Source organism: Roseomonas sp. GC11 (assembly GCF_024437745.1).
Lineage (GTDB): Bacteria > Pseudomonadota > Alphaproteobacteria > Acetobacterales > Acetobacteraceae > Pseudoroseomonas.
Map to the genome: position 1 here is coordinate 1 of NZ_JANFNY010000032.1, position 57,458 is coordinate 57,458.

Sequence of the window (57,458 nt, forward strand, 5' to 3'; positions counted from 1 at the left end):
CCGCCGCCCGGCTGGAGCAGGCCGGCGCCGCGCGCGTCTTCCGCATCCCCCCCGCCATGCTGCGCGAGGATGACGCGGAATGCCGCGCGCGCGTGACGCGGGAGATCACCCTCTCGCTGCGCGCCGGCACGGACACGCTGGTGATGATCGCCGACGAGGCGGCGCCCAACCTGCGCCAGGGCGCGGCGCTGGCCCAGGGGCTGGCCGCGCTGCTGGCCCCCGCCGCCGGCGCCGCGGCCGGGCTTTTCGCCACCGGCGGCGAGACGGCGCGCGCCCTGCTCGCGCGCCTCGGCATCCCCGGCATCGCCATGCGCTGCGAGATCGAGCCGGGCGTGCCGCTCGGCATCACGCGCGGCCCCCTGGCCATCCCGATCGTGACCAAGGCCGGCGCCTTTGGCCATGACGGAACCATCGAGAATGCGAGGCTGCGCCTGCGCGGCCTGTTGAACGGGAAGGACTGACGATGACGGCTCACGAGACGCGCCCGATCATTGCCATCACCATGGGCGACGCCTCCGGCATCGGCCCCGAGATCATCCTGAAGGCGCTGGCGCGGCCGGATGTCTATGCGCTCTGCCGCCCGCTGGTGGTGGGCGATGCCGCGCGGCTGCGCGAGGTCGGCCGGCGCATCGGCAACCCGCTGGCGGTCCAGGCGGTGCAGGACCCGGCCGGGGCCGGCTTCACCTGCGGCACCGCCGATGTGGTCGATCTCGGCCTGATCCCGGAGGGGCACCCCTTCGGCAAGGTGCTGCCGCTCTCGGGCGAGGCCGCCTATCGCTACATCGAGCGCGCCACGCGCCTCGTCGAGGCCGGGCAGGCGGATGCCATCTGCACCGCGCCGCTGTCGAAGGAGGCGCTGCACGCCGCCGGCCACAAATATCCCGGCCATACCGAACTGCTGGCGCACCTGACCGGCACGCCCGAGGTGTCGATGATGCTGGTGGCGCCGAAGCTGCGCGTCATCCACGTCACCACCCATATCGGCCTGATGGACGCGGTGCGGAAGATCGAGCCGGGCCTCGTCTACCGCGTCATCGAGCGCGGCCGCGCCACGCTGGTCAAGGCCGGCATCGCGGAGCCGCGCATCGGCGTCTGCGGCATCAACCCGCATGCGGGCGAGAACGGCCTCTTCGGCCAGGGCGAGGAGGAGGAGAAGATCATCCCCGCCGTGCAGAAATGCCAGGCGCTGGGCTGGAAGGTGGATGGCCCGCTGCCGGCGGACACGCTGTTCTTCCGCGCCGCGCGCGGTGATTTCGACTTGGTGGTGGCCATGTATCACGACCAGGGCCATGGCCCGGTGAAGGTGCTGGGGCTGGAAGCGGGGGTGAACATCACCATCGGCCTGCCCGTCGTGCGCACCTCGGTGGATCACGGCACCGCCTTCGACATCGCCGGCCAGGGTATCGCCGATGAGGGCAGCCTGATCGAGGCGCTGAAGCAGGCGGCCGACCTCGCGCCGCGCCGCGCCGCGTAAAGGCCGGCTCCCGCCCCACCTCCCCCGCCCCACCCCCGCTTGGGTCCGCGCCGCCCGTCAGGCTAGAACCGCGCCATGCGAATCCGACGTTCCCGGCGAGACGAGATCCTCCAGGCCATCGCCGCGGGGGAGGTGGATGTGGGCGGGCTGGCGGCGCGCTTCGGTGTCTCCGCCTCCACCATCCGGCGCGACCTGCGCGACCTGTCGCAGCAGCAGCCCATCGCCCGCACCTATGGCGGGGCGGTGCTGCTGGGCGGCGGGGCGGAGCAGAGCCTGCGCGTGCGCGCCGGCCAGAACCGCGCCGCCAAGGAAGCCATCGCCCAGGCCGCCCTCGGCCTGATCCGGGAGGGTGAGACGCTGATCCTCGATGGCGGCTCGACGGTCGAGGCGCTGGGGCGGCGGCTGGCGGGGCGGCGGCTGCGCGTCATCACCAACAACCTGCCGCTGCTGCCGGTGCTGGCGAATATGCCGGGGATCGAGCTGATCGCCCTCGGCGGCACGGTGCGGCCGATCAGCATGGGCACCACCGGCCCGCTGGCCGAGGCCATGCTGCGCCACCTGACGGCGGACCGGCTGTTCACCAGCGCCGACGGCCTCGCCCCGGATCGCGGGCTCTGCGAGGCGACGCTGGAACAGATCTCGCTCAAGGCGCTGATGATGCGGCAGGCGCGCGAGGTCTTCGTGCTGGCCGATGCCTCGAAGCTGGACCGGGCGGAACAACCCTTCTGGGCACCGCTGCCGCCGGGCGCCACGCTGGTGACGGACGCGCCCGCCGCCGCCTGCGCGGCTTATGCGCGCGGCGGCCTCGGCCTGCGCATCGCGCCGCCCCTGCCCGCAGAATCCTGAACGGTGGGCTTGAGGGGGCTTTGCCCCCTCAAACTCCCCCAGCAGGGGACGGGGTCCCCTGCACCCACCATCAGAAAGGGTTTCCAAAGGCCTCAGGCCTTTGGTGGGGAGAGTTTGAGAGGGGCGAAGCCCCTCTCAAGAACAGGCGCCGCCTTTTCAGCACACGGCCCCTGAAGCCCCCTGGACACTCCGCCACACAGAGCAGTATGAAGTTTTTACCTATTCTTCATACATCGCGCGTGAGGCCGGCCGATGCTGCGTCGCTCCCTGCTGCGGGGTCTTCCCGGCCTTGGCGCCCTCCCCGGACTGCGGGCGGGGCGCGCCGCCGCCGCGCCTGCCCCTGCCATGGGGCCGCTGCGCTTCTCCTGGCCGACCAATGCCGGGCCGCTGCATCCGCATCTCTACGCGCCCAACCAGATGTATGCCCAGGCCATGCTCTACGAGCCGCTGGTCCGCTACGTGGAAGGCGGCGGCGTGGCCCCGGCCCTGGCCACCGCCTGGCGGGCAGAGGAAGGCGGGCGGGCCTATGTCTTCTCCCTCCGCCCCGGCGTGCGCTTCAGCGATGGCACGCCCTTCGACGCCGCGGCGGTGGTCGCCAATCTCCGCGCCCTGCTGGAGAACCGCGCCCGCCACGCCTGGCTGGAACTGGTCGCGCAGATCGCCGGGGTGGAGGCGCTGGATGCCGGCACGGTGCGCCTCGCCCTGCATGGGCCCTACTACCCCACCCTGATGGAACTGGCGCTGATCCGCCCGCTGCGCTTCGCCTCCCCCGCCGCGCTGCGGCCGGATGGCACGCTGGCCGCCCCCATCGGCACCGGCCCCTGGGCACTGGCGGAAACCCGGCCCGGCCAGCACGACCTGTTCCGGCGGCGGGAGGATTACTGGGGCCCGCGCCCGGCGCTGCAAGCCGTCCAGGTCAAGGTGCTGGCCGATGCCAATACCCGCGCCCTGGCCCTGGAATCCGGCGAGATCGACCTCGCCTATGGCACCGACCAGCTCGATGCCGACAGCTTCCGCCGCTTCGCCGGCGACCGGCGCTTCACCACCGCCATCTCCCCGCCCCTGGCGACGCGGCTGATGGCCATGAACTCCGCCCGCTTCCCCACCGACGACCTCGCCGTGCGGCAGGCCATCGCCCAGGGCATCGACCGCGCCGCCCTGGTCCGCCATGTGCTGCTCGACACCGAGCCGGCGGCGGAAACCCTCTTCGCCGAGAACTTTCCCTATACCCGCCTCGGCCTGCGCGCCCCGGCGCATGACCGCGCGGCGGCGGCGGCGCGGCTGGAACAGGCCGGCTGGCACCTGCCTCCCGGCGGGCGGGTGCGGCAGAAGGAGGGGCGGGAACTGGCCCTCGATCTCTGCTTCGTCGGCAGCGACGCGCTGCAGAAATCCCTGGCCGAGGCGGTGCAGGGCGACCTCGCCCGCCTCGGCATCGCCGCCCGGCTGCGCGGGGAGGACAGCGCCAGCTATCTCGGACGCCAGAAATCCGGCGAATTCGGCCTGATCTTCACCGATAGCTGGGGCGCGCCCTATGACCCGCATGCCTTCCTCGGCTCCATGCGCCAGCCCGCCCATGCCGACTACCAGGCCCAGCGCGGCCTGCCGATGAAGGCGGAGATCGACCGCCGCATCGGCGCCGTGCTGGTCAGCACGGAGGAGGCGGCGCGAGCGGAGGAATATCGCTGGCTGCTCACCACCCTGCATGAACAGGCGGTGTATTTCCCCATCTCCTTCCTCACCAACAAGCTGGTCTACCGGGCGGGGCTCGGCACCGTGCCCTTTGGCGGCACGCGCTACGAAATTCCCTTCGACCAGATCCTGCCGCGCGGCTGAGGGGGCGATGACCGGGTTCGCGCTGCGCCGCCTGCTCTCCCTGCCGCCGCTGCTGCTGGCCGTCTCCTTCGGCTTCTTCGCCATGCTGCGCCTCGGCCGCGGCGATCCGGCGCTGGACTATCTGCGCCTCGCCCAGATCCCGCCCACCGATGCCGCCCTGGCCCTGGCGCGGCTGGAACTCGGGCTGGACCGGCCGCTGCTCGCGCAATACGGCGCCTGGCTGGCCGGGCTGGCGCGGGGCGATCTCGGCACCTCCTGGTTCACCCGCCGCCCGGTGCTGGAGGAGATCGCCGAATTCCTCCCCGCCACGCTGCAACTGGCCGGCACGGCGATGCTGGTGACGCTGCTGCTCGGCCTGCCGCTCGGCTTCTGGGCGGCGCTGCGGCGCGACCGCTGGCCGGACCACGCGACGCGGCTGATCGCCTTCCTCGGCGTCTCCCTGCCGAATTTCTGGCTGGCCTTCCTGCTGGTGCTGCTCTTCGCCGTCACCCTGGGCTGGCTGCCGGCCATGGGGCGGGAGGGCCCGGCCAGCCTCATCCTCCCCGCCCTGGCCACCGCCACCATGTCCGCCTGCGTCATGCTGCGGCTGGTGCGCGCCTCGGTGCTGGGCGCGCTGGGGGAGCCGCATCTGCGCTTCGCCGCCGCGCGCGGCCTGCCGCGCCGGGTGCTGCTCGCCCGCCATGTCGGGCTGAACGCGCTGCTGCCGCCGCTCACCGCCATGGGGCTGCACCTGGGCGAGCTGATCGGCGGCGCCATGGTGGTGGAAACCGTCTTCGGCTGGCCCGGCCTCGGGCGCTGGGCGCTGCTCGCCATCGGCAACCGCGACTATCCGGTGCTGCAGGGCTTCGTGCTGGTGCTGACGCTGGTCTTCGTGCTGGGCAATCTGCTGGTCGATCTCGCCTATGCCTGGCTCGACCCGCGCCTGCGGCTGGAGCACGCGGCATGAGGCGCCCGCGCCTTCCCGCCCTGCTGATACGGGCGCCCAAGATGGGGGCGCTGCTGCTGGTCGGCCTGCTGCTGGGGGCGGCGCTGCTCGCCCCCTGGATCGCCCCGCACGACCCGGCGGCCACCGACCTCGCCCGCCGCCTGCTGCCGCCCTCGGCGGAGCACTGGCTGGGCACCGACCATCTGGGGCGGGACCTGCTCTCGCGCCTGCTCTGGGGGGCGCGCGCCTCCTTCGGCGCGGTGGCCGCCATCCTGGCCCTGGTGCTGGCGCTGGGCTGCGGCCTCGGCATGCTGGCCGGCATGGCCGGCGGCTGGGTGGATGCGCTGCTGATGCGCCTCTGCGATGCCTTCATGACCGTGCCCACCCTGGTGCTGGCGCTGTTCATGATCGGCGCCCTCGGCACGGGGCTGCCCAATGTGGTGGTGGCCATCGCCCTCTCGCACTGGGCCTGGTATGCGCGGCTGGTGCGCGGCCTCACCCTCTCCCTGCGCCAGCGCGAGCATGTGCTGGCGGCGCGGCTCGCGGGGCTGTCGCGCCTGGCCATCCTGCGGCGGCATGTGGCGCCGGTGCTGGCCGGGCAGCTCGCCGTGCTGGCCAGCCTCGACCTCGGCCACTGGATGCTGCATGTGGCGGGGCTGTCCTTCCTCGGCCTGGGGCTGGCGCCGCCGGCGGCGGAATGGGGCATCATGATCAACGATGCCCGCCCCTTCTTCCGCGTGGCGCCGCTGCTGGTGGTGCTGCCCGGCGCGGCCATCCTGCTCACCGTCCTGGCCTTCAACCTGCTGGGCGACGCGCTGCGCGACCGGCTGGACCCCGCCCTGCGGGAGCACACCCATTGAACGCCGCCTTGAAGGCCGGCCCCGGAACGACAACCGGAACCCTGGCGCTGGAAGGGCTGTGCCTCCAGGCGGGGGAGAAGCGGCTGGTGGAGGATGTCTCCCTCACCCTGCGGCGGGGGGAGGTGCTGGCCCTGGTCGGCACCAGCGGCGGCGGCAAGAGCCTGACCACCCTGGCCCTGCTGGGCCTGCTGCCACCCGGGGTGCGGCAGGTGGCGGGGCTGCTGCGGCAGGATGGCGTGGCGCTGGACGCAGCGGGGCAGGCCGCGCTGCGCGGGCGGCGCATCGGCTTCGTGCAGCAGGCGCCGCGCGGCGGCTTCAACCCGCTGGTGACCATCGGCCGCCATTTCAGCGAGACCCTGGCCTGTGACGGGCTGCGCGGCCCCGCCGCCCGCGCCCGCGCCGCCGCCCTGCTGCAGGAGGCCGGCTTCCCCGAGCCCGCCCGCCTGCTGCCCCTCTACCCCTCGCAGCTCAGCGGCGGCATGCTGCAACGGGCGATGATCGCGCTGGCCCTGGCCCGCCAGCCCGATTTCCTGCTGGCCGACGAGCCGACCACCGATCTCGACCTCGTCGTGCAGGCGCAGATCCTCGACCTGCTGGACGGGCTGGTGGCGCGGCGCGGCATCGGCCTGCTGCTGGTGACGCATGACCTCTCCGTGGTGGCGCGGCTGGCGCGGCGGGTGGCGGTGATGCAGGCGGGGCGCATCGTCGAGGAACAGCCGGTGGACGCCTTCTTCGCAGCACCCCGCCACCCGCACAGCCGCGCCCTGCTGGCCGCCCATTTCGCCCTCTATGGCGAAGCGCTGCCGGCATGACCCCGCTGCTCGAACTGCGCGGCGTGCATCATGGCTACCGCCAGGGCGGGCTGTTCTCCCGCCGCCGGCAACCGGTGCTGGAGGAGGCCGGCCTCACCATCGGCCCCGGCGAATGCGTGGCGCTGCTCGGCCCCACCGGCTCCGGCAAGAGCACGCTGGGCCGGCTGATGCTGGGCCTGGAAGCGCCGGAGGCCGGAAGAATCCTGTTCGAGGGCCAGCCGCTGCGCGATGCGCGCGGGCGGGTGGCGCCCGCCACGCGCCGCGCCATCCAGGCCGTTTTCCAGGACCCTTTCGGCGCCACCAGCCCGCGCCTCTCCGCCTTCGCCGTGGTGGCGGAGCCGCTGCTGGCCGAGCGTCTGCCCGCCGCCGAACTGCGCGCCCGCGTCGCCGGGCTGATGCTGCGCGTCGGGCTGGAGCCGGGGCTGATGGACCGCCTCGCCCACCGGCTGAGCGGCGGGCAGTTGCAGCGCCTCTGCATCGCCCGCGCCCTCGCCCCCGGCCCGCGCCTCGTGCTGCTGGACGAGGCGGTGAACAGCCTGGACCTGGAAACCCAGGGCCGCATCCTCGCCCTGCTGGCCGATCTGCGGCGGCAGGCGGGGGTGGCCTATCTCTTCATCACCCACGACCTGCGGCTGGTGCGCGGCTTCGCCGACCGCTGCTACGTCATGCAGGAGCGGCGCCCGGTGGAGGTGGCGGACCCCTTTGGCCCCGGGCCGCAGCCCCCCGCTTTGGCGGCGCTGCGGGCGGCCATCCTGCCCGCCCGCCCGCGCAGCCGGGGGCCCCTGGCGCACGAAACCCTGACCACGGGCGCCGCCCCCCGCCAGCCGATCCAGCAGTTTTGACCACGAAAAGGCGCTTTTCCAGCCGCTTCGCCAGGGCTGCTGTTGCGCCATCTCAGGCAAGCTGGCACCTCTCTCCCATGCTTCACCGTCGCCTCCTCCTCCTCAGCGGCGCGGGCGCGCTGCTCACCGGCTGCGCCGGCTCCGACAGCGGCAGCCCCAGCCTGGGCAGCCCTAGCCTGGGCAGCCAGGCCCTCGCCGCCCCCGCCGCGCCGGCCCCCGCGCCCCCCCCGGGCGCCGCGCCGGTGGTGATCGATCAGGCGCAGTTCGATGCCTTCCTGGCCGGCTTCCGCGCCGATGCCGCCCGCGCCGGCATCTCCCAGGCCATGCTGCAACGCGCGCTCGGCCGCATCCGCCCCCTGCCCCGCGTGCTGGAACTCGACCGCAAGCAGCCCGAGGGCGTGCTGAGCTGGGAGCAGTACCGCGACCGCATCGTCTCCCCCACCCGCATCCAGGCCGGGCGCCGCGCCTATGCCGCCAGCCGCCCCCTGTTGCAGGAGATCGAGGCGCGCTACCGCGTCTCCGCCCGCGTGGTGGTGGCCATCTGGGGCATGGAAACCAATTTCGGCGCCAATACCGGCGGCTTCAACGTCGTCGAGGCCCTGGCCACCCTGGCCTGGGAAGGCCGCCGCGCCAGCTTCTTCCGCGGCGAGCTGATGGCGGCGCTGCGCATCCTCGATGCCGGCCATGTGGCGCCGGAGCACATGCAGGGCTCCTGGGCCGGCGCCATGGGCCAGCCGCAATTCATGCCGAGCAGCTTCGAGCGCTTCGCCGTGGATTTCGACGGCGACGGCCACCGCGACATCTGGGACAGCCGCGCCGACGCCCTCGCCTCCATCGCCAACTACCTGGCCCGCAACGGCTGGCAGGCGGGCCAGGGCTGGAGCCTGGAAGCCCGCCCCCCCGCCGGCTTCGACATCGCGCGCGCCGATACGGAAACCCGCCGCCCCCTCGCGGACTGGAGCCGCCTGGGCTGGCGCCGCGCCGATGGCGCGCCCCTGCCCGCCACGGCGCAGGAAGCCAGCCTGGCCGTGCCGGCGCGCAGCGGCGGGCAGGTCTTCCTCGGCCTGCCCAACCTGCGGGTGATCCGGCGCTACAATTCGCCGATCAACTACGCGCTCGCCATCGGGCTGCTGGCGGACGGGCTGGCCTGAACAGCCTCTTGAGAGGGGCTTCGCCCCTCTCAAACGCGCCCCACCAAAGGCCTGAGGCCTTTGGAAACCCTTTCTGAAGGTGGGTGCAGGGGGCCCTGCCCCCTGCCCAAGGGAAAGAAAGGGGGTCGAGGGGGCAAAGCCCCCCCAACGCGCCAGCAGCGGCTCCACCGCCTCACCGGGCACCGGGCGGCCGAACAGCCAGCCCTGCCCCTCATGGCAGCCAATGGCCCGCGCCATTTCCGCCTGCTCCTCCGTCTCCACCCCCTCGGCCAGCACCCGCATCCCCAGCTCGCGGCCCAGCGTGGCGACGGCGCGGAGGATCGGCGCCCCCTCGGCATCGGCCAGGAAGGCGCGGTCCAGCTTCAGGCAATGGGTGCGGAAGCGGCGCAGCGAGGCCAGCGAGGAATAGCCGGTCCCGAAATCATCGATGGCCAGCGAGCAGCCCAGCGCCTGCAGGGCCTGCACCACGCGGCTGGCGGCCTCCATATCCTCGGCCAGCAGGCTCTCGGTCAGCTCCAGTTCCAGCAGACCGGGCGGCAGGGCATGGTGGCGCAGCAGCGCGGCCACCCCCTCCACGAAGCCCGGCGCGGCGAACTGCGCCACGGAGACATTCACCGCCACCCGCACCGGCCGCCCCGCCCGCCGCCAGGACGCCGCCTGCGCCACCGCCGTCTCCAGCACCGCGCCGCCCAGCGGGATGATCAGCCCCGTCGCCTCCGCCACGGGGATGAACACCCCCGGCGGCACCATCCCGCGCTCCGGATGCTGCCAGCGCGCCAGCGCCTCCAGCCCGACAATGCGCCCATCCTCCAGCGAAACCTGCGGCTGGTAATGCAGCACGATCTCACCGCGGGCGACCGCCCGGCGCAGCCCCGCCTCGATCTCCGCCCGCTCCCGCGCCTGCCGGTCCAGCCCGGCCGAGAAGAACCGCACCGGGCTGCCGCCCTTGCGCGCCTCGCGCATCGCCAGCGTCGCGGCATGCAGCAGGGTGGCGGCGTCCCGCCCATCCTCCGGCGCCAGGGCGAGGCCGATACAGGCCTCCAGCGGCACGGAAAGCCCATCCACCCGCAGCGGCGCGCGCAGCGCCGCGCCCAGCCGCCGCGCCAGCGCCGCGAGGTCGCCCCGCCCCTGCACCACGGCGAATTCATCACCGCCGATGCGCGCCAGCTGCTCCCCCGCCTCCAGCGCCTCCGACAGCCGCGCCGCGGCGGCCTGCAGCAGCCGGTCCCCCACCGGGTGGCCCAGCGCGTCATTGATCGTGCCAAAGCGCGTGAGGTCGAGCACGGCCACCGCCGCCGCCCCCTCCCGCGCCAGCGCCGCCTCCAGCCACTCCGCGCAGCGCACCCGGTTGGGCAGGCCGGTCAGCGGGTCGTGCCGTGTCAGGTGCAGCAGGCGCTGCTCCGCCTCGTGCTGCGCCGTCACATCCTCCTGCACGGCGATGTAATGGGTGGGGCGGCTGCCCTCCCCCATCACCGGCGCGATGGTCTGCCGCGCGTGATACAGGCCGCTATCCTTGCGCCGGTTGACGAACAGCGCCGAGAAGACGTGCCCCTGGCTGAGCGTGCCCCACATCTCGCGGTAGAAGCCGCGATCCTGCACGCCGGATTTCAGCATGGCCGGGGTGCGGCCCACCACCTCCGCGCTGCTATAGCCGGTGAGGCGGGTGAAGGCCTGGTTCACCCACTCGATCCGCCCGCGCTCATCGGTGATGGTCACGGCATTGGCCGCATGGTCCAGCGCCGTCTCGCAGAGCACCAGGTGGCGCTCCCGCTCCAGCTCGGCGGTGATGTCGCGCAGCTGGAGCAGCAGAAGCGGCCCGCCCGCCGCCTCAGGCAGCAGGGAGGCGGTGATCTCCGCCCAGAGCGGCCGGCCATCGCGGTGCCGGAAGGCGCGGCGCGCCCGCCCGCCCCCGCCGGCCTGCAGGTCGCGCAGCCATGGCTCGGTGCCGGGCTGGGCGGCGAGCGCATGGAGGCTGGCGTGGAGAGTGTCCGGCACCGCATCGCCCGGCCCATGGCCGAGCCACTGGCGGAAGGCCCTGTTCGCCCAGCGCAGCGCACCGGCCGGGCTGGCCAGCAGCGTCGGCACGGGGGACTGGCGGAACGCCTGCGAGAGGCAATGCCAGGAAGGAGACTCGCCTTCAGCCGGCCCGGTCATGGCAACGGGCCTTGCAGGAAGGCGACGCCGCCTGACACCCCGTCAGGCGGTATCAGAATAAACATAAGCGTCTCATGACATAGCCGGGCGCCAGGAGCCAGGGGAAAGCAGGCAGCCCGAAAACCCGGCCCGTCATGCCCGGTATGAACCGGGGGAACAAGAAGGTTCTTTTTTGGAAAAAAGAACCAAAAAACTTTTTCCGTCCAGCGTCCCGCCGTGACAGGAGACGGCGGCAGCCTGACAAAAAAATCAGGCGGTGGCCAGGGCGGCGCGGCGGCGGCCAAGCTGCTGGTCCGCCAGGACACCCATCAGGATCACGCTCCCCATCACCGCGAAGTTCAGGGAGGAGGGGATACCCAGGATGTTCACGAGGTTCTGCAGGATCTGCAGCAGCACCGTGCCCAGCACGATGCCCAGCACGCTCCCCTCGCCCCCGCGCAGCGAACAGCCGCCCAGCACGGCGGCGGCGATGGCATAAAGCTCGTAGAAATTGCCGAAGGAGGAGGGGGAGACGGAACTGGTGTAGAAGACCAGCAGCACCGTCGAGAGACCGGCCAGCAGGCCGCCCAGCAGATAGGCGCCCACCACCACCGCGCGGGTGTCGATGCCGGAATGGCGCGCGGCTTCCTCGTTGCGGCCCACGGCGTAGAGGTAGCGGCCGAAGACGGAGCGGTGCAGCAGCACCCCCACCACCAGCGCCACCACCACCAGCGCCAGGAAGGGATGCGGAATGCCAAAGCTGCGGCCGGAGGCCAGCCAGGTCAGCGTATCCAGGTCCCCGGCATAGCCGAAGCCCATCGTGCCATCCTGCGTGTAGTAGCGCGCCGCGCCGCGATAGATCAGCAGCCCGCACAGCGTCACCACGAAAGGCTGCATGCCGAGCCGCGTCACCAGCACCCCGTGCAGCGCGCCGAGCAGCAGCCCCGCCACCAGCACGATCAGCACGGCATAGGGCCAGAACACCTCGTAATTCACCAGCAGGTCGACAAAGACCACGCCGAGCAGCGCGAACATCGCGCCCACGGACAGATCGATGCCGCCGGTGATGATGATCAGCCCCTGGCCGATGCTGAAAATGCCGAAGAGGCCGATCAGGTTGGCCATGTTCAGCAGGTTCACGGTGGAGAGGAAAAGCGGGTTGAGCAGCGCCGTGATGGCGCCGATCACCACCAGCAGCAGGCCGAGGCCGAGATCCTTGCGCGTCATGCCCCCGCCTCCTCCGTCTGGCCGATGGCCAGCCGCAGCACCGCCTGCTCGCTGAACAGGTCGCGGTTCAGGATGCCGCTGATGCGGCCCTCATGCATCACGGCGATCCGGTCGGAGACGCCGATCACCTCTTCCATGTCGCTGGAGATCATCAGGATGGCCACCCCCTCATCGGCCAGCGCGCGCATCAGCGCGTAGATCTCGCCCTTGGCGCCGGCATCGATGCCGCGCGTGGGCTCGTCGAACAGGATCACCCGCGGCGCCATGCTCAGCCACTTGGCCAGCACGACCTTCTGCTGGTTGCCGCCCGAGAGCGTGCCGGCGGCAACCCCCACATGCGGCGCCTTCAGCCGCAGCGCCCGCGCCTGACGCTCCGCCACCTCCCGCTCCGCCTGGCGGTCGAGCAGGAAGAAACGCGCGAAGCGCCGCAGCGAGGCGAGGCTGACATTCTCGGCGATCGGCAGCGACAGGATCAGCCCCGCCGCCTTGCGGTCCTCCGGTGCCAGATAGATGCCGGCGGCCACCGCATCGCGCGGCGAGGCGAGGCGCAGCGGCCGGCCATCCAGCATCACCCGCCCGGCGCGCGCCGGGTCCAGCCCGAACAGCGTGCGCGCGAGCGAGGTGCGCCCCGCCCCCACCAGCCCGGCCAGCCCCAGGATCTCCCCGGCGCGGATGTCGAGATCGGCGGTGGCCCGGGGGAAGGCGGTGGTGACCAGCCCCTCCGCCCGCAGCCCGCCCGGCCCGGGCGGGCGCGCGGGCGGGGTATAGAGCGCGCGCAGCTCGCGCCCGATCATCAGCCGGATCATCGTGGCATGGCCGATCTCGTGCCGCGCCAGCGTGCCGGCCATCCTGCCATCGCGCAGGCAGACGACGCGGTCGGCGCAGTCGACGATCTCGGCCAGCCGGTGGGTGATGTAGATGATGGCGGTGCCCGCCGCGCGCAGCTCCTGCACCACCGAGAGCAGCCGCGCCGTCTCGGCCAGCGTCAGCGACGAGGTCGGCTCGTCGAAGATGATGATGCGCGCCTCGGCGGCCAGCGCCTTGGCGATCTCGACGAGCTGGCGCTGCGCGATGGACAGCGCGGCCACCGGCGTGTCCGGCGTGAAATCGGCGCCGAGCCGCGCCAGCAGCGGCGCCACCCGCGCCCGCGCCGCCGCCCGGTCCACCAGCCGCAGCGGCCCGCCGCGCAGCGGCTCGCGGCCGAACAGCACATTGGCCGCGACGTCGAGATTGTCGAACAGGTTCAGTTCCTGGTGCACGAAGGCGATGCCGGCGCCCTGCGCATCCGCGACGGTGAGGCGGGACCATTCCCGCCCCCCCACCCGGATGCGCCCGGCGCTGGGGGCGACGACGCCACCCAGCACCTTCATCAGCGTGGACTTGCCGGCGCCGTTCTCGCCGATCAGTCCGAGCACTTCCCCCGGCATGAGGTGCAGGCTGACATCATTCAGCGCCCGCACGCCGGGGTAGCTCTTGCTGATGCCCTCGAGCGACAGGATGGGTGCCGCCCCGGTCATGGCGCTTACCGCGTCCGCAGCAGTTCGCGCATCTGCGCCTGGAATTCCTGCACGTTCGAGCGGTCGATGATCTTGGTGGGCACGATGATCTGCTTGCCCGGCGGGATGAAGGAGCGGTCGCCCTCCAGATACTTCACCATGCCGACCATGCTCTGGTAGCCGAACTCATAGGGCTGCTGCACCACGGTGGAGTGGATCACCCCCTCGGCGATGCCGCGCAGCGTCAGGCCATCCTCGTCGAAGCCGACGATCTTCACCTTGCCCTCACGCCCCGCGCCCTTCACCGCCTGGTAGATCTGCGGCGTGTTGTAGGCCCAGAGCCCGGCCATCAGGTCGATATCGCTGCGGCGGGCCAGCGTGTCCTCGACATTGCGCTTGGCGCGCGCCATGTCGCTTTCATCCGTGCGGACATCGACGATCTCGATATTGCCGCCGGCCAGTGCCTCGCGGATGCCCTGCACGCGCTCGCGCGCATTGTCCGCATCCATGGTGCCGACGAAGAGCATGGCCTTGCCGCCCTGCGGCAGCGCGGCCTTCATCTGCTTGCCCGCCTCGCGCCCCGCCGCCACATTGTCGGTGCCGATATAGACGACGCGGTTGCTGTTCGGCGCGTCGCTGTCGGTGGTGAACAGCACCGACTGCGCGGCGGCGCGGTTCAGCATCTCCGTGCTGTTGCCGGGGTTGATGGCGGAGATGGCGATGCCGGCGACGCGGCGCGCCAGCAGCTCGTCCACGATGCGGCGCTGCTCGGCCGCGCTCGCCTGCGCGGGGACGATCATCTCCATCGTGTATTGCGGATATTCGCGGTTCGCCTTCTCGATGCCGCGGCGGGCGATCGTCCAGAAATCGGCCGAGACATTGACGACGAAGGCCAGGGCCTTCTTCTCCTGCGCCCGCGCCGCGAGGGGCAGGGCGCCGGAAAGCGCGAGGGCGGCCGGAGCGGCCAGCAGGCTACGACGTTTCATCTTGTTTCTCCCTGAACTGCCTTTGGCCCGGCCCTGTTCTCGCGGGGGCCTGGACCGGTCACACCGGCGGGAGGATTTGGCCCCGCCGGACTGCCGCGCCGCCAGAGCCTCTGTGCGGCAACGCTATCACCTTGGCGTGATCAGCTCAGGTCCAGCCGCCATCAACGACGAATTCCTGCGCCGAGCACATGGCCGAGGCCGCGGAAGCCAGGAACAGCGCCATGTCCGCGATATGCGCGGGCATCACGCGGCCAGCCAGCACCTGCCCCGCCTCGATCTCCTTTTCCGATTCCGGCGTGACCCAGAGCGAAAGCTGCCGCTCCGTCATCACCCAGCCGGGCACCAGCGTGTTCACGCGGATCTTCTGCTTACCGTAGTCGCGCGCGAGGCCGCGCGTCAGCCCATGCACCGAGGCCTTGGCCATGGTGTAGGCCGGCATCCCGCCCTGGCGCAGCTTCCAGCTCACCGAGCCGAAATTGACGATGGAGCCCCCCCCCGCCCGCTGCATCTGCGGGAGGATGGCCTGCGCGGCGAAGAAGAGCGGGCGCTGGTTGATGGCCATGCGCTCGTCCCAGTATTCGGGGGTGACCTCTTCCGGCCTGTGGCGCTGGTCATTGGCGGCGTTGTTGAGCAGCACGGTGATGTCGCCATGCGCCGCCGCCGCCGTGGCGATGGCGGCGCGCAGCGCGGCGATGTCGCGGATGTCGCAGGGCAGGAAGAGCGGCGCCACCGCGCCCTCCAGCCCGGCCACGCGCGCCACCAGCGCGCGGCTCTCCGCCTCCGCGATATCGACGAAGGCAACATGGCTGCCCTGCAGGGCGAAGGCCTCGGTCAGCGCGGCGCCGATCCCGCTGCCGCCGCCGGTGATGAAAACGCTGCGCCCTCGCAGGTCGGGGTAGATGGCGTTGCGGCTCATGGCGTCTCCTGCTCGCACCGCCTGGGATCGCTACCCGGCGGTGATGTTGTTGGCGCGCACCACCTCGCCCCAGCGCGCATGGTCGCGGCGGACCATCGCGTCAAAAGCCTCGGCCGTGCCGCCGCCAGGCTCGTCGCCCTGGCCGGTGATGCGCTCCCGCACACTGGGGTCGGCCAGCGCCGCGTTCAATGCCGCGTTCAGCCGCGTGATCGCCTCCGCCGGCGTGCCCTTCGGCACGGAGAGGCCAATCCAGCTGGTGATGAGGAAATCCTCAAGCCCCTGCTCCGCCGCCGTCGGGATGTCGGGGAAGGCAGGGGCACGGTTGCGGCCCGTCACCAGCACGCCACGCACCTGCCCGGCCTTGACATAGGGCGCCACCACCGAGGCGGCATCGAACATCAGGCTGAAGCGGCCGGCGATGAAATCCTGCATCGCCGGACCACTGCCGCGATAGGGCACATCCTGCATGGCCGGCTTGCCGATGCGGCTGCGGAACAGCTCCATCGCGCAATGCGACATGCTGCCGGCGGCCGGGGTGCCGTAATCCACGCCCTTCGGCTGCTCCTTCAGCCAGCCCACCAGCTCGGGCAGCGTCTTTGCCGGCACGGAGGGATGCACGCACAGGACAAGCGAGCTTTGCAGGGCCAGCCCGACGGAGGTCAGCTCCAGCGGGTTGATCGTCATGCCCGGAAAGGTGTGCGGGTTGATCGCCATCGAGCTGGAATTGGCGGCGAGCACCGTATAGCCATCGGGCCGCGCGCGCAGCACCGCCTCGGTGCCGATATTGCCGCCGGCACCGCCGCGATTCTCCACCACCACCGGCTGCCCCAGCGCCGCCGACATGCCGTTCTGGATGATGCGCGCCGCGAAATCCGTCTGACCGCCAGGGGGGAAGCCAACGATGAGCGTGATGGGGCGGCTCGGCCAGGAACCCTGCGCCAGCGCCGGCATCGCCAGCGACGGGATCGTGAGCCCGGCCCCCACCGCACCCAGCAGGCCACGGCGTGACAGTGGCAGAGCGCCTTCCTTCGTGATGCTCACGATGGTCTTCCTTTCCTTGGACATTTCCCGGCGCGGCCTTGTCATGGCCGCTGCCCATGCTTGATCACGATGGATAGGAGAGAGAAGCGATATCGTCTAATGTGATTTTGCGCGCAGGACATAACAAAGAGGATATCGCTCCATGCAGCCCCCTCCGCCCAAGCGGCTGCCCCCCAACTGGTTCGCCCGCGCCCGGCTGAAACTGCGCCACCTGCAGCTCCTCCAGGCCCTCGACGAAACCCGCAACCTCCACCGCGCCGCCGCCAGCCTCGGCCTCACCCAGCCCGCCGCCTCCAAGCTGCTGGCCGAGGTGGAACAGATGCTCGGCGGCACGCTCTTCGAGCGCCACGCCCGCGGCATGCGGCCCAATGCCTGGGGCGAGGTCATGCTGCGCCGCGCCCGCTCCGCCCTCGTCGAACTCGAACAGGCGGCCGAGGAACTGAACGGCCTGCGCGACGGCAGCGGCGGCGTGGTCGCCTTCGGCACCGTCACCGCCGCCGCCGCCGATGCCGTCGTCCGCGCCGTCGAGGCCGTGCAGCGCGCCCACCCCGCCCTCCAGGTCACCGTCGAGGAAGATACCAGCCCGCCCCTGGTGGCGCGCCTGCTGGAAGGGCGGCTCGACTTCGTGCTGGCCCGCCCGCCCGGCGGGATCGAGGCGGCGCAGGGCCTCGACTACCGCGAACTGCGCGCGGAGGAACTGTGCTTCCTGGTGGGGGATGGGCATCCGCTGCTCGGCCTGCCCGCGCCCGGCCTGGGCGACATGCTGGAGTATGGCTGGGTGCTGCAGCCGCCCGGCAGCCTGCTGCGGCAGGAAGTGGAAGCCATGTTCCTGCGCCACGGCCTGCCCTTTCCGCGCCGCGTGCTCAGCACGGCCTCCATGCTGCTCAGCCTGGCGGCGCTGGCACAGGGGAATTCCATCGGCGTCTTCAGCCGCTCCGTCGCCACGCTTTTCGTGCAGGGCGGGCGCTTCCATGCCCTGCCGCCGCCGCGCGAACAGCCCCGCCTGACGGTGCGGCCCTTCGGGCTGATCCGCAGCCGGGACAGGCCCCTCTCGCCCGCGGCACAGCGGCTTTATGAAGCCGTGGCCTCAGAAGTTTCAAAGGGAGAGGGCACAGGGGGCGCCGCCCCCTGACCCCCGCTGGGGAGGCAGGGCCTCCCCAGACCCCACATTCAGTACCCCACATTCAGTACCCCGCCTTCAGCGGGACCAGCGCAGGACCAGCGCGTCCAGCCGGCGCGCCCATTCCAGCAGGCCGGCGCGCGCAGCCTCAGGCAATGGGGCCAGCGGATGGCGCGGCGCGTCACAACGGATGATGCCGCCCGCCTGCATCAGCGCCTTCGCCGCCAGCAGGCCGCATTGCCGGTTCTCGTGGTTGATCAGCGGGAGCCAGCGCTGGTAGGCGTCCAGCGCGGCAGCACGGTCCCCCGCGAAATACGGGTCGATGATCTGGCGGATGCCGTCCGGAAAACCGCCGCCCGTCATGGCACCGGTGGCACCGGCATCGAGATCGGCCATCAGCGTGATCGCCTCCTCGCCATCCCAGGGGCCGATGATGGCATCGCCACCCTCGGCGATCAGCGCGCGCAACTTGGCCGCCGCCTGCGGCACCTCGATCTTGAAGTAGGAGACATGGGTGATTTCGCGCGCCATCCGCGCCAGCAGGGCGGGGGAGAGCGGCGTCCCGGCCACCGGCGCATCCTGGATCATGATCGGGATGTCGATGGCGTCGGAGACCTCCCGGTAGAATTCGTAAATCGCTGCCTCGGGCACGCGGATGGTCGCGCCGTGATAGGGCGGCATGATCATCACCATCGCCGCCCCCGCCTGCTGCGCGCGGCGGCTGCGCTCGGCGCAGAGGCGGCTGGAGAAATGCGTCGTCGTCACGATCACCGGCACACGCCCGGCGACATGCGCGAGCACCACATCCTGGAGCTGCTCGCGCTCCGCATCGCTCAGCACGAACTGCTCAGAGAAATTGGCCAGGATACACAGGCCGTTCGATCCGGCATCGATCATGAAATCGACGGCGCGCTTCTGGCCCTCCAGGTCCAGCGCGCCGGATTCGTCGAAAACGGTGGGCACCACGGGGAAGACGCCGCGATAGGCGGTGGCTGCGCTCATGCTCGGGAACTCCTGGCGCGGGTCAGTGGTTGTCGCGCGGCACCGGGGCGCCGCTGCGGCCGACAAGGAAATCCAGGTCGGCGCCCTGGTCGGCCTGCTGCACGTGGTCGATATACATCTTCACATAGCCACGATCGGCCGCCGGCGCGGGCGGCACCCAGGCGGCGCGGCGCGCGGCCAGCTCCGCCGCCTCCACATGCAGGTGCAGGCGCCGCTCCGCCACATCGAGCGTGATCAGGTCGCCATCGCGCACCAGCGCCAGCGGGCCGCCCGCCGCCGCCTCCGGCGCCACATGCAGCACCACCGTGCCATAGGCCGTGCCCGACATGCGCGCATCGGAAATGCGGATCATGTCCCGCACCCCCTGGCGCAGCAGCTTCTTCGGGATCGGCATGTTGCCGACCTCCGCCATGCCGGGATAGCCCTTCGGCCCGCAATTCTTCAGCACCATGATGCAACTGGCATCGATGTCGAGATCGTCGTCATCCTTGCGGGCGTGCAGATCCTCGATCGTCTCGAACACCACGGCGCGGCCGGTATGCTTCATCAGCTCCGGCGAGGCGGCGGAAGGCTTGATCACCGCCCCGTCCGGCGCCAGGTTACCGCGCAGGATCGCCATGCCGGATTCCGGCTTGAACGGCGTCTCCAGCGGAGTGATGACCTCGCGGTTCCAGCACTCGGCATCCTGCACATTCTGCCAGATGCTGCGCCCGTTCACCGTCTCCGCATCCTTGTGCAGCAGCCCGGCCTCGCCCAGCGCGCGCAGCACCACGGGCAGGCCGCCGGCATAGTAGAAATCCTCCATCAGGAAGCGGCCGGAAGGCATCAGGTCCACCACGCAATGCACACCGCGGCCGAGATCATCGAAATCCGCCAGCGTCAGCTCGATGCCAACGCGCCGCGCGATGGCCAGCAGATGCACCACCGCATTGGTCGAGCCGCCGATCGCCGCCAGGGTGCGGATGGCGTTCTCGAACGCTGCGCGCGTCAGGAAGCGGGAGAGGACGAGGTCCTCCTCCACCATGCGCACGATACGCCGGCCGGCCATGCGCGCCAGCTCGTTGCGCCGCGCATCGGCGGCCGGAATGGCGGCATTCTGCGGCAGGCCGACGCCAAGCGCCTCCACCATCGAGGCCATGGTGCTCGCCGTGCCCATCGTCATGCAATGGCCGGAGGAACGGTTCATCGCCGCCTCGGCCTCATGGAACTCATCCAGCGTGATCTCGCCGGCGCGCAGCTGCTCGCTCATCGAGATGATGTTGGTGCCGGAGCCGATCATCTGCCCGCGATAGACACCGCGCAGCTGCGGCCCGCCGGAGACGCCGATGGTCGGCAGGTCCGCCGAGGCCGCGCCCATCAGCAGCGCCGGCGTCGTCTTGTCGCAGCCCATCAGCAGCACCACGCCATCCAGCGGATGCGCGCGGATCGCCTCCTCCACATCCATCGCGGCGAGGTTGCGGTAGAGCATCGCCGTCGGCCGCATCGTCACCTCGCCCAGCGAGGAGACGGGGAATTCCAGCGGGAAGCCGCCCGCCTCCAGGATGCCGTAGCGCACATGCTCGGCGATGGTGCGGAAATGGCTGTTGCAGGGGTTCAGCTCGGACCAGGTGTTGCAGATGCCGATGACCGGCTTGCCCTCGAACTGGTCCTGCGGAATGCCGCGATTCTTCAGGAAGGAGCGGTAGTAGAAGCCCATCTTGTCCTGCCGGCCGAACCAGGCCTGGCTGCGCAGCGGGCGCTTCGGCGTGCCCTCCCCGCTCATCGCGCAAGGCTCCGCCGGGCCGCGCCGGTCTGGCGCATCCTGTTACGCATTGCTGTCCCTCCCTCGCCACCCGCCCTGTTCCGGGCGGGGCTGCGCTATCCTGGCGCCAGGAGGGATATCCGTCCAATGCCGTTTTTCCCCTGGATGATACAAAAAATGACATGATTTCAGCCAAGCCCGCCGGCTGCCAACCGCCCGGTGCGGATGACATCGGCTCGCAACGGCGTATATAGGACCGGATCACCGGCCCTCCCCCTCTCCCCCCAGCGAAAACCGGCCAGGGGGCACCAGCCTGGGCCGGCGCAGCAGGAATTGAGGAGAGCAGCGTGCAACAGGGCATGTCCCCCACCAACGGCACGGCCGCGCCGCAGCAGACTTTCGGCACCGCCAACATCGCGCCGATGGACCGGCCCAGCGCCATGACACGCTTCTTCATGGGCATCGTCGCCTGGGCGGAGAAGCTCAACCTGCGCCACTCCAAGGTGGGCAACCCGCCCGTCTACGACAACGCGACCTTCCCCTGGGCCGCCGAGATCGAACGCGAATGGCCGCTGATCCGCGCCGAGCTGGATCGCGTCCTGGTCCGCCAGTCGGAACTGCCGAGCTTTCACGATATCTCGACCGACGTGCAGACCATCAGCAATGACAGCGCCTGGAAGACCTTCTTCCTCGCCGGCTACGGCCTCTCCTCGGAGGAGAATATCAGGCGCTGCCCGGAAACCTGGAGGATCGTGCAGAAGATCCCCGGGCTGAAGACGGCCATGTTCTCCATCTTCGAGCCGGGCAAGCACCTGCCGCCGCATCGCGGGCCCTATAACGGCGTGCTGCGCCTGCATCTCGGCCTGATCGTGCCGGAGCAGAGCGAGCGCCTCGCCATCCGCGTCGATCAGCAGGTCTGCAACTGGCACGAAGGCAAGGCGCTGATCTTCGATGACGCCTATGAGCATGAGGCGTGGAACCATACCGAAAAGACGCGCGTCGTGCTCTTCGTCGATTTCGTCAAGCCGCTCGGCTTCCCGGCGCGGTTGGTGAACTGGCTGCTGCTCAACCTCGCGGTGTTCACGCCCTTCATCCGCGAAGGGCTGGATAACCACAAGGAGTGGGAGAAGAAGTTCTACGCCGAGGCCGAGGCGCTGCGGAACAGGAAGTAAGAGGCCGGGAGGGCTCCGCCCTCCCAGACCCGAACTGAAAGAAAACTGGGAGGGCTCCGCCCTCCCAGACCCAAACTGAAAGAAAACTGGGAGGGCTCCGCCCTCCCAGACCCTCCGGCCGGGGTGGCAGGGCCACCCCGGACCCCGCCCTTCGTTATTCCAGGCTTTCGTACCAGGTGCGGCCATCACGCTCGATCATGGCGATGGCGGCCGTCGGGCCCCAGCTGCCCGCGGCATAGGGGCGCGGCGCCTCGGGGCGGTCAGCCCAGCCCTGGAGGATCGGCTCGATCCAGTTCCACGCGGTTTCCACCTCGTCGCGCCGCATGAACAGCGTGGTGTTGCCGCGCACCACATCCATCAGCAGGCGCTCATAGGCATCCGGGTAGCGCTGGCCGAAGGTCTTCTCGAAGCTGATGTCGAGCGCGGTAGGGCGCAGGTGCAGCCCGCCGGGGCCGGGCTCCTTCGTCATCATCTCCAGCCGCATGCCCTCTTCGGGTTGCAGGCGGATCATCAGCCGGTTGGGCTGCATGCCCACCGCCTCACGCGGAAAAATGCTGAAGGGCGGCGTGCGGAACTCGATGATGATCTCCGAGACCTTGCGCGGCAGGCGCTTGCCGGTGCGGAGATAGAAGGGCACCCCGGCCCAGCGCCAGGAATTGACGTGCAGCTTCAGCGCGACGAAGGATTCCGTCAGGCTCGGCGCATCGCTGCCGAGATCGCTGCGGTAGCCGGGCACGGGCTGGCCGCCCACCGCCCCGGCGATATACTGGCCGCGCACCGTCGAGAGATGCGCCTCATGCGCGGGGATGGGGCGCAGCGCGCGCAGCACCTTCACCTTCTCATCGCGCACCGCATCAGGGTCGAGGGAGATGGGGCTCTCCATCGCCAGCAGGCACAGCAGCTGGAGCATGTGGTTCTGCACCATGTCGCGCAGCGCCCCGGCCTTGTCGTAATAGCCGCCGCGCCCACCGATGCCGACCTCCTCGGCCACGGTGATCTGCACATGGTCGATCATGTCGGCATGCCAGAGCCGCTCGAAGATCGGGTTGGCGAAGCGCAGGGCCAGGAGGTTCTGCACCGTCTCCTTGCCCAGATAGTGGTCGATGCGGAAGATCTGCGCCTCCGGCAGCACCTTGCCCACGGCGCGGTTGATCTCGCGCGCGGAGGCGAGGTCATGGCCGATCGGCTTTTCCAGCACGACGCGGGACTTCTGGTGCAGGCCGCCATGCTGGGCCAGGCGCTGGCAGATGGGGCCATAGAGCTCGGGCGAGGTGGCGAGGTAGAATTGCCGCACCTGCTCCGGCCGCTCGGCGAGCAGGGAGACCAGCCCGTCCCATCCTTCCTCCCCCAGGGCCTCGACGCGCCGGTAATGCATCAGGCCGAGGAATTCGGCGAGGATGGCGGGCTCCAGGCTCTCGGCGGGGACGAAGCGGCGCAGGGCGGCCTCGGCATGGGCGCGGAAGCCGTCATCGTCGAGGCTGCTGCGGGCGGCGCCGATGATGCGGCTGCTGGCGGGGAATTGCCGGTCGCGCCAGCGGTGATAGAGCGCGGGGAGCAGCTTGCGCATGGTCAGGTCGCCAGTGGCGCCGAACACCACGCAGTCGAAGGAGGAAACCGGGAGGATACGGGCCATGCGGGGCTTCTTGCCGGACGTTGAAGCGCCAGCCTAGCACCGGCCCTGTTACCAGCGTTATCCCCAGCGTTTCCCATTTTTATCCACAAAGCCATCCCCGCATTTGGTGGATAACTGGCGGCGGGGTCCGGGGGGACCCTGTCCCCCCGGCGGGGGCGAGGGGGCGGAGCCCCCTCATCCGGCGCGCGCCAGGGAGCGCCTGACTCCCAGCAGGGCGGCCCCCAGGAAGACCCCCCCCAGCCCGAACAGGAGGAGGAGCCGCCCGGCGACGAGATCCACCCCCGCCCCGCGGTAGAGCACCGCCTGGGCGAAGGCGACGAACTGGGTGGCGGGCGAGACCTGCACCACCGCCTGCAGCCAGTCCGGCATGCTCTCCAGCGGGGTCATGCTGCCGGAGAGCAGCATCATGAGCATGATCACCGGCAAAGCGAGCAGGCCGAACTGCCCGGTGGAGGTGGTGGCCGTGGCCAGCAGCACGCCGAGGGCGGCGACCGAGGCCTGGAACAGCACCGTCCCCACCAGGAAGAGCGCCAGCGACCCGCCGAGCGGCACGCCGAGCAGCCCCCGCACCACCAGCAGCAGCGAGAGCAGGGCGGCACCGACGATGACCAGTGCATTGGCCAGGATCTTCGCCATCAGGATCTCGAAGGGCGCCACCGGCATGGCGAGGAGATGTTCCAGCGTGCCGTGCTCGCGCTCCCGCAGCAGGGCGGCGCCGGGCAGGATGATGGAGAGGATGGTGATGCTGTTCACCACCTGCATCACCGCCGTGAACCATTCCGGCAGCCCGTTGGGATTGAAGCGCGTGCGGGTGACGAGGCGCACCGGCTGGGCGGCGGCGCCGAGGCGGTCCGCCACCTCCTGCTGCACGATCTGCTGGATATCAGTGCTGCCATTGCCGGCCTGGGCCATGGCGGTGGCATCGATGTCGAGGCCGAGCGTGGCCGGGCGGCGGGCCAGCAGATCGGCCTCGAAGCGCGGTGGAATTTGCAGGATGAACACATAGCGCCCGGCATCGAGGGCCGGCGCCACCTCCGCCGCCGCGATCAGCGGCGCCGGCTGGAAGAGCGGCGGCAGCAGCGCGGCGCGCAGGGCGCGGGAGAGATCGGAATGGTCCTCGTCCACCACGGCGATGGCGGCGTTGCGCACCTCCATCTTCACGCCATGGGCGACGGAATAGACGGCGACGCTGAAGGTATAGGCCAGCAGCACCAGCAGCACCGGATCGGCGCGCAGCACGCGCAGTTCCTTGAGGCCGAGCCAGAGGATGTTGAGCAGGCGGCGCATGGCTCAGGGCTCCTGCTTGCGCAGCGCCAGGGCGGCGGCGGCGATGAAGGCGAGGGCGAAGCCCGCCAGCACCAGATGGCTGGTCCAGAGTTCGGCGAAGCCCAGCCCCTTGGTCATGGTGCCGATGGAAATGCGCTGGAACCAGCTGGCGGGGAAGCCGAGGCCGATGGCGCGCGCCGCGCCGGAGATGGCGGAGGTCGGCACCAGCAGCCCGGAGAAATTCACCGCCGGCACGATGCAGAGGATGGCGGCGGCGAAGATGGCCGCCACCTGGCTGCGCACGAAGGCGGAGACGAGCAGGCCGAAGCCCGTGGCCGCCAGCACATAGAGCGCGCCGCCCAGGGCCAGCGCCGGCAGGGAGCCGCGCACCGGCACATCGAAGACCAGCCGCGCGGCGAGGACCAGCAGGGCGAAGCTCGCCAGCCCGACGGCGACATAGGGCAACTGCTTGCCCACCAGGAATTCCAGCGGCGTCACCGGGGTCGCGCGGAAATTGGCGATGGCGCCGCTCTCCTTCTCGCGCACCACGCCGACGGCGGCCATCATGGCCGGGATCAGCACCAGCATCAGCATGATGATGCCGGGCAGGATGGCGACGGCGCTGCGGAAGGCCTGATTGTAGCGGAAGCGCGGCTCGATGCTCAGCATCTCGGGGCTGCGCGGCGCGGGGGAGCGCGCGGCGCGGGCGCGCAGCCAGGACTGGGCGAGGCCGCTGACATAGCCGCGCGCCGTCTCGGCGCGGAAGGGCATGGCGCCGTCCAGCGTCACCGAGACTTCCGGTGCGTCGCCGCGGCGCAGATCCTGGCCGAAGCGCGGCGGCACCTCGATGACGAGGGCGATGCGCCCGGCGCGCAGCGCCTCCTCCGCCTGCGCCCGTGTGGCGAGCGGCGCGGCCTCGGTGAAGTAGCGCGAGCCGGCGAAGCTCTCCAGCAGGTCGCGGCTTTCCGGCGTCTGGTCCTGGTCGAGCACGGCATAGGGCAGCTTCTCGACATCGAAGGAAATGCCGAAGCCGAAGGCGAACATCAGCAGCAGCGGGCCGAGCAGGGCGAAGGCGATGCGGATGCGGTCGCGCAGCAGTTCCAGCGCCTCCCGCCAGGCGCAGGCCCAAAGGCGGCCCAGCATGGGGCCCAGAATGGGGCGCGGATCGCGGCCGGCGCGGGCCGGGCGCGGCGCGGCGGCGGGGGGTGGCACGGCAGCGGGGGGTGGCACGGCGGCGGGGGGTGGCGCCTCCGCCGCATCGGCGGCGCCGGCGGCCTGCTCCAGCGCGGCGATGAAGCTTTCCTCCAGGGAGCGCCCGCCGGCGAGGTCGCGCGGCGTGCCCACCGCCAGCACCCGCCCGGCATGCATCAGCGAGATGCGGTCGCAGCGCGCGGCCTCGTTCATGAAGTGGGTGGAGATGAAGATCGTCACCCCCTCCTGCCGCGACAGGCGCAGCAGGTGGTTCCAGAACAGGTCCCGCGCCACGGGATCGACGCCGCTGGTCGGCTCGTCGAGGATCAGCAGGGCGGGCTCGTGCACCACGGCGGCGGCCAGTTGCAGGCGCTGGCGCAGGCCGAGCGGCAGGGCATCCGGCGCGCTGGCGGCCACGCCCTCCAGGTCGAAATCGCGCAGCACGGCGGCGATGCGGGCGGCGGCGCGGGCCGGCGGCAGGTGGAAGAGGCGGGCATGCAGTTCGAGGTTCTGCCGCACCGTCAGTTCGCCATAGAGGGAAAAGGCCTGCGACATATAGCCCACGCGGGCGCGCGCATCGCCGCCCCGGGCCGGGTCCTCGCCCAGCACGCGGGCGGTGCCGGCGCTGGCGGGGAGCAGGCCCGTCAGCATTTTCATCGTCGTCGTCTTGCCGCAGCCATTGGAGCCGAGGAAGCCGAAGATCTCGCCGCGCGGAATGGCGAGATCGACGCCATCCACCGCGACGAAATCGCCGAAGTGGCGGGTGAGGCCATGCGCCTCGATGGCGGGCGGCGCGCCGGGGCGGGGCGGCGGCGGCGGTGTCAGCACCACGGGGCGGTGGCCGGCGCGGCGCGCCGCCGGCAGCAGCGCCACGAAGGTTTGTTCCAGTGTGTCGCAGCCGGTCCGGGCGCGCAGTTCCGCCGGGCTGCCGCTGGCCAGCACCCGCCCGGCATCCAGCGCCGCCAGCCAGTCGAAGCGCTCCGCCTCCTCCATATAGGCGGTGGCCACCAGCACGCTCATGCCGGGGCGGCGGGCGCGCAGCCGGTCGATCAGCGCCCAGAACTGGCGGCGGGAGAGCGGGTCCACCCCCGTGGTCGGCTCGTCGAGGATGAGCAGTTCCGGCTCGCGCACCAGGGCGCAGCAGAGAGACAGCTTCTGCTTCATGCCGCCGGAGAGCTTGCCCGCCGGGCGCGCGGCGAAGGGGGAGAGGCCGGTGGCGCGCATCAGTTCCGCCGCGCGGGCGGCGCGCCCGGCCGCGTCCTGGCCGAAGAGGCGGGCGAAATAGTCGATATTCTCGGCCACCGAGAGGGTGGGGTAGAGGTTGCGCCCCAGCCCCTGCGGCATGTACGCGATGCGCGGGCGCGCCGCCGCCAGCGCCGCCGGGTCGCACAGATCGGCGCCGAGGGCGGTGATCGCCCCCGCCTGCGGGCGGCGCACCCCGGCGAGCAGCGCCAGCAGGGTGGATTTGCCGACGCCATCCGGCCCCACAAGCCCGGCCATGACGCCGCCCGGGATCTCCAGCGTCACCCCGTCCAGCGCGGCCAGGGCGCCATAGCGGTGGGTGACGCCGCGCAGCGCGGCGGCGGGGCTCACGGCAGCTTCACCTGCAGGGCGGCGGGCCAGGGCTGCGCGGCATCGAGCCGCAGATAGGCGAGGCCGCGCACGCCGCCCTTCACCCGCTCGGCATGGCTCTGCAGCAGTTCGGGCGGCAGGCGCAGCTTGACGCGGAACATCAGGCTCTCGCGCTCCTGCGCCGTCTCCACCTGGCGCGGGGTGAACTGCGCCTCGGGCGCGACGAAGCTGACCGTGGCGGGCAGCACGTATTGCGGCGCCGGGTCGAGCACCAGCCGCGCCTCCGCCCCATAGGCCAGCCGCCCGGCGGCGGCGGCGGGGAGGAAGACGATCATCGAGACATCGCTGGGGTCGATCAGCGTGGCGACGCGGCCGCCGGCGGCCACCACCTCGCCCTCGCGCATCAGGCGGTAGAGCACGCGGCCGGCGCGCGGGGCGACCAGCACCGTCTCGTCCAGCAGGCTGCGGGCCTGGGCCACATTGGCCTCCGCCGCCTCCAGCGCCGCCTGGGCGCGGCGCTGCCCGGCCTCGGCGGTCAGCACCGTGGCCTCGGCCACCTCCAGGGTGGAGCGGCGCTGGTCGAGCTGCTCGACCGGGGCGAAGCCGCGGCGCTGGAGTTCCTGGGTGCGGGCCAGCTCGCTCTGCGCCAGGGCGCGGGCGCTGCGGGCGCGCAGGGCCTCGGCATCGGCGGCGAGGCGGGCCTGGGCGGCCTCACGCATTTGTGCTTCCGCCGCGCGCAGCTGCGCCTGGAGCGTGGTGGCATCCAGCCGCGCCACCTCGGCGCCGGCCGCCAGCATCTGCCCCTCCTCCACCCGCAGCGCGGTGAGGCGCCCGGCGATCTTGCTGGCGATGTCGATCTGCTCGGCCTCGATCCTGCCATTCACGCGGAGGATGAAGTCCGGCAGGGCATCGCGCGCCGCCCGGTGCCGCCAGGCGGCGAAGCCCCCGCCCGCCGCCAGCAGCGCCAGCACCCCCACCAGCATGATCCGTCCGCGTCCCATCCCGCTGCTCTCCTGATTGGCCGAGGCGCCTTCATAAGCGCGGGCACAGGGAAAAAACTTGACCCAGGTTAATGCCGGGCAGGAGGCTCCGGCGCTCCCTTGCGACCGGCGGCATGGCCAGGCTGGGGCACGCCGCCCGCTTTCCCCCCTCCAGCCCGCCCGGGCCGCGCCCTGCGGTCCGGGTGCCAGCAGGAGGCCGCCCCATGCCCGACACCAACACCCCCCCCACCCCCGCCCTTCCCGAGGCCCTGGCGAGCATGCTGCGGCCGTGGTGGCCACCTTCAGCGGGGCCGGAAGGGGGCCCGGGCGGCCTGGCCGGCATGCCCCTGCCCACCCCCTCCTGGCAGGCGGCGCTGGAGGCGCAGCGCATCTGGAACGCCGCGCTCGGCGAGGAAATGCGCTGGGCGCAGCAGACCCAGGCGCGCCTCGCCCAGTGCTGCCGCGAGATGCTGGCCAGCCACCGCCCGCAGGACTGGATGGCGGCGCAGAGCGCCCTGGTGACCGCCAGCCTGGAGGCGGCGGCGCAGCAGGCGCAGATGCTGGGCGGCATGACCGAGGAACTGCGCGCCTGCTGCCTGCGCGCCGCCAGCCCGGAGGCGACGGAACGATGACCGCCCTGACCCGGCCCCAGGCCACCCCGCAGGAGGCGCCCAACGCCTCCCCCGCCACCCCGCCGCAGCCCGCCCCTGCGCCCGCCCCTGCGCCCGCAGCCGCAGCCGCAACCACAGCCGCGCCGGCGGAGCCCCCCGGGACCCTGCCGGAAGCCCTGACCGGCCTGCTGCGCTTCGCCGACCTCGCCGCCCGGGCCAGGCTGGCGCGCGGCTCGGCCGGGCTCTCCCCGGCGGCGCTCGCCGTGGCCTTCACCGACTGGGCGCTGCACCTCGCCCTCGCCCCGGGCAAGCGGGCGGAGATGCTGCTCTCCGCCGCCCAGGCGCTGGGGCAATGGCAGGCCCAGGCGGCGCGCTGCGCGCTCGACCCGCTGGCGCCGCCCTGCGTGGAGCCGCGCGGCGGCGATTCCCGCTTCCGCGGCCCGGCCTGGCAGCAGCAGCCCTTCCGGCTGTGGTCGGAGGCCTTCCTGCTGGCCGAATCCTGGTGGGACAGGGCCGCCGCCGGCATCCCCGGCCTCGACCCGCGCCATGCCCGCATCGTCGGCTTCACCCTGCGGCAGATGCTCGACATGGCCTCGCCCTCCAACCTGCCCTGGAGCAACCCGCAGGTGCTGGCGCGCACCCTCGATACTGGCGGGCAGAACCTGCTGGACGGCTTCGCCAACGGCGTGGAGGACCTCGCCCGCCAGCTCTCCGGCGCGCCGCCGGCGGGGGCGGAGGCCTTCCGCCCCGGCCACGAGGTGGCCATCACGCCGGGCGAGGTGGTGTTCCGCAACCACCTCATCGAACTGATCCAGTACGCGCCGCAGACGGCGGCGGTGAAGGCCGAGCCGGTGCTGATCCTGCCCGCCTGGATCATGAAGTACTACATCCTCGACCTCTCGCCGCGGAACTCGCTGGTGCGCTACCTGGTGGAGCAGGGGCACACGGTGTTCTGCGTCTCCTGGCGCAACCCGACGGCGGAGGATCGCGGCATCACGCTGGATGATTACCGCCGCCTCGGCGTCATGGCCGCGCTCGACGCCATCGGCGAGATCCTGCCGGGCCAGCGCGTCCACGCGGCGGGCTACTGCCTGGGCGGCACGCTGCTCGCCATCGCCGCCGCCGCCATGGCGCGCGCGGGGGATGCGCGCCTCGCCTCCATGACGCTGCTCGCGGCACAGACGGATTTCACCGAGCCGGGCGAATTGCAGCTCTTCATCGACCCCAGCGAGGTCGCCCTGCTGGAGGCGATGATGTGGGAGCGCGGCTATCTCGACAGCAGCCAGATGGCCGGCGCCTTCCAGCTGCTGCGCTCCAACGATCTCGTCTGGTCGCGCCTCGTGCATGACTACCTGATGGGCGAGCGCGCGGCGATGAACGACCTGATGGCCTGGAACGCCGATGCCACCCGCATGCCCTACCGCATGCATTCGGACTATCTGCGGCATCTCTTCCTGGAGAACGCGCTGGCCTCCGGCCGGTTGCTGGTGGATGGCCGGCCGGTGGCCGTGCAGAATATCCGCACCCCCATCTTCGCCGTGGGCACGGAGTGGGACCATGTCGCGCCCTGGCGCTCGGTGTTCAAGATCCACGCGCTGGCGGATACCGATGTCACCTTCGCCCTGACCAGCGGCGGGCACAATGCCGGCATCGTCAGCGAGCCGGGCCATGCCGGGCGGCGCTACCGCCTCGCCCGCAAGCGCGCGGAAGACCCCTGCATCAGCGCCGGGGAATGGCTGGCCGCCACGCCGCCGCGCGAAGGCTCCTGGTGGCCGGCCTGGCAGGGCTGGCTGGCGGAGCATTCGGCCCCCGCCCCCGTGCCACCGCCGCCGATGGGACGGCCCGGCCAGGCGACCCTCGCCGCCGCCCCCGGCACCTATGTCCACCAGCGCTGAAGGCCACGCCCCCATGCATGACGGCATGCTTCCCCCCGTGCTGCGCAACCGCCCCTTCGACACGCTGGCCGTGGGCGACAGGGCCTCGTTCGTGCGCACCGTCGGACAGGACGACATCGCCCTCTTCGCCGCCGTCTCGGGCGATGTGAACCCGGCGCATCTCGACGCCGCCTTCGCGGCCACCGACCTGTTCGGCCATGTCGTGGCGCATGGCATGTGGACCGGCGCGCTGGTCTCCGCCGTGCTGGGCACGCAATTGCCGGGGCCGGGCACGATCTATCTGGGGCAGGAGCTGAAATTCCTGCGCCCCGTCTCGCCCGGTGACACCATCACCGCCACGGTGACGGTGAAGGAGCTGCGCCCGCCCCGGCGCGTCGTGCTGCTGGACACCAGCTGCGTGAACCAGAAGGGGGAGCAGGTGCTGGAAGGCGTCGCCACGGTGATCGCCCCGGCCGAGCCGGTGGCCTGGCCGCGCGCGCCGCTGCCCGAGGTGGTGCTGCAGCGCCATGACCGTTATGAGGAGGCGCTGCGCGCCGCGCTGGCCAGCCCGCCGCTGCGGCTTGCCGTCGCGCATCCCTGCTCCGCCGCCGCGCTGCTGGGGGCGCTGGAGGCGCGCGAGGCCGGGCTGGCCGAGCCCGTCCTGGTCGGCCCCCTGAAAAAGATCCGCGAGGCGGCGGAGGCGGCGGAAGTCAGCCTCGACGGCCTTGAGATCGAGGATGTGCCGCACAGCCACGCCGCCGCCGCCCGTGCCGTGGAACTCGCCGCGCTCGGCCGCGTCGGCGCGCTGATGAAGGGCAGCCTGCACACGGATGAACTGCTCTCCGCCGTGCTGGCGCCGCAATCCGGCCTGCGCACGGAGCGGCGGATCAGCCATGTCTATGCCATGGACATCCCGGCCTATCCCAAGCCGCTGCTGGTGACGGACGCGGCCATCAACATCGCCCCCACGCTGGAGCAGAAGCGCGACATCTGCCAGAACGCCGTGGATCTCATGCACATCATGGGGGTGGAGCGGCCGCGCGTGGCGGTGCTGGCGGCGGTGGAGACGGTCAACCCCAAGATGGCCGCCACGCTCGACGCCGCGGCGCTGACGGTGATGGCGGCGCGCGGGCAGATCACCGGTGCGCTGGTGGATGGGCCGCTGGCCTTCGACAATGCCATCAGCCTCGACGCCGCGCGGGTGAAGGAGATTGTCTCCCCCGTCGCCGGGCAGGCTGATATCCTGCTGGTGCCGAATCTGGAGGCGGGCAACATGCTGGCCAAGCAGCTGCTCTACTTCGCCGGCGCCATCGCCGCCGGGCTGGTGCTCGGCGCCCGCGTGCCCGTGGTGCTGACCAGCCGCTCCGACAGCCTGCGCGTGCGCATGGCCTCCATGGCGCTGGCGCGGCTGGTAGCAACAAAACGTTGAATTTTTTCAGGCTGCCGCCGTCTCCCGTCCAGGCGGGACGCTCAACTGAAAAAGTTTTTTGGTTCTTTTTTTCAAAAAAGAACATTTTTTCTGTCTGATGGATGACATCCCCCTGTTCGCCTGGAAAAACCGCATGGCGGGCTGACAGGGGGGGGCCTCCTGTGCTTCATGGCGTTCAGCGCCCGGCCGCACGCCCTGGCCAACGGCCAGACCCAGCGGACAGGCCGCGCCAGGCGGTGCCGCCATCACACGGAGACGAGACACCCATGTTCACGCTCGAAATCGGAGGCCGCCCTATCGCGGTCATCGGCACCGAGGAAGAAGACGCCCAGGACCTGGTCGCCAACCCGGCCTTCCGCGAGGACCTGCTGCGCCTGCTGAGCGACGACCAGCCGCTGTGGGACGGGCAGGCCGAGCTGCGCCTGCGCCCCGCCACGGAGGAGGAGATCGCCGAGTTCGACGAAAGCGAGGATGACGAGGACGAGGAGGAGGACGAGGAGGAAGGCGCCGTCGTCCTGTTCCTGGTCCCGATCATGGACCCGGACGACGAGGAAGACGAAGACGAGGCCTGACCAGCCGGGCGGGCCACGGCCCGCCCTCTTCTCCGGCTTTTCCCCCTGGGTTTTTGCCCTTGGGCGCCTCGCCCGGCGCGCCATGCCCGGCGAGCTGGACGAGCCCCGACTCGGCCTCGCGCTGACCTTCGTCGCCGGCGCGATCAATGCCGGCGGCCTGCTGCTGGTGGGGCAATACACCTCCCACATGTCCGGCATCGTCTCGGCGCTGGCGGACCATGTGGCGCTCGGCGCCTGGGCGGCGCTGGGCGCGGGGCTGGCGGCGCTGCTGCCCTTCCTGGCGGGCGCGGCCTGCTCGGCCATGCTGATCAACTGGGGGCGCCGCCAGCGGCGCGACAGCCCGCACCGCCTGCCGCTGCGGCTGGAGGCGACGCTGCTGATCGGCTTCGGCCTGCTCGGCGCCGGCTTCCAGGACAGCCCGCTCGCCGCCCTCCCGGCCGTGCCGCTGCTCTGCTTCCTGATGGGCCTGCAGAACGCCACCATCACCAAGATTTCCGGCGCGCGCATCCGCACCACCCATGTGACGGGCCTGGTGACGGATCTCGGCATCGAACTGGGAAAACTGTTCTACTGGAACCGCCTGCGCCTGCCGGGCGAGGCGCCGGTGCGGGCCGACCGGGCGCGTATGCGGCTGCTGGGCGTGCTGCTCGGCGGCTTCTTCCTGGGGGGCGTGGCGGGGGCGCTGGGCTTTGGCCATCTTGGCTTCGCCAGCTGCCTGCCGCTGGCGGGGCTGCTGCTGCTGCTGGCCGCCGCCCGGCTGCGCGCGCCAGCCTGACGGGCAGGGCCAGAGAGGCGGCGCTCCTTCCTCTCTCTCCCTCCCCCCTCCCCGTGCCCTGTGACCAAGGTCCAACCCCTGCGCCTTGCCGCATGGCCGCCACACCGGGCGCGTGACCAAGGTCCAACCCTTTTCCCGCCACCATGCAGGGGGAGACGCCGGGCCTTGGACCTTGGTCACAAGACGCAGGCGAGGAGCACGCGATGGGCCAAGGGGCGGGCCACAGGCAGGGGGCGGGGCGGCGGCGAGAGGGCAGCCTGTGACCAAGGTCCAACCACAAACCCCCGCTCCGCGTGCGACTCGCGCGGGCCGGGGCTGAGGCGGCCATGGGGACGAGTCGTTGTCCCCAGGCCGGGGCCTTGCCCCGTTGGACCTTGGTCACGCGGGCTTGGACCCTGGTCAGAAGCGCCCGGAACGGGTTTTGAGAAAAATCAAAAACTTATGAAAAGCATCCCCTTGGACCTGGGTCACACAGCAAGTAATCAAGATTCTTCAAATAGCTTTCCAACTAGCTGGCTGACCAAGGTCCAAGCTGCCAGCGGCCCCGGGCTGGGCTAATCCGGTCCTGCCACTCAGGAGTGGGAGAGCAGTGATGGAGGAGGTGCGCTCCGCGCGTCGCCTGGTCGAGGAGCATGGTCGCCTGGGCGCCATCGCCCGGCATGATGACCGCCGCCTCGTCGAGATCGTCGCTTCCTACGGGGCGGACGAGGATGTCGGCATTCCGAACTTCCTCTATTCCGGCTGGTGCATGACCGCGCTGCCGCACAGCCGCATCGCTGACGACAAGGCATGGCGGCTGGAGAATGGCAATGTCGTGCTGCTCGTCGAGCCGGGCCGCCGCGCCCTGCCCGGCGAGGGGGATGAGTGGATCGGCGTCCCCTATGGGCCGACCGCGCGTCTGATCATGATCTACCTCCAATCCGAGGCGCTGCGCACCAACAGCCGCAACATCGAGCTGGGCCGCTCGATGAATGACTGGTTCGGCCGCATGGACAAGAAGGCCGGCGGCAAGAGCTACAAGCTGGTGCGCCAGCAGGCGGAGCGGATCGCCACCTGCCGCTTCAGCTTCCATTCGGAGCGTGACGGCGTGCGCGCCATCCGCAACCAGTCGATCGTCGATGAGGGGCTGCTCTTCATCGACGGGCGCGAGCAGGACAGCCGCCAGCAAAGCCTGTTCCGCGAAGGCGTGGTGCTGTCGGAAAGTTTTTTCCGGTCGCTGAGGGAGCATGCCGTTCCGCTGGAGGAGCGGGCGATCCGCCATATCGCCCATTCCTCCATGGCGATCGACACCTATTGCTGGCTGGCCTACCGCCTCCACTCGCTGAAGAAGCCGACGCCGATCAGCTGGGCGGCGCTGCACAGCCAGTTCGGGTCCGGCTACGGGCAGGTCGCCGCTTTCAAGCGGGCCTTCCTGAGCAAGATTCTGCCGGCTGCCCTGGCCGTCTATCCCGAGGCGGCGGAACGGGGCGTGGAGGTTTCCGATACCGGCCTGATCCTGCGCCCGACACGGCCGCCCATCCTGAGTCGGGGCGCGGCCTGAACCAGGGCGGCGCGAAGGATCCGCGACGGCAACCGGAGGTGGTTGTCATCGCGCTATTCACGACAGAATTCCAAATAGACAGGGCGATTTCCCTCGAAGGTTGAGAATCCGGCGAGGCCAGATTTGAACCCTCCCACTGTGCAATCGCCTGCGCTTCTTGGTCGATAAACGACTCAGAATCAATTATTTAACTGGTAACAGGGCGAACCGCAGAGGAACCTTTCCGAAAAAGCGGTTCCACTCCTTTATCTATTAACAAAGCCGCAGCATTTGTCTCTGCTTTGTTGATCATGTCCCTCGGTCTCAGCCCTTCTCCGGCGGCCGCCGCCCCTTATGCCAGGATGGCGCGCACGCAGCGCCTGAAGCTGTTGGTGCTGGTGCTCTGCGCGCTCCTGCCGAGCCTCGTGGGCAATTACTGGCTGATGCGGCAGGAGAGGGAAAACCGGCACGACCTCGCCGCCCGGCAATTCGTCCTGCGGGCGCAGGAAGTGGCGCAGCAGCAGGCCGTCATCCTCGCCCGCGCGACCCAGGCTCTGGAGAGCCTCGCGGAAACCGGCGAGGAAGAGCGCCTCTGCGAGATCGTGCGCGGCTGGCACACCGGCCCCGAAGGGCCGCTCCGCTGGATCGCCCTGGCCTCGCCGGAAGGCATGCTGCGCTGCGCCAGCCTCGCCTCGCTGGAGCAGTTCGCCCTGGAACTGGAGGAACCCTCGCCCTTGCCCGCCGGGGAAGCCCCGGCGCGCCTGCTGCCGGTGCCGGAGGGACCGCTGGCCGGCCTGCTCGTGCTGCGCGATCTGCCGGGGCCCTTCGGCGGCCTGCTGGTCGCGGCCATCGAGCCTGCCATGCCTGAGGCCGCGCCGGAGGCCATGGCCTTCCTGCTGCGCGACCTGGCGGAGACGGCCCGGACCCTGCCGCGCGCCATTCCCCTCGCGGCGCCGCGCGGAGCTGAGGCCGGGTGGACGATCCCGCCGCTGCGCGAGGCCATGGCCGGCCATCAGGGCCAGGGCAGCCTCGGGGCCACCGCGCCGGATGGCCAGAGCTGGATGCTGGCCTATGCCCGGATGCATGGAACCGGCGCCGCCATCCTGCTGATGCGCCGCGAGGGGGAAGCCCTGGAGCCCTGGCTGCCCCTGCGCCGCTCCCAGGCCTGGATGCTCCTGGCCCTGCTGGCCAGCCTCGTCGCCCTGGCCTGGGTCTGGCGCACCCTGCCCGGCGGCGGGGCGGCCCAGGAAACCCCGGCCGAATGGCTGGAGGCCGCCGCCGCCACCATGGCCCAGGGCGTCGCCCTCTGGAGCGCGGGCGGCACCCTGCTCGCCAGCAATGACCGCTGGCGGCGCCTGCTCGGCGTGCCGGCCGCCCTCGCCACCCCGGGCACCGGCCTGCCCGCCCTGGCCCGCTTCCTCGCCGAGACCTCGGTGATGCCGGGCGCCGACCGTGCCGCCATGCCCTCCCCCGCCTGGCGGGATATCCGCATCGAGCATCTCATCGCCCTGCTGCGCGCCGAGCGCTTCATGAACGAACCGCTGGCCCTGCCCGGTGGGCGCGCCATCCTGCTGCGCGCCCACCGCCTGCGCGGCACGACCGTCACCACCTGCGTCGACGTCACCGAGACCACCCAGGCCGAGGCCGCCCTGCGCGAAAGCGAGGGGCGCTTCCGCCTGATCGCGGAGAATTCGGGAGATGTCGTCGCCCTCTGCGACATGGACGGCACGCGGCGCTACGTCTCGCCCGCCGCCGCGCGTGTCCTGGGCTATCCGCCGGAGGCGCTGGTGGGCCGCAGGGTGATGGAGTTCGTCCACCCCGATGACCGCGACTGGGTGGAGGCCGCCGCCGCCGCCCTGCGCGGCGGGGAGCGCGACGCCTCGGCCACCTACCGCTTCCTGCGCCCGGACGGGAGCTGGCTCTGGGTCGATGTGCGCGCCCGCACCCATGGCCGCCCCGGCCAGGGCGCCGCCGGCTATGTGGCGGTGATGCGCGACGCCACCGAGGCCAAGATGGCCGAGGAGCGCCTGCTGGAGGCGCTGGAGCGGATGGAGGAAATGGCCACCACCGACGCGCTCACCGGCCTCGCCAACCGCCGCCGCTTCGAGGAGGCCCTGGCCCAGGAATGGCGCCGCTGCGCGCGCGAGGGGCAGCCGCTGTCCGTCCTCCTCCTCGATGCCGATCACTTCAAGAAGTTCAATGACCGCTACGGCCATCCGGCGGGGGATGAGTGCCTGCGCCTCGTGGCGCGCACCCTGTCCGGCGTCGCGCGGCGGCCGGGCGATGTGGCCGCCCGCCATGGCGGGGAGGAATTCGCCCTGCTGATGCCGCGCACCGATGCGCGCGGCGCTGTCCACCTGGCGGAGCGCGTCCGCGCCGGGGTGGAAAGCGCGGCGGTGCCGCATCTCGGCAATCCGCCGGCGGGGATCGTCACCGTCAGCATCGGGGTCGCCACGGTCTTTCCGGAGCCGGAAAGCGGGCCCGCGGTGCCGGGGCGGCTCTCCGCCCGCGATGCCCTGCTCTCCGCCGCCGATGGCGCGCTCTACGCGGCCAAGACCGGCGGGCGGAACCGGGTCTGCATGGCCAGTGGCGAGCACGGGCCGGGGGCGGGATAGCCCGGCCACGGGGTGCCCCCCTTGGTGCCCCCCCTTGGTACTCCCGGGGGGGGGGGCGGCCTTCACAGGGGCAGCGGGGCGTCGGTCTTGACCTCCTCCATCACGGCATAGGTGCGGGTTTCGCGCACACCGGGCAGGCCCAGCAGCACCTCGCCCAGGAAGCTGCGATAGGCGGCCATGTCACGCACCCGCGTCTTCACCAGATAGTCGAAGCCGCCCGCGACCATGTGGCATTCCAGCACCTCCGGCGCGCGGTTCACGGCGGCGGCGAAGCGGTCGAAATTCTCCGGCGTCGTCTTGTCCAGCAGCACCTCGACATAGACCAGCAGGCCGAAGCCCAGCCGCTGCGGGTCCACCCGCGCGCCGAAGCCGGTGACGATTTTTTCTTTCAGCAGGCGCCGCAGCCGCTCGCTGGTGGCGGCGGGGGAGAGGCCGATGCGCTCGGCCAGCTCCAGATTGGTGATCCGCCCCTCCTTTTGCAGAATGGAAAGGATCATACGGTCCGTGCGGTCGATCTCTTCCATGATCACGGCTATTTCCCTGTTTCGCCGGTTTTAATTCGGCAAAGCGGCGAAAAACAAGGTTCAGCTACGGAAAGCCCTTTCCTAGGCTTTGCTCCGGCAGGCTCCGCTGCCCCACTTCCGCGCCCCTCTGCCCGCCCCGCTGCCCGCCAGGACATCGCCATGACGTTCCTCTCCCCCGCCCATCCCTTCGGCGCCTTCGCCCGCGCGGTGAACCACCCGCAGCCGCCGCTGCGCGCCGCCATCACCGCCGCCACCCGCCGGGCGGAGACGGAATGCCTGCCGCCCCTGCTGGCCGCCGCCGCGCTCGACCCGGCGCGGGAGGAGGCGGCCACCGCCCTGGCGCGCCGCCTCGTCACCGCGCTGCGCGCCGCGGGGCCGGGCCAGGGCGGCGGCATGGAGCGGCTGGTGCAGGAATTCCCGCTCTCCAGCCAGGAGGGCGTGGCGCTGATGTGCCTGGCCGAGGCGCTGCTGCGCATCCCCGACACCGCCACGCGGGATGCGCTGATCCGCGACAAGATCGGCGGCGGCGCCTGGCACGCGGCGCGGGGGGGCGGGGCGCCGCTCTTCGTCCATGCGGCGGGCTGGGGGCTGCTGCTGACGGGGCGGCTGCTCTCCGCCCAGGAGGAGGCGGGGCTGGGCGCCGCGCTGACCCGCCTGCTCGCCCGCGCCGGGGAGCCCGCCATCCGCGCCGGCATGGCCTTCGCCATGCGCCGCATGGGGGAGCAGTTCGTCACCGGCCAGACCATCGGCGAGGCGCTGGCGCGCGCCCGGCCGCTGGAGGCGCGCGGCTTCCGCTATTCCTACGACATGCTGGGCGAGGCCGCCGCCACGGCGCAGGATGCCGCCCGCTACCTCGCCGATTACGAGGCCGCCATCCACGCCATCGGGCAGGCGGCGGCGGGGCGCGGCATCCTGGCCGGGCCGGGCATCTCGGTGAAGCTCTCCGCCCTGCATCCGCGCTACAGCCGGGCCCAGCGCGGGCGGGTGATGGCCGAGCTGCTGCCGCGCCTCATCCACCTTGCCACCCTGGCGCGGCGCTATGAGATCGGCCTCAACATCGACGCCGAGGAAACCGACCGGCTCGAACTCTCCCTCGACCTGCTGGAAGGACTCTGCCACGCACCTGGCCTCGCCGGGTGGAATGGCGTGGGCTTCGTCATCCAGGCCTATCAGCGCCGCGCGCCTTATGTGGTGGATTACGTCATCGACCTCGCCCGGCGCACGGGGCGGCGCATGATGGTGCGGCTGGTCAAGGGCGCCTACTGGGACAGCGAGATCAAGCGCGCCCAGGCCGACGGGCAGGCCGATTTCCCGGTCTTCACCCGCAAGATCCACACGGATGTCTCCTACCTCGCCTGTGCCCGGCGGCTGCTGGCGGCGCCCGATGCCGTCTTCCCGCAATTCGCCACGCACAATGCCCGCACCCTGGCCGCCATCCACGAGCTTGCCGGGCCGGAGGGCTACACCCCGGGCCAGTACGAGTTCCAATGCCTGCACGGCATGGGCGAGAGCCTGTATTCCGAGGTGGTCGGGCCGGAGAAGCTGGACCGGCCCTGCCGCATCTACGCCCCCGTCGGCACGCATGAGACGCTGCTGGCCTATCTGGTGCGGCGCCTGCTGGAGAACGGGGCGAATTCCTCCTTCGTCAACCGCATCCACGACCCGGCGGTGCCGGTGGAGGCCCTGGTGGCCGACCCGGTGGCCGAGGCCCGCGCGCTGCATCCGCATGGACTGCCGCATCCGCGCATCGCCGCGCCGCGCGCCCTGTTCGGCGCGGAGCGCCTGAACGCCGCCGGCGCGGAGCGCCTGAACTCCGCCGGCCTTGACCTCGCCGATGAGGACAGCCTCGCCAGCCTCGCCGCCACGCTGCGCGAGAATGCCGGGCCGCTGCATGCCACGCCCCTGCCGCATGAGGGCGGCGGCACCGCCCGCCCGCTGCCCAACCCGGCGGTGCCGGAGGATTTTGTCGGTGATGTGGTGGAGGCCACGCCGGAGGTGGTGCAGGCCGCCCTGGCCCGCGCCGCCGCCGCCGCCCCCGGCTGGGCCGCGACCCCGCCCGCCGCCCGCGCTGATCTGCTGGAGCGCGCCGCCGCGCTGATGGAGGCGCGCCTGCCCGCCCTGCTCGGCCCCATCCTGCGCGAGGCCGGCAAGACCCTGCCCAATGCCGTGGGCGAGGTGCGGGAGGCGGTGGACTTCCTGCGCTACTACGCCGTGCAGGCGCGCGGGCTGGCGGGCACGCGCCCGCTCGGCCCCATCGCCTGCATCTCGCCCTGGAACTTCCCGCTGGCCATCTTCACGGGCCATGTGGCGGCGGCGCTGGCGGCGGGCAACACCGTGCTGGCCAAGCCCGCCGAGGAAACCCCGCTGACCGCCAGCCTCGCCACCCGCCTGCTGCATGAGGCCGGGGTGCCGGAGGCGGTGCTGCAACTCCTGCCCGGCGATGGCGCGGTGGGCGCCGCGCTGGTCGCCGATGCGCGGGTGGAGGGGGTGATGTTCACCGGCTCCACCGAGGTGGCGCGGCTGATCCAGCGCCAGCTCGCCGGGCGCCGCGGGAGCCGTGGCCACCCCGTGCCGCTGGTGGCCGAGACGGGCGGGCAGAACGCCCTGGTGGTGGACAGTTCCGCCCTGCCGGAGCAGGTGGTGGCCGATGTCCTCGCCTCCGCCTTCGACAGCGCGGGGCAGCGCTGTTCCGCCCTGCGCATCCTCTGCCTGCAGGAGGAAGGGGCGGAGCGCATCCTGGCCATGCTGAAGGGTGCCATGGCCGAACTGTCCGTGGGCGACCCGGCTTTGCTCTCCACCGATATCGGCCCCGTCATCTCCGCCCCGGCGCGGGAGGGCATCCTGGCCCATATCGCGGCGATGCGGGCGCGCGGCTGCGCCATCCATGCCGCGCCGCTGCCGGCGGACCTGCCGGGCGGGCATTTCGTCGCCCCCACCCTGGTGGAGATCGACGACATCGCCGCCCTGCCCGGCGAGGTCTTCGGCCCCGTGCTGCATGTGCTGCGCTTCCGGCGCGAGGCGATGCCCGCCCTGATGCGCGCCATCAACGCCACGGGCTATGGCCTGACCTTCGGCGTGCATTCGCGGCTGGAGGCGACCATCGGCCGGCTCTGCGCCGCCTCGGGCGCGGGCAATCTCTATGTCAACCGCAACATGATCGGCGCGGTGGTGGGGGTGCAGCCCTTTGGCGGGCACGGCCTTTCCGGCACGGGGCCGAAGGCGGGCGGGCCGCTCTACCTGCGCCGCCTGCTGGCCGAGGCCCCCGCCGCCCCCGCCTTGCCGCCTGCTCCCCTGCCGCCCGCCGCCACGGCGCTGCTCGGCTGGCTGCGCGCGCGGGGCGAGACCGCCCTGGCCGAGGCCTGCGCCCGGCAGGCGGAGGCCGCGCGGGCCGGGCTGGAGATCGAACTGCCCGGCCCGGTGGGGGAGCGCAACCTCTACCGGCTGGAGCCGCGCGGGCGGCTGCTCTGCCATGCCGACAGCCGGGAGGCGCTGCTGCTGCAACTGGCCGCCTGCCTCTCCACCGGCAACCAGGCCGTGCCGGACCCGGCGGCCCTGGCGCCGCTGCCGCCGGACCTGCCCGCCTCTGTCACCGCCGGCCTCGCCGCGCCGGGGGCGCCTTGCGATGCGGTGCTGTTCTCTGGCGGGGAAGCCGCGCTGCTGGCGCTGCAACAGGCCGTCGCCGCGCAGGACGGCATGATCCGCCCGGTGCTGACCGCGCGCGGCGGGGTCTATCCGGTGGAAATGCTGCTGCGCGAGCGCAGCCTCAGCATCAACACCGCCGCCGCCGGCGGCAATGCCGCGCTGATGACGCTCTGAGGGGGTCTTGAGAGGGGCTTCGCCCCTCTCAAACTCTCCCCACCAAAGGCCTGAGGCCTTTGGAAACCCATCTGAAGGCGGGTGCAGGGGACCCTGTCCCCTGCTGGGGGAGTTTGAGGGGGCAAAGCCCCCTCAATCCAGGCGGATATTGGCCCGGCGTGCCACCTCGCCCCAGCGCTGCGTCTCGCTGGCGACGAAGGCGCGGAATTCCTCGGAGGTGTTGCCCACCGGGGTGATGCCGAGTTCCTGGAAGCGCTGCGCCACGGCGGGGCTGCGCAGCGCCGCCACGGCCTCGCGGTTCAGCCGTGCCACGATTTCCGGCGGCGTCGCGGCGGGGGCGAAAAGCCCGTGCCAGGACAGGCTCTCGAAGCCTGGCACCGTCTCCGCGATGGTCGGCACATCCGGCGCCGCCGGGCTGCGCGTCAGCGAGGTGACGCCGAGGATGCGCAGCTTGCCATCCTTGGCAAAGGGCCAGACGGAGGAGAAATTGTCAAAGGCGATGGACAATTCGCCGCCCAGCAGCGCCGTCATGATCTGGCCGCTGCCGCGATAGGGCACATGCTCCATCGCCGTGCCGGTGCGCTGCGTGAACAGCGAGCCGGCCAGATGCACCGAGGTGCCGACGCCGGAGGAGCCGAAATTGTAGTGCCCCGGCCGTTCCTTCAGCAGCCCGATCAGCTCCGCCACATTGCGCGCGGGCATGTCGTTGGCGACGGCCAGCGCGTTGGGCTGCGCCGCGAGCTGTGTGATCGGCGCGAAATCGCGCAGATTGTCATAGGGCATGCGGGCGAAGATCGCCGGGTTGATCGCATGGCTGCTGATGGTGCCGAGGCAGATGGTATAGCCATCCGGCGTGGCGCGGGCGCAGGCCTCGCTGCCGATATTGCCGCCGGCGCCGGGGCGGCTCTCGATCACCAGCGGCTGGCCCAGCGTCTGGCTCATCTGCTGCCCGACCAGCCGGGCCACCGTGTCCGAGGTGCCGGCGGAGAAGGGGACGATCACGCGGATCGGCTGCGACGGATAGGCCCTCTGCCCCTGGGCCTGGGCGGCGGGGGCGAAGGCGAGGGGGGCGGCGAGCGGCAGCAGCGCCCCCGCGGCCAGCAGGGCGCGGCGGAACATCCTTGTCATCGTTATCCTCCCGGCGGGCTTGATGCCCGCCTTGGTCAAGATGGCCAGCGGCCCAGGGGCCTACCTTTGGGCCTCCCCCGGCGGCTGCTGGCGAAACTCAGCGCCGCGCGCGGGCGGGCGCCGCCTCGGGGAAGGCGACGGCGAGGGAGCGCAGGGCATGGGCGCGCATCCGCTCCTCCGCCACGACCTCATCCCCGGCAGCGACGGCGTCCAGGATGGCGGCATGTTCGGCGAGGGCGAGGCGCGGCTGGCCATCATCGGCGGCCAGGACGCGGGCGCGCCCGATATGGTCATAGGCGCGCAGCGCCTGCAGCCCGCGCGCCAGCACGTCATTGTCGCTGATGGCGAGCAGCGCGGTGTGGAAGGCCTCGTTGGCGAGGCGCAGCGCGGCGGCGTCGCCGGCCTCGGTCGCGGCGCGCATGGCGGCCAGGCGCTCGCGCAGGACGCGCAGATCCTCCGGCGTGGCGTGGCGCGCGGCGAAGCCCGCGGCCACCCCCTCCAGCGCCGCGCGGATGCGGCCCATCTCGGCCAGCCGCGCGCGCGGCTGGGGCGTGACGGCGGAGCCGCTGCGCGGGCGGGTTTCCACGAGGCCCTCGGCTTCCAGCCGCCGCATCGCCTCCCGCACCGGCTGGGCGGAGACGCCGAGAGCCCCGGCCAGCCCGCGCTCCGAGAGGCGGTAGCCCGGCGGCAGGAGCCCGGTGGCGATGGCCTCCCGCAGCACCACATGCACCCGCTCCGCCAGGGGGCGGGCATCCTCCGGCAGAGGCGGCAGCGCGGGTGGGGCGAGGAGCGTGGCCATGGTCATCTGCAATAGCAGATGGGGCGCGCGGGCCGCAAGGAGGGTTCTCGGCAGGCGGAATTCCGCCGGTTATTTTTTCTGTTGAGAAAATTTATTCGAAATTTATATTTTAAATAATTATAAATCTGAATTTTTGATTAATAAATCAATTAAAAATTTCAGAAATTTACAACAGCAATGATGGAATAAAAAATTCTCTCTCTCGACCCAAAGACATTCTTGCTGCGGCGCAGCATCATGGCTTCACGCGTTCATGTGAAAAAATGTGAAGGCTGACCCTTTTCCCCCGCCCTGCCGGGGCGTAAAAGCGCGCCATAGCCGCTTCCGGCACAGATCTTAACATCACGGCGGGGCCCATGGCGTCTTCCAACGGCTTCCATGTTTGTGTCATCGGCCTTGGCTCGATGGGGATGGGCGCGGCCCGCTCCTGCATCGCGGCCGGGCTGCAGACCTATGGCGTGGACCTCAACCCGGCGGCGCGCGACGCGCTGCGCGAGGCCGGCGCGGTCGAGGTCGGCACCGATGCCGGCGCCTTCGCCGACAGGCTCGATGCCGTGCTGCTGCTGCTCGTCAACGCCGCGCAGTGCCGCGCCGTGCTGTTCGGCGAGAATGGGCTGGCCGCGAAGCTGCGCCCCGGCACGGGCGTCATGGTCTCCTCCACCATCGCTGTCGCCGACGCGAAGGAGATCGAGAAGGGCCTGTCAGAACGCGGCCTGCTGATGCTCGACGCTCCCGTCTCCGGCGGCGCCGCCAAGGCCGCCGCCGGGCAGATGACGGTGATGGCCGCCGGCCCGCGCGCCGCCTTCGACCGCCTGCGCCCCGTGCTCGATGCCGTGGCCGGCAAGGTCTACGAGATCGGTGAGACGGCTGGCCTCGGCGCCACGGTGAAGATCATCCACCAGCTTCTCGCCGGCGTGCATATCGCGGCGGGCGCGGAGGCGATGGCGCTGGCCGCCCGCGCCAGCATCCCGCTCGACCTGATGTATGACGTCGTCACCAACGCCGCCGGCAACAGCTGGATGTTCGAGAACCGCATGAAGCATGTGGTCGATGGCGACTACACGCCGCGCTCGGCGGTGGACATCTTCGTCAAGGACCTGCGCCTGGTGACGGAGACGGGCCTCTCGCTCAACTTCCCGCTGCCGCTGGCCACCACGGCCTACAGCATGTTCGCCAATGCCAGCAATGCCGGCTATGGCAAGCTCGACGACGCGGCGGTGATCAAGAGCTTCGCCGGCATCCGCCTCCCCGGCGACGAGGAGGGCCAGTGATGGCCGCGCAGGGCTTCCGCCTCGGCGTCATCGCCGACGATTTCACCGGCGCCACCGACATCGCCGGCTTCCTTGTCGCCAACGGGCTGCGCACCATCCAGCTCAACGACGTGCCGGACGCCGCCCTGCAGGTCGAGGCGGATGCCGTCGTCATCAGCCTGAAGACGCGCTCCTGCGACCCGGCCGAGGCGGTGCGCCAGAGCCTCGCCGCGCTGGACTGGCTGCGCGCGCGCCAGTGCCAGCAGTTCTTCTTCAAGTACTGCTCGACCTTCGACAGCACGCCGCGCGGCAATATCGGCCCGGTGACGGATGCGCTGCTCGCTGCCCTCGGGCAGGATTTCACGGTGATCTGCCCGGTGCTGCCGGTGAATGGCCGCACCATCTATTGCGGGCACCTCTTCGTGAATGGCGTGCCGCTCGACGAATCCGGCATGCGCCACCACCCCGTCACGCCGATGACGGACAGCAGCATCATGCGCCTGATGGAAGCCCAGGCCCAGGGCAAGGCCGGCAATGTGCCCGCCCAGGTGCTGGACCAGGGCGTCGAGGCCGTGCGCGCCGCCCTCGCCGCGCTGAAGGCGCAGGGCGTGCGCTACGCCGTGCTCGACGCGCTGAACGACCGCCACCTGGAGGTGATGGGCCAGGCCGTGGCCGACATGCCGCTGGTCACCGGCGGCTCGGGCCTCGCCGATGGCATGGCGCGCGCCTGGACCTCGCTGCATGGCGAGGCCGGTGCCGCCGCCGCCGCCGGCCGCCCGCCCAAGGGCCGCGCCGTGGTGATCTCCGGCTCCTGCTCGCAGATGACGAATGCACAGGTCGCCGCCTATCGCGCCGCTGCGCCCTCGCTGCTGGTCGAGGTGGAGCGCTGCATCGCCGAACCCGGCTATGCACAGGAACTCGCCGCCTGGGTCGAGGCGCAGGAGGAGTCCGCCCTGGCGCCCCTCGTCTTCGCCACCACCGACCCGGCGCAACTGAAAAAAATCCAGGAGCGCTTCGGCGCGGCGGAAGCCAGCACGGCGGTCGAGCATGTCTTCGGCGAAGTGGCGAAGCTGCTGCGCCAGCGCGGCTTCGACCAGTTCATCGTCGCCGGCGGCGAGACTTCCGGCGTCGTCACCCAGTCCCTCGGCATTCGCGGCTTCCATATCGGGCCGCAGATCGCGCCGGGCGTGCCCTGGGTGCGCGCGGTGGAAATGCCGGTGTCCCTGGCCCTGAAATCGGGCAATTTCGGTGCCGAGCGCTTCTTCTTCGAGGCGCAGGAGATGGCCGGCTGAGCCGGCCCCACAGGAAAGCTGGAGGAGACACCATGCCGCGTTTCGCCGCCAACCTCTCGATGATGTTCACCGAGGTCCCCTTCCTCGACCGCTTCGCGCGCGCCGCGGCGGCGGGCTTCGGGGCCGTGGAATTTCTTTTCCCGTATGATCATCCGCCCGAGGTCGTGGCCGAGAAGCTGAAGAGCAACGGCCTGACCCAGGCCCTCTTCAACATGCCGCCGGGCGACTGGGCGGCGGGCGAGCGCGGCATGGCCGCCATCCCCGGGCGCGAGCAGGAGTTCCGCGACAACCTCGCCATCGCCCTGCGCTATGCCCAGGCGCTGGGCTGCACGACGCTGCACGCCATGTCCGGCATCACCACCGGGCTGGACCGCGCCGCCTGCGAGGCCAGCTTCGTCGAGAATTTCCGCTACGCGGCGGATTTCCTCGCGCCGCACGGCATCACCGTGCTGGTGGAGCCGATCAACAGCCGCAACATGCCGGGCTATTTCATCGCCCACCAGCTGGAGGCCGTGGCGCTGGTCGAACGCGTCGGCCGCCCGAATGTCGCGGTGCAGCTCGACCTCTATCACGCGCAGATCATGGATGGCGACCTCAGCAAGCTCATCGAGAAGATGAGCGGCAAGTTCGCCCATGTGCAGATCGCCTCCGTCCCCGACCGGCACGAGCCGGATGAGGGCGAGCTGAACTACCCGCACCTCTACGCCGTGCTCGACCGCGCCGGCTACCAGGGCTGGATCGGCTGCGAATACAATCCGCGCGGCGAGACCGAGGCGGGCCTCGGCTGGTTCGCCCCCTACAAGGCCCGCTGAGCCTCGCCATGATCCCCGCCGAGCGTCATGCCCTGATCCTCGCGCGCCTCGCCGAGCGCGGCGTGATGAGCATCATGGCGCTGAAAGAGATGCTCGGCGTTTCGCATATGACGGTGCGGCGCGACCTGCAGCAGCTGGAGCGCGAGGGCCGCGTCAGCTCCGTCGCCGGCGGGGTGCGCCTGCCGGAGAAGATCGGCAGCGAGCCCTCCCACCGCACCAAGGCCACCCTCTCCCATGCGGAGAAGGTGGCCATCGGGCGCATCGCCGCCGCCATGGTGGGGCCGGGCGAGGTCATCTATCTCGATGCCGGCACCACCACCCTCGAAATCGCCCACTGCCTCGCCGGGCGTGATGACATCACCGTCGTCACCAACGACTTCGTCATCGCCGCCTTCCTCTCGCGTGAGGCGCATTGCCGGCTCTTCCACACCGGCGGGCAGGTGGAGCGCGAGAACCGCTCCTGCGTCGGCGAGCCCGCGGCGCAGGCCATCCGGCGCTTCAATTTCGATATCGCCTTCATCTCCACCTCCTCCTTCGGTCTGCGCGGAATCTCGACGCCGTCGGAGAACAAGGTGGCGGTGAAGCAGGCCGTCGCGCAGAGCGCGGCGCGCAGCGTGCTCGTCACCGACAGCAGCAAATACGGCAAGATCGGCGCCTTCAACACGGTGCCGCTCGAATCCCTGTCCGCCATCGTCACCGATGCCGGCCTGCCGGAGGATGTGCGCGACGCCATCCTCCGCCGGGGTATCGCGCTGCACATCGCGCAGCCCGAGGCCGGCTCCGAGGAGGAAACCGCATGAAGATCATCGTCACCGGCGGCGCCGGCTTCCTGGGCAGCCGCCTGATCCGCGCCCTGCTGGCGCGCGGCGCCTCCATCCCCGGCCTGCCCGCCTTCGACGCCATCGTCTCGGTCGATCTCGCCCCTTGCCCGGTGCAGGATGCGCGCGTCTCCTCCGTCGTGGGCGACATCGCCGATCCCGCCCTGCTGGCGCGGGTGGTGACGGCGGACACCGCCGCCATCTACCACCTCGCAGCCGTCGTCAGCGGCCAGGCCGAGGCCGAGTTCGAGGTGGGCATGCGCGTCAACCTCGACGGCACGCGCGCCCTGCTGGACGCCGCGCGCGCCACGGGCGCGGCGCCGCGCTTCGTCTTCGCCAGCTCCCTGGCGGTCTTCGGCGGCCCGATGCCGGCGGTGGTGCCGGAGGATCTCGCGCTGCTGCCGCAATCCTCCTATGGCGCGCAGAAGGCGATCGGCGAGCTGCTGGTCAACGACTATGCACGCAAGGGCTTCGTCGATGGCCGCGTCTGCCGCCTGCCCACCATCGTGGTGCGCCCCGGCAAGCCGAACGCCGCCGCCTCCTCCTTCGCCAGCGGCATCATCCGCGAGCCGCTCGGCGGCCAGCCCGCCAACTGCCCGGTGCCGCAGGAGACCCGCATGTGGCTCTCCTCCCCCAACGCGGTGATCGATAACCTGCTGCACGCCATCGCCGTCGATGGCGCCCGGCTCGAAGGCCGCCGCACGCTGAACCTGCCCGGCATCAGCGTCACCGTCGCCGACATGCTGGCCAGCCTGGAGCGCGTCGGCGGCGCCGCGGCGCGTGCCCTCGTCAGCCATGAGCATGAGGAGCGCATCGCCCGCATCGTCTGCTCCTGGCCGGGCGATTTCGATGTCAGCCGCCCGCTCGCCCTCGGCTTCACCCGCGATGGCGACTTCGATTCCGTCGTGCGCCAGTACAGGGACGAGTTCGCCGGCTGAGCCGGCGGCACGCCCACCAGATCCTGCCCGCAGCCCCCTGCCCGGAGCTTCCCCCATGACCGAGTCCGAGCTGCGCGACCTGCTGGTCGAGCTTGGCGCCAGCCTTTTCGCCCGCGGCTATTCCGTCGGCAGCGCCGGCAATATCAGCGTCCGCCTGCCCGATGGCTACCTGATGACGCCGACCAATTCCTGCCTCGGCCGGCTGCAGGCGGCGCGCATCAGCAAGCTCGACGCGGCGTGGAACCATGTCGGCGGCGACAAGCCCTCGAAGGAAGTCTTCATGCACCGCGCGGTGCTCACGGCGCGCCCCGAGGCGGGCGCTGTCGTGCACCTGCATTCGACTTACGCCACGGCGATCGGCTGCCTCGCCGCGCCGGGCGAAACCGCGCCCATCCCGCCGCTGACGCCCTACTTCGTCATGCGGGTTGGCCGCACCCTGCCGGTCATCCCCTACTACCGCCCCGGCGACGCGGCGATGGAGCGGGACATCCACGAGGCGGCGCGAGAGGCACGCGCCGTGCTGCTGGCCAACCACGGCCCCGTCGTGTCCGGCAAGACCCTGCTCGATGCCGTCTACGCGGCCGAGGAACTCGAGGAATCCGCCCGTCTCGCCCTGATGCTGCGCGGCCAGCCCGCGCGGCCGCTGAGCCCGGCGCAGGTCGACGACCTGCTGAACACCTTCGGCTGAAACAGCCACGCAACGAGGCGGCTTCGGCGCCGCCTCCAACGGAGTGAAACGATGAGCCTCTCCACCGACGCCGCCGCGACGGCGGTGCCGGCCGCCGCGGAAGACAGCATCTACCGCAAGGTGGCCTTCCGCATCATGCCGCTGCTGATCGTCTGCTACGTCATCGCCTACCTGGACCGCGTCAATGTCGGCTTCGCCAAGCTGCAGATGTCGCAGGACCTGGGCTTCAGCGAGACGGTCTTCGGCCTCGGCGCCGGCATCTTCTTCCTCGGCTACTTCTTCTTCGAGGTGCCGAGCAACATCATCCTGCACCGCGTCGGCGCGCGCGTCTGGATGGCCCGCATCATGATCACCTGGGGCATCCTCTCGGCGCTCTTCATGTTCGTCGAGAATGCCTGGCAGTTCTACGTGCTGCGCTTCCTGCTTGGCCTCGCCGAGGCGGGCTTCTACCCGGGCGTCATCCTCTACCTGACCTACTGGTTCCCCTCCAGCCGCCGCGCCAAGATGTTCGCCATCTTCCAGGCGGGCAGCCCGGCCGCCGGCATCTTCGGCAACCCGCTCTCCGGCTGGATCATGCAGAACTTCAACGGCACCAATGGCTGGGCCGGCTGGCAGTGGATGTTCCTGCTCGAAGCCATCCCCGCCGTCGTGCTCGGCATCGTCGTGCTCGCCTATCTCGACAACAGCGTGAAGGGTGCCAAGTGGCTGGCCCATGAGGAGAAGACCCTCCTCGCCGCCAACATCGCCGCCGACACCAAGGGCAAGAGCGAGAGCCACTCGCTGCGCGAGATCCTGGCCGAGCCGCGCGTGTGGCTGATGTGCCTCATCTACTTCAGCTTCGTCATGGGCCAGTACGGCCTCACCTTCTGGCTGCCGACGCTGGTGAAGGCCTCGGGCGTGACCGGTGACTTCAACATCGGCCTGCTCAGCGCCATCCCCTTCATCTGCGCCATCGTCGCCATGATCGTCTTCAGCCGCAGCGCCGATGCGCGGCGCGAGCGCCGCTGGCACCTCGTGGTTCCGGCCATGATCGGCACCGTGGGCTTCGTGGTGGCGGCCACCGCCTCCAGCACCACCGTCGCCATCATCTTCCTCTCGCTCGCCGCCGCCGGCGTGCTGGCCTGCGCCCCGCTCTTCTGGTCGCTGCCCACCGCCTTCCTCAGCGGCGGCGCCGCGGCCGCCGGCATCGCCATGATCAACTCGGTCGCCAATCTCGCGGGCTTCGCCAGCCCCTACCTGATCGGCACCCTGCGCGACATGACGGGCTCCTCCGCCATCGGCATGTATGTGCTGGCCGGCTTCCTCGTGCTCGGCGCTGTTCTGGTGCTCAGCGTGCCGGCCAAGCTGGTCAACCGCTGAAACGCAACCGGGAGGGCTCGCGCCCTCCCGGACCCCGCGGCCACGCTCTCAGCGCCTCCTCACCGCATCGGCAGTGCGTAGAGCAGGCCGCCCTTGTTCCAGAGTTCGTTCGGGCCGCGCGGCAGGCCCACCGGTGTCTCCGGCCCCATCGTCCGCTCATAGATCTCGCCATAATTGCCGACGGTGCGGATGGCGTTGTAGGCCCACAGCGCATCGAGCTTCAGCGACTGGCCGAGCTCCGGCGTCACGCCCAGCAGGCGGCGCGTATTGGCATTGGTGCTGCCCTGCCGCTGCTGCTCGGCATTGGCGCGCGTCACGCCCTGCTCCTCCGCCTCGATCAGCGCCGTGGTGTACCAGCGCACGATGTCCAGCCAATTGTCATCGCCACGCCGCACATAGGCGCCATAAGGCTCCTTCGAGAAGCGCTCCGGCAGCACCGTCCACTCCGCCGGGTGCGCGAGGGAGGAACGTGTCGCGGCCAGCTGCGAGGCATCGCTGCCAAAGGCATCGCAGCGCCCGGCCTGGAGCGCCGCCGCCGCCTGGTCGATCCGCTCGAACACCACCGGCTGGAAAGGCGCGCCGATGCTGCGGAAGTAATCCGCCGTCACCTGCTCGTTGGTGGTGCCCTGGATCAGGCAGATGGTGGAGCCGCGCAGCTCGGCCACGCGCTGGATCTTCGCGTCGCTGCGCACCAGGAAGCCGTGGCCGTCATAGAAATAAGTCACGCTGTGGCGCAGGCCCAGCGTGGTGTCGCGCAGCATCGTCATGGTCGAGGTGCGGAACAGCACGTCGATCTCCCCCGACCCCAGCGCCGTGAAGCGCGTGGAGGAGGAGAGCGGCACCAGCCGCAGCTTCGCCGGGTCGTTGAAAATGGCGGCGGCCAGGCCGCGGCACAGCTCGACATCGAGCCCCTGCCACACCCCTCGCGAATCCGGCAGCGCGAAGCCCGCCACGCCGGTATGGATGCCGCAGACCAGTTGCCCGCGCGCCCGCACCGCATCCAGCGTCGGGCTGGCCGGCGTCTGCGCCTGCGCCGCAGGCAGGAAGGCCGCGCCGAGCAAGGCGCAGGCCGCGGCCAGCGTGGCCTTGAAGCCCCGTGTCCTCATCATCGTCTCCCGTTGGTGAAATCTCCCGGTGGAATGGTCGCCATTCGCAACGGGAGATGTCAATCGGAAGCGAGGGATCTTTTTACAGCAAGAGATTCATCTTCTTTTTCTAAAGAAAAAGAAGCTTTTTTTCAGGCTGCCGCCGTCTCCCGTCAAGGCGGGACGCCAAACTGAAAAAAGATTTTTTGGTTCTTTTTTTCAAAAAAGAACATTCTTCCTATTCTCCGGCCAGCGCCAGTTCATGGTGCAGTCCGTTCCGGTCGAACCAGGGGTTGTAATAGGGGTCACCCTGGAGCGCGGCGCTCCAGCGCAGGCGCATCCACCCGTGCTCCCGGGCGAAGGCGGCGCGGCGGGCCCGCGTGTCGTCACGCCCGCGCGAGACGCTTTCATGGTGCACCAGCTCGGCGAAGGGGGTGACGATGTTGCGCAGCCCCCGCGCCCGCAGCTTCAGGCAGAGATCGACATCGTTGAAGGCCACCGGCAGGTGCCGCGCCTCCAGCCCGCCCACCGCCTCGAAATGCGCCCGCCGCAGCATCAGGCAGGCGCCGGTGACGGCGGAGACGCTGCGCAGCAGCGCGAGCGAGCCCCAATACCCCGTCTCCTGCCGGGGCGAGAACACGGAGAGATGCCCGGCCACGCCGCCGGTGCCCAGCACCACCCCGGCATGCTGCACCCGCCCATTGGGATAGAGCAGCCGGGCCCCGACGGCGCCGATCCCCGGCCGCAGCGCCTGGCTCACCATCTCGGCCAGCCAGCCGCGGTGCAGCACCTCGATATCGTTGTTGAGCAGCAGCAGCAGCAGCTCGCCCCTGGCATGGCGCGCCGCCTCGTTGTTCAGGGCGGAGTAGTTGAAAGGCCCCGGCATGGGCAGGATGGTGACGCGCGGATCCGCCGCCAGCCGCGCGAAGAGGCGGAGGGTCGCGGCCTCGCTGCTGCCATTGTCGGCGATGAGGAGCTGGAGCGCGGGCCAGTCGGTGCGGTTCAGCAGCCCGTCGAGGCAGCGTTCCAGCAGCCCGGCGCGGTCGCGCGTCGGGATGATGACGCTGACCAGCGGCGCCGGCTCGGGCACGGGGCGGCGGATGCGGTGCCACATCGGCGCGGCCGGGGCGGGCAGCACCTCCCCCGCCTCGCCGCGCGCCGCCAGCGCCTCGGCCACGGCGCGGCGGGAGGCGGCCTCGCAGCGCGCCGCCGCCGTCTCGGAGAAGCTGGCCACCACGCCGCCGCGCCGCCAGTGGTAGAGGATGCCGGGCACGTGCTGCACCTGCTCCGGCCGCAGCAGGGTGGTGGCGCGCAGGGCCAGGTCATGGTCCTGGCTGCCCTCCAGCCCCTCCCGCAGCCCGCCCAGGCGCTCCAGCAGGCTGCGGCGATAGACCGTCAGGTGGTTGAAGTAATTCTGCGCCAGCAGCAGGTCCGGGTCATAATCCGGCTTGAAATAGGGCGCGTGGCGGCGGCCCTGCGCGTCGATCTTGTCCTCGTCGGTGTAGAGCAGCTCCGCCTCGGGGTGTTCCTGCAGCCGGGCGACGATTTCCAGCAGCGCGTGCTCGGCCAGCAGGTCGTCATGGTCGAGCAGGGCGATGAACTCGCCGCGCGCGAGGCCGAGCGCGCTGTTGGTGGCGGCGGCGATATGCCCGTTGCTCTCCCGCCGCACCCAGCGGATGCGCCGGTCCAGCGCCGCCTCCTCGGCCAGCACGCGCGCCACCTCGCCGGAGGGGGAGGCGTCATCGGCCACGCACAGCTCCCATTCCGGGTAGAGCTGCCCCTTCACCGAGGCGATGGCCTGGCGCAGCAGCAGCGGCGGCGTCTCATAGGCCGGCATGACGATGGAGATGAGCGGCCGGTAGCGGAAGCCGGCGGCGCGGGCGCGCAGGGCCACGCGGGCAGCGGCATCGCGCGTGTCGCACCGGGCGATCCAGCGCTGATAGGTCAGGCGGTCCCGCGCCCGCGCCAGGGCCGGGTTGGCCACCAGGAAGCGGTTGATCCAGGGCAGGGCCGGGCGCAGCACCGTGCGCAGGCCGCGCTTCAGCGCCGGGTGGCGGATGACGAAGCCGTGCAGCCCGGCCGCGCCCCGCGCGGCGGCGCCGAGCAGCACCGCCCGCAAGGGGCGGGAGGCGGGGGTGGCCGGGCGGGAGGCGCTGGGCAGGGCCGTGGTGGTCATGGGAGGCACTTTCGGGGGGAAGTCCGGGGCCGGGGGGCAGTCCGGGGGGAAGGCGCAGGCACGGGGGGCGGGGATGGCCGGGTGGTGGGGGGTGTCAGGGCGGCGGCAGGTCCAGCCCGGCCACGGTCCAGCCTTCCTCCCGCGTCAGCCAGACGCGCCCCTGGTGCAGGGCGGCGAGGTCGTGCATCAGCGCCATGCCCTCGCCGCGCTGCCCGGCGATGCGCTCCGGCTCCGGCGGGCCCCAGCCATCGTCACGGACGCGCAGCCGCAGCCCGCCGCTGATGCCACAGAGTTCCACGCGCAGATGGCCGCGCAGCCGGGCGTGCAGCCCGTGGCGGATGGCATTGGCCAGCATCTCCTGCGCCACGCGCAGGGCCGCGAGGTGCAGGGCGGGGGAGCTTTCCTCCCCTTCGGCCACGACCTCCAGCGTGATCTCCTGACCCGGCGCGGCCAGGGCGCGCAGCACGTGGCGGCCGAGGCGCTCCAGCCGGTCGCGCATCCGCCCCGGATTCTGGGTCAGGCCGAAGAGGGCGTCCGAAATCGCCATGGTGGACTGGATGCGGCGTTCCAGCGCCTCGGCCAGGGCGCGCGCCTCGGGGGCGGTCGCGTCATCGGCCAGGGTCCAGAGGTCGCAGAGGATGCGCTGCCAGGTGTTGGCCGTCTGGTGGCGCAGCTGGCGCAGGCTGAGCTGCTCTTCCGCCGGGGCGGGCCGGGGGGGCCAGGCGGGCGGTGTGCGCCCGGCCACGCGGTGGGCGGACCGGCGGGGCAGGTCTGCGGCGGCGGGGCCGGGGCGGGGGAGCGGCATGGGGGAGACAATCCCGGAGGGGGTCGGCATGCGGATTTTATGCGTGGGAAAAAATCCCACGTCAACCGATCAAACCCGGCTGCTTTCCCCCGGGGCCCATGCTATCGCTGGTGTGAAGCCCCGCAGGACCGCCTTGCCCGACCGCCTTCCTCCCCCGCCGCCCGCTGCCTCGCTGCTGCGCCCCCTGGCGCGGCTGCTGCGCCCGCTGCTGCGGTTGCTGATCCGCAGCGGCGTGACCTATCCGCTCTTCGCGGAGCTGGCGCGTGGCCTCTATGTCGAGCTGGCGGCGGAGATGCTGAGCGCGCCGGGCGCGCGCACCGACAGCCGGCTGAGCCTGCTGACGGGGGTGCACCGCAAGGAGATCCGGCGCCTGCGCGAGCTGGGCGATGCCCCGGCGGAGGTGCCGCCGGTGGTGACGCTGGGCAGCCAGATCATCGCCCGCTGGCTGGGCCTGCCGGAGTATACGGGGCCGGATGGCGCCCCCCTGCCCCTGCCGCGCGCCGCCGCGCCGGGGGAGCCTTCCTTCGAGGCGCTGGTGGCCGGCGTGACCAGCGATGTCCGCCCGCGCAGCGTGCTGGATGAATGGCTGGAACAGGGCCTTGTGGAGCTGGACGCGGCGGACCGCGTGGCGCTCAACAGCGCCGCCTTCCTGCCCCGGCCGGGCACGGAGGAGCAGCTCTACTACTTCGCCCGCAACCTGCATGACCACATCGCCGCCGCGGCGGCCAATGTGGCCGGGGCGGGCGCGCCCTTCCTGGAACGCGCGGTGCATTACGACCGCCTGCCCCTGCCGGTGGCCGAGCGGATGGAGGCGATGGGCCGCGAGGCGGCGATGCGCCTGCTGATCGAGATCAACCGCGCCGCCCTGGCCATGCTGGAGGAGGCGGGCGAGGCGGCGCCCGGCACGCCGACGCGGCGGGTCAATCTCGGCGTCTATCTCTATGCGGAGGATGAGCGGGCCGGGCAGGCGCCGGCGGAGGCCGGGCCATGAGCCAGCGGCCGCGCCGGTCATCGGGCGGGGGCGGCGCCGGGCAGCGGGGAGAGGCGGGGCGGGGGCGGCGGCTGCCGGCGCTGCTGCTGGCCGCGCTGCTGCTCAGCCAGTGCGCGCCGCCGCCGCCCCCTCCTTCCCCTTCCCCTTCCCCTTCCCCTTCCCCCACTCCGCCCGCGGCGGCGGCGGCGGGCGGCCCCGCCCTTTGCCGCATCGGCGCCGATGATGGCCCGCCGGAGGCGGCGGCGCGGCTGGCCGACCGTGGCATCGGCGGCACCGGCATCAGCGGCGAGGAGGGCGGTGACCGCGGCATTGGCGGCACGGGCATCAACAGCACCGGCATCAGCACCACGGGCATCATCGGCGTCGTCACCGGCTTCGCCAGCATCTGCGTGGGCGGGCTGGAGGTCGGCTATGACTCGGGGCAGGCGCCGGAGATGGATGGCTTCCTGCCCGCGCCGCTGCCGCTGCGCGCCGGGCAGGTGGTGGTGATCGAGGCCGGCGGGCCGGAGGAGGCGTTGCGGGCGCGCAGCGTCGCGCTGCGCTTTGAGCTGGTCGGGCCGGTGGAGCGCGCCGCTGATGGCCAGGGCCTGCGGGTGGCCGGGCAGGAGGTGGCCTTCGAGCCGGGCCTGCGCGGCCGGCGGGACTGGCGCCTGGGCGAGTGGGTGGCCGTCTTCGGCCTGCGCCGCCCGGATGGCACGGTGGGCGCGACGCGGCTGGACGCGGCGGAGCCCGGGCGGCTGCTGGTGCGCGGCATCGCCCGGCGGCATGCGGATGGCAGCCTGCGCATCGCCGGGCTGCGGGTGCGCAGCACGCTGGCGATGGATGTGCAGCCGGGCATTCCGCTGGTCATCGCCGGGCGCCTCGCCGGGGATGTGCTGCAGCCCGAGCGGGTGGAGACGGACGCGCTCCAGGCCAACCCCGCCGAGTATTTCGGCCCGCGCGTGCAGCGCGTGGTGGTGGAGAGCTATGTCAGCATCAGCGCCGGGCAGGTGCTGTTCGGCGGCACCCGCGCGCTGCTGCCGCCTGGTGCCGCGCTGCAGGGCGGCGCGCCGCATGGCGGGCGCGGCGGCGAGGGCGCGCGCCGCGCGGTGATGGATATGCGCCGGCCGAGTCCGGGCCGCGAGGGCACGCCGCCCATGGATCTGCGCCTGCCGGGCCAGTCCCAGGGGCAGGGGATGCGGCTGTCGCCGGCGATGCCACGGGGCAGCCATGGCGGCGGCGCCGGGGGGGCGGTGGGTCCGGGCGGCTGGACGGCGCCGGCCACGCCGGGGATGCCGTCCCTGCCCTCGATGGGCCTGCCGGGCGGGGCTGGCGGAGGGAGCGCGGCGCCCCCGGCGGCGGCCGGTTCGGCGGGGAGTGGTGC

Annotated in this window: 44 protein-coding genes and 2 pseudogenes; 28 read left to right on the plus strand and 18 right to left on the minus strand. The window is 71.5% G+C overall.

The features are described from left to right. The 9 genes from NON00_RS11775 to NON00_RS11815 all read left to right on the plus strand — a co-directional run. On the plus strand, nucleotides 1–461 hold a 461-nt coding region (locus NON00_RS11775), incomplete at its 5' end, for a nucleotide-binding domain containing protein (protein WP_305123315.1). Between the two features lie 2 nt (nucleotides 462–463). Further along, nucleotides 464–1,474, plus strand: a complete 1,011-nt coding sequence (pdxA, locus tag NON00_RS11780; protein WP_256021062.1) for a 4-hydroxythreonine-4-phosphate dehydrogenase PdxA — start codon at nucleotides 464–466, stop codon at nucleotides 1,472–1,474. Nucleotides 1,475–1,549: 75 nt separating this feature from the next. Then, nucleotides 1,550–2,320 (plus strand): DeoR/GlpR family DNA-binding transcription regulator, encoded by a 771-nt coding sequence (locus NON00_RS11785; RefSeq protein ID WP_256021065.1) that lies wholly within the window; start codon nucleotides 1,550–1,552, stop codon nucleotides 2,318–2,320. A 252-nt stretch (nucleotides 2,321–2,572) separates the two neighbouring features. Next, a complete protein-coding gene (gene nikA, locus NON00_RS11790; protein WP_256021066.1) occupies nucleotides 2,573–4,153 on the plus strand; it encodes a nickel ABC transporter substrate-binding protein in 1,581 nt (526 codons plus the stop codon). Nucleotides 4,154–4,160: 7 nt separating this feature from the next. Beyond that, complete coding sequence (locus NON00_RS11795; RefSeq protein ID WP_256021067.1) at nucleotides 4,161–5,099, plus strand: ABC transporter permease subunit; 939 nt, start codon at nucleotides 4,161–4,163, stop codon at nucleotides 5,097–5,099. Then, nucleotides 5,096–5,938 (plus strand): nickel ABC transporter permease subunit NikC, encoded by an 843-nt coding sequence (gene nikC / locus NON00_RS11800; protein WP_256021068.1) that lies wholly within the window; start codon nucleotides 5,096–5,098, stop codon nucleotides 5,936–5,938. The genes NON00_RS11795 and nikC overlap by 4 nt, the downstream gene beginning before the upstream one ends. Further along, nucleotides 5,935–6,750: an ATP-binding cassette domain-containing protein gene (locus tag NON00_RS11805; RefSeq protein WP_256021069.1), complete on the plus strand. Its 816-nt coding sequence runs from the start codon at nucleotides 5,935–5,937 to the stop codon at nucleotides 6,748–6,750. Before nikC ends, NON00_RS11805 begins: the two co-directional genes overlap by 4 nt. Beyond that, nucleotides 6,747–7,592 carry an ABC transporter ATP-binding protein gene (locus NON00_RS11810; protein WP_256021072.1) on the plus strand — a complete coding sequence of 282 codons (846 nt, stop codon included), beginning with the start codon at nucleotides 6,747–6,749 and terminating at the stop codon, nucleotides 7,590–7,592. The genes NON00_RS11805 and NON00_RS11810 overlap by 4 nt, the downstream gene beginning before the upstream one ends. 77 nt (nucleotides 7,593–7,669) lie before the next feature. Continuing rightward, nucleotides 7,670–8,743: a lytic transglycosylase domain-containing protein gene (locus tag NON00_RS11815; RefSeq protein ID WP_256021147.1), complete on the plus strand. Its 1,074-nt coding sequence runs from the start codon at nucleotides 7,670–7,672 to the stop codon at nucleotides 8,741–8,743. A gap of 195 nt (nucleotides 8,744–8,938) precedes the next feature. Here NON00_RS11815 and NON00_RS11820 read toward each other — a convergent pair. The 6 genes and pseudogenes from NON00_RS11820 to NON00_RS11845 form a co-directional block, all read right to left on the minus strand. Continuing rightward, a pseudogene (locus NON00_RS11820) lies at nucleotides 8,939–10,897 on the minus strand (putative bifunctional diguanylate cyclase/phosphodiesterase); the annotation flags it as partial. Between the two features lie 249 nt (nucleotides 10,898–11,146). Continuing rightward, nucleotides 11,147–12,103: an ABC transporter permease gene (locus tag NON00_RS11825; protein WP_256021074.1), complete on the minus strand. Its 957-nt coding sequence runs from the start codon at nucleotides 12,101–12,103 to the stop codon at nucleotides 11,147–11,149. Further along, nucleotides 12,100–13,620 carry a sugar ABC transporter ATP-binding protein gene (locus NON00_RS11830; protein WP_256021077.1) on the minus strand — a complete coding sequence of 507 codons (1,521 nt, stop codon included), beginning with the start codon at nucleotides 13,618–13,620 and terminating at the stop codon, nucleotides 12,100–12,102. The genes NON00_RS11825 and NON00_RS11830 overlap by 4 nt, the downstream gene beginning before the upstream one ends. Nucleotides 13,621–13,625: 5 nt before the next feature. Further along, a complete protein-coding gene (locus NON00_RS11835; RefSeq protein ID WP_256021079.1) occupies nucleotides 13,626–14,585 on the minus strand; it encodes a sugar-binding protein in 960 nt (319 codons plus the stop codon). 145 nt (nucleotides 14,586–14,730) lie between these two features. Then, complete coding sequence (locus tag NON00_RS11840) at nucleotides 14,731–15,501, minus strand: SDR family NAD(P)-dependent oxidoreductase (protein WP_256021081.1); 771 nt, start codon at nucleotides 15,499–15,501, stop codon at nucleotides 14,731–14,733. Between the two features lie 30 nt (nucleotides 15,502–15,531). Beyond that, complete coding sequence (locus tag NON00_RS11845) at nucleotides 15,532–16,542, minus strand: tripartite tricarboxylate transporter substrate binding protein (protein WP_256021083.1); 1,011 nt, start codon at nucleotides 16,540–16,542, stop codon at nucleotides 15,532–15,534. A gap of 142 nt (nucleotides 16,543–16,684) precedes the next feature. Here NON00_RS11845 and NON00_RS11850 point away from each other — a divergent pair, with 142 nt between their 5' ends. Continuing rightward, entirely contained in the window at nucleotides 16,685–17,674 is a 990-nt protein-coding gene (locus tag NON00_RS11850) for a LysR substrate-binding domain-containing protein (RefSeq protein WP_256021085.1), read from the plus strand. A gap of 66 nt (nucleotides 17,675–17,740) precedes the next feature. Here NON00_RS11850 and NON00_RS11855 read toward each other — a convergent pair whose 3' ends face one another. Then, the gene (locus tag NON00_RS11855) at nucleotides 17,741–18,664 is read right to left on the minus strand and encodes a dihydrodipicolinate synthase family protein (RefSeq protein WP_256021087.1); all 924 of its coding nucleotides are present in this window, start codon (nucleotides 18,662–18,664) and stop codon (nucleotides 17,741–17,743) included. Between the two features lie 22 nt (nucleotides 18,665–18,686). Beyond that, complete coding sequence (locus NON00_RS11860) at nucleotides 18,687–20,426, minus strand: IlvD/Edd family dehydratase (protein ID WP_256021089.1); 1,740 nt, start codon at nucleotides 20,424–20,426, stop codon at nucleotides 18,687–18,689. Nucleotides 20,427–20,752: 326 nt separating this feature from the next. Here NON00_RS11860 and NON00_RS11865 point away from each other — a divergent pair, with 326 nt between their 5' ends. Continuing rightward, the gene (locus tag NON00_RS11865) at nucleotides 20,753–21,577 is read left to right on the plus strand and encodes an aspartyl/asparaginyl beta-hydroxylase domain-containing protein (protein WP_256021091.1); all 825 of its coding nucleotides are present in this window, start codon (nucleotides 20,753–20,755) and stop codon (nucleotides 21,575–21,577) included. A gap of 154 nt (nucleotides 21,578–21,731) precedes the next feature. Here the strand turns inward: NON00_RS11865 and zwf are convergent, their stop codons facing one another. From zwf to NON00_RS11885, 4 genes are all read right to left on the minus strand, one after another. Further along, entirely contained in the window at nucleotides 21,732–23,210 is a 1,479-nt protein-coding gene (gene zwf, locus NON00_RS11870) for a glucose-6-phosphate dehydrogenase (RefSeq protein ID WP_256021093.1), read from the minus strand. Nucleotides 23,211–23,384: 174 nt separating this feature from the next. Next, a complete protein-coding gene (locus NON00_RS11875) occupies nucleotides 23,385–24,497 on the minus strand; it encodes an ABC transporter permease (RefSeq protein ID WP_256021095.1) in 1,113 nt (370 codons plus the stop codon). A 3-nt stretch (nucleotides 24,498–24,500) separates the two neighbouring features. Further along, nucleotides 24,501–27,260 carry a ribosome-associated ATPase/putative transporter RbbA gene (rbbA, locus tag NON00_RS11880; protein ID WP_256021097.1) on the minus strand — a complete coding sequence of 920 codons (2,760 nt, stop codon included), beginning with the start codon at nucleotides 27,258–27,260 and terminating at the stop codon, nucleotides 24,501–24,503. Continuing rightward, nucleotides 27,257–28,240, minus strand: coding sequence for an HlyD family secretion protein (locus NON00_RS11885; RefSeq protein ID WP_256021100.1), 984 nt, complete (start codon nucleotides 28,238–28,240; stop codon nucleotides 27,257–27,259). The genes rbbA and NON00_RS11885 overlap by 4 nt, the downstream gene beginning before the upstream one ends. 203 nt (nucleotides 28,241–28,443) lie before the next feature. Between NON00_RS11885 and NON00_RS11890 the strand changes: the two genes are divergently transcribed. The 7 genes and pseudogenes from NON00_RS11890 (at nucleotide 28,444) to NON00_RS11920 (ending at nucleotide 37,614) form a co-directional block, all read left to right on the plus strand. Further along, the gene (locus tag NON00_RS11890; protein ID WP_256021102.1) at nucleotides 28,444–28,851 is read left to right on the plus strand and encodes a hypothetical protein; all 408 of its coding nucleotides are present in this window, start codon (nucleotides 28,444–28,446) and stop codon (nucleotides 28,849–28,851) included. Further along, nucleotides 28,848–30,725, plus strand: a complete 1,878-nt coding sequence (locus NON00_RS11895) for an alpha/beta hydrolase (RefSeq protein ID WP_256021104.1) — start codon at nucleotides 28,848–28,850, stop codon at nucleotides 30,723–30,725. The genes NON00_RS11890 and NON00_RS11895 overlap by 4 nt, the downstream gene beginning before the upstream one ends. 13 nt (nucleotides 30,726–30,738) lie before the next feature. Then, nucleotides 30,739–32,133 (plus strand): bifunctional enoyl-CoA hydratase/phosphate acetyltransferase, encoded by a 1,395-nt coding sequence (locus NON00_RS11900; RefSeq protein ID WP_256021107.1) that lies wholly within the window; start codon nucleotides 30,739–30,741, stop codon nucleotides 32,131–32,133. A 266-nt stretch (nucleotides 32,134–32,399) separates the two neighbouring features. Continuing rightward, a complete protein-coding gene (locus NON00_RS11905) occupies nucleotides 32,400–32,705 on the plus strand; it encodes a hypothetical protein (RefSeq protein WP_256021109.1) in 306 nt (101 codons plus the stop codon). Between the two features lie 82 nt (nucleotides 32,706–32,787). After that, nucleotides 32,788–33,456 (plus strand): annotated as a pseudogene (locus tag NON00_RS11910) (YoaK family protein); the annotation flags it as partial. A 616-nt stretch (nucleotides 33,457–34,072) separates the two neighbouring features. Further along, nucleotides 34,073–35,020, plus strand: a complete 948-nt coding sequence (locus NON00_RS11915; RefSeq protein WP_256021111.1) for a replication protein RepA — start codon at nucleotides 34,073–34,075, stop codon at nucleotides 35,018–35,020. Between the two features lie 290 nt (nucleotides 35,021–35,310). Then, nucleotides 35,311–37,614, plus strand: a complete 2,304-nt coding sequence (locus NON00_RS11920) for a diguanylate cyclase (protein WP_256021113.1) — start codon at nucleotides 35,311–35,313, stop codon at nucleotides 37,612–37,614. Nucleotides 37,615–37,676: 62 nt separating this feature from the next. On the opposite strand, the gene NON00_RS11925 is transcribed toward NON00_RS11920, so the two are convergent. Then, nucleotides 37,677–38,138, minus strand: coding sequence for an Lrp/AsnC ligand binding domain-containing protein (locus NON00_RS11925; RefSeq protein WP_256021150.1), 462 nt, complete (start codon nucleotides 38,136–38,138; stop codon nucleotides 37,677–37,679). Between the two features lie 159 nt (nucleotides 38,139–38,297). Here NON00_RS11925 and putA point away from each other — a divergent pair, with 159 nt between their 5' ends. Then, nucleotides 38,298–41,954, plus strand: coding sequence for a trifunctional transcriptional regulator/proline dehydrogenase/L-glutamate gamma-semialdehyde dehydrogenase (gene putA / locus NON00_RS11930; RefSeq protein ID WP_256021116.1), 3,657 nt, complete (start codon nucleotides 38,298–38,300; stop codon nucleotides 41,952–41,954). A 132-nt stretch (nucleotides 41,955–42,086) separates the two neighbouring features. On the opposite strand, the gene NON00_RS11935 is transcribed toward putA, so the two are convergent. Next, nucleotides 42,087–43,082: a tripartite tricarboxylate transporter substrate binding protein gene (locus NON00_RS11935; protein ID WP_256021119.1), complete on the minus strand. Its 996-nt coding sequence runs from the start codon at nucleotides 43,080–43,082 to the stop codon at nucleotides 42,087–42,089. Nucleotides 43,083–43,179: 97 nt separating this feature from the next. Next, nucleotides 43,180–43,881, minus strand: coding sequence for a GntR family transcriptional regulator (locus tag NON00_RS11940; RefSeq protein ID WP_256021121.1), 702 nt, complete (start codon nucleotides 43,879–43,881; stop codon nucleotides 43,180–43,182). A gap of 356 nt (nucleotides 43,882–44,237) precedes the next feature. Here NON00_RS11940 and ltnD point away from each other — a divergent pair, with 356 nt between their 5' ends. The 7 genes from ltnD to NON00_RS11975 are packed head-to-tail and all read left to right on the plus strand — an operon-like array spanning nucleotide 44,238 to nucleotide 51,038. After that, the gene (gene ltnD / locus NON00_RS11945; RefSeq protein WP_256021124.1) at nucleotides 44,238–45,152 is read left to right on the plus strand and encodes an L-threonate dehydrogenase; all 915 of its coding nucleotides are present in this window, start codon (nucleotides 44,238–44,240) and stop codon (nucleotides 45,150–45,152) included. Continuing rightward, nucleotides 45,152–46,423, plus strand: coding sequence for a 3-oxo-tetronate kinase (gene otnK / locus NON00_RS11950; protein WP_256021126.1), 1,272 nt, complete (start codon nucleotides 45,152–45,154; stop codon nucleotides 46,421–46,423). Before ltnD ends, otnK begins: the two co-directional genes overlap by 1 nt. 32 nt (nucleotides 46,424–46,455) lie before the next feature. After that, nucleotides 46,456–47,235 (plus strand): 2-oxo-tetronate isomerase, encoded by a 780-nt coding sequence (otnI, locus tag NON00_RS11955; protein ID WP_256021129.1) that lies wholly within the window; start codon nucleotides 46,456–46,458, stop codon nucleotides 47,233–47,235. 8 nt (nucleotides 47,236–47,243) lie between these two features. Continuing rightward, nucleotides 47,244–48,035, plus strand: coding sequence for a DeoR/GlpR family DNA-binding transcription regulator (locus NON00_RS11960; RefSeq protein WP_256021131.1), 792 nt, complete (start codon nucleotides 47,244–47,246; stop codon nucleotides 48,033–48,035). Beyond that, nucleotides 48,032–48,991, plus strand: coding sequence for a D-erythronate dehydrogenase (denD, locus tag NON00_RS11965; protein WP_256021134.1), 960 nt, complete (start codon nucleotides 48,032–48,034; stop codon nucleotides 48,989–48,991). The genes NON00_RS11960 and denD overlap by 4 nt, the downstream gene beginning before the upstream one ends. Before the next feature lie 55 nt (nucleotides 48,992–49,046). Beyond that, nucleotides 49,047–49,679 (plus strand): aldolase, encoded by a 633-nt coding sequence (locus tag NON00_RS11970; RefSeq protein ID WP_256021136.1) that lies wholly within the window; start codon nucleotides 49,047–49,049, stop codon nucleotides 49,677–49,679. A 51-nt stretch (nucleotides 49,680–49,730) separates the two neighbouring features. Continuing rightward, the gene (locus NON00_RS11975) at nucleotides 49,731–51,038 is read left to right on the plus strand and encodes an MFS transporter (protein WP_256021138.1); all 1,308 of its coding nucleotides are present in this window, start codon (nucleotides 49,731–49,733) and stop codon (nucleotides 51,036–51,038) included. A gap of 59 nt (nucleotides 51,039–51,097) precedes the next feature. Here NON00_RS11975 and NON00_RS11980 read toward each other — a convergent pair whose 3' ends face one another. From NON00_RS11980 to NON00_RS11990, 3 genes are all read right to left on the minus strand, one after another. Then, nucleotides 51,098–52,147, minus strand: a complete 1,050-nt coding sequence (locus tag NON00_RS11980) for an amino acid ABC transporter substrate-binding protein (protein WP_370688707.1) — start codon at nucleotides 52,145–52,147, stop codon at nucleotides 51,098–51,100. Nucleotides 52,148–52,361: 214 nt separating this feature from the next. Further along, complete coding sequence (locus NON00_RS11985; protein WP_256021140.1) at nucleotides 52,362–54,299, minus strand: glycosyltransferase; 1,938 nt, start codon at nucleotides 54,297–54,299, stop codon at nucleotides 52,362–52,364. 94 nt (nucleotides 54,300–54,393) lie between these two features. Beyond that, the gene (locus tag NON00_RS11990; RefSeq protein WP_256021142.1) at nucleotides 54,394–55,134 is read right to left on the minus strand and encodes an ATP-binding protein; all 741 of its coding nucleotides are present in this window, start codon (nucleotides 55,132–55,134) and stop codon (nucleotides 54,394–54,396) included. 103 nt (nucleotides 55,135–55,237) lie between these two features. Between NON00_RS11990 and NON00_RS11995 the strand changes: the two genes are divergently transcribed. Both NON00_RS11995 and NON00_RS12000 read left to right on the plus strand, forming a co-directional pair. Beyond that, nucleotides 55,238–56,095, plus strand: coding sequence for a DUF6502 family protein (locus tag NON00_RS11995; protein ID WP_256021145.1), 858 nt, complete (start codon nucleotides 55,238–55,240; stop codon nucleotides 56,093–56,095). Next, nucleotides 56,092–57,458, plus strand: a 1,367-nt coding sequence (locus NON00_RS12000; RefSeq protein WP_256021154.1) for a hypothetical protein, incomplete at its 3' end; no start/stop codon positions are given. The genes NON00_RS11995 and NON00_RS12000, both read left to right, overlap by 4 nt.

Coding starts and splice junctions, on each gene's coding strand:
- NON00_RS11990 (WP_256021142.1), bottom strand. CDS start 55,134: ATGCCGACCCCCTCCGGGATTGTCTCCCCCATGCCGCTCCCCCGCCCC.
- NON00_RS11850 (WP_256021085.1), top strand. CDS start 16,685: ATGCAGCCCCCTCCGCCCAAGCGGCTGCCCCCCAACTGGTTCGCCCGC.
- NON00_RS11940 (WP_256021121.1), bottom strand. CDS start 43,881: ATGGCCACGCTCCTCGCCCCACCCGCGCTGCCGCCTCTGCCGGAGGAT.
- NON00_RS11960 (WP_256021131.1), top strand. CDS start 47,244: ATGATCCCCGCCGAGCGTCATGCCCTGATCCTCGCGCGCCTCGCCGAG.
- NON00_RS11855 (WP_256021087.1), bottom strand. CDS start 18,664: ATGAGCGCAGCCACCGCCTATCGCGGCGTCTTCCCCGTGGTGCCCACC.
- NON00_RS11915 (WP_256021111.1), top strand. CDS start 34,073: ATGGAGGAGGTGCGCTCCGCGCGTCGCCTGGTCGAGGAGCATGGTCGC.
- NON00_RS11905 (WP_256021109.1), top strand. CDS start 32,400: ATGTTCACGCTCGAAATCGGAGGCCGCCCTATCGCGGTCATCGGCACC.
- NON00_RS11975 (WP_256021138.1), top strand. CDS start 49,731: ATGAGCCTCTCCACCGACGCCGCCGCGACGGCGGTGCCGGCCGCCGCG.
- putA (WP_256021116.1), top strand. CDS start 38,298: ATGACGTTCCTCTCCCCCGCCCATCCCTTCGGCGCCTTCGCCCGCGCG.
- ltnD (WP_256021124.1), top strand. CDS start 44,238: ATGGCGTCTTCCAACGGCTTCCATGTTTGTGTCATCGGCCTTGGCTCG.
- otnK (WP_256021126.1), top strand. CDS start 45,152: ATGGCCGCGCAGGGCTTCCGCCTCGGCGTCATCGCCGACGATTTCACC.
- NON00_RS11785 (WP_256021065.1), top strand. CDS start 1,550: ATGCGAATCCGACGTTCCCGGCGAGACGAGATCCTCCAGGCCATCGCC.
- NON00_RS11900 (WP_256021107.1), top strand. CDS start 30,739: ATGCATGACGGCATGCTTCCCCCCGTGCTGCGCAACCGCCCCTTCGAC.
- NON00_RS11860 (WP_256021089.1), bottom strand. CDS start 20,426: ATGAGCGGGGAGGGCACGCCGAAGCGCCCGCTGCGCAGCCAGGCCTGG.
- NON00_RS11890 (WP_256021102.1), top strand. CDS start 28,444: ATGCCCGACACCAACACCCCCCCCACCCCCGCCCTTCCCGAGGCCCTG.
- NON00_RS11920 (WP_256021113.1), top strand. CDS start 35,311: ATGTCCCTCGGTCTCAGCCCTTCTCCGGCGGCCGCCGCCCCTTATGCC.
- NON00_RS11885 (WP_256021100.1), bottom strand. CDS start 28,240: ATGGGACGCGGACGGATCATGCTGGTGGGGGTGCTGGCGCTGCTGGCG.
- nikC (WP_256021068.1), top strand. CDS start 5,096: ATGAGGCGCCCGCGCCTTCCCGCCCTGCTGATACGGGCGCCCAAGATG.
- NON00_RS11835 (WP_256021079.1), bottom strand. CDS start 14,585: ATGAAACGTCGTAGCCTGCTGGCCGCTCCGGCCGCCCTCGCGCTTTCC.
- NON00_RS11875 (WP_256021095.1), bottom strand. CDS start 24,497: ATGCGCCGCCTGCTCAACATCCTCTGGCTCGGCCTCAAGGAACTGCGC.
- otnI (WP_256021129.1), top strand. CDS start 46,456: ATGCCGCGTTTCGCCGCCAACCTCTCGATGATGTTCACCGAGGTCCCC.
- pdxA (WP_256021062.1), top strand. CDS start 464: ATGACGGCTCACGAGACGCGCCCGATCATTGCCATCACCATGGGCGAC.
- NON00_RS11970 (WP_256021136.1), top strand. CDS start 49,047: ATGACCGAGTCCGAGCTGCGCGACCTGCTGGTCGAGCTTGGCGCCAGC.
- NON00_RS11895 (WP_256021104.1), top strand. CDS start 28,848: ATGACCGCCCTGACCCGGCCCCAGGCCACCCCGCAGGAGGCGCCCAAC.
- NON00_RS11980 (WP_370688707.1), bottom strand. CDS start 52,147: ATGATGAGGACACGGGGCTTCAAGGCCACGCTGGCCGCGGCCTGCGCC.
- nikA (WP_256021066.1), top strand. CDS start 2,573: ATGCTGCGTCGCTCCCTGCTGCGGGGTCTTCCCGGCCTTGGCGCCCTC.
- NON00_RS11840 (WP_256021081.1), bottom strand. CDS start 15,501: ATGAGCCGCAACGCCATCTACCCCGACCTGCGAGGGCGCAGCGTTTTC.
- NON00_RS11935 (WP_256021119.1), bottom strand. CDS start 43,082: ATGACAAGGATGTTCCGCCGCGCCCTGCTGGCCGCGGGGGCGCTGCTG.
- NON00_RS11815 (WP_256021147.1), top strand. CDS start 7,670: ATGCTTCACCGTCGCCTCCTCCTCCTCAGCGGCGCGGGCGCGCTGCTC.
- NON00_RS11825 (WP_256021074.1), bottom strand. CDS start 12,103: ATGACGCGCAAGGATCTCGGCCTCGGCCTGCTGCTGGTGGTGATCGGC.
- NON00_RS11925 (WP_256021150.1), bottom strand. CDS start 38,138: ATGGAAGAGATCGACCGCACGGACCGTATGATCCTTTCCATTCTGCAA.
- NON00_RS11795 (WP_256021067.1), top strand. CDS start 4,161: ATGACCGGGTTCGCGCTGCGCCGCCTGCTCTCCCTGCCGCCGCTGCTG.
- NON00_RS11830 (WP_256021077.1), bottom strand. CDS start 13,620: ATGACCGGGGCGGCACCCATCCTGTCGCTCGAGGGCATCAGCAAGAGC.
- zwf (WP_256021093.1), bottom strand. CDS start 23,210: ATGGCCCGTATCCTCCCGGTTTCCTCCTTCGACTGCGTGGTGTTCGGC.
- NON00_RS11985 (WP_256021140.1), bottom strand. CDS start 54,299: ATGACCACCACGGCCCTGCCCAGCGCCTCCCGCCCGGCCACCCCCGCC.
- NON00_RS11810 (WP_256021072.1), top strand. CDS start 6,747: ATGACCCCGCTGCTCGAACTGCGCGGCGTGCATCATGGCTACCGCCAG.
- denD (WP_256021134.1), top strand. CDS start 48,032: ATGAAGATCATCGTCACCGGCGGCGCCGGCTTCCTGGGCAGCCGCCTG.